Raw genomic sequence first — 56,839 nt, 5'->3', positions numbered from 1 at the left:
CGCGCGGCACGCAGACCGCGACGCCGATCTCGCCCCAGACCGGGTCGGGCACCCCGAGCACCGCGGTCTCGGCCACGGCCGGGTGGGTCAGGATCTTCTCCTCGATCTCGCGCGGGTAGATGTTCGAGCCGCCCGAGATGTACATGTCGGAGGCGCGGCCCGTGATGGTCAGGAAGCGCTGCGCGTCGAGGAAGCCGAGGTCGCCGGTCCGGAACCAGCCATCGCGAAACGCCTCCGCATTGGCCTTGGGGTTGTTCCAGTAGCCGGCGAAGACCGCCGGGCCGCAGACGCAGATCTCGCCGGTCTCGCCGGGCGGCAGGGCGCGGCCCTCCGCGTCCTGGATCTGCACCTCCATGCCGGTGCGCTCGATCCCGCAGGTCCCGATCCGCACGCCCGGCCCGTCCTCCGGGTCGTGGAGGTGGGGCGGCAGCACCGTGATGTTGCCCGTCACCTCGCCGAGCCCGAAATACTGCACGATCACCGGGCCGAGCACGCCGAGCGCCCGCTTCTGGTCCTCCCGGTACATCGGCGCCCCCGCGTAGATGACGTAGCGCAGGGAGGAGTGGTCGTGCGCGGCCACGGCCGGGTGCTCGACCATCATCTTGAGGATGGTCGGCACCGTGAACATGTTCGTGACGCGGTGCTGGGCGACGAGCCGCCAGATCTCGGCCCCGTCGAAGCGGTCGGAGCCGGGCAGCACGGTCGTCACCGCGCGGGCGACCTGGGCCAGGGCGTGCACCCCCGCCCCGTGCGAGAGCGGCGCCACGACCAGGGAGACGTCGCGCTCCGGCCGCGTGTCCGGCATCAGGTCGCAGAGGTGGTTGGTGATGACGAAGGCCATCTGGCCGTGCGTGAGCACCGCGGCCTTCGGCTTGCCGGTGGTGCCCGACGTGTAGAAGAACCAGCACGGATCGTCGTGCTCGACCGCCGCGTTCGCCACCGGCGCGTCCGGTGCCCCGGCGAGCAGCGCCTCGTAGGCGAGGCCCTCCGCCTCGCCCTCGCCGAGGGTGACGACGAGCGACAGGTCCGGCCGCGCCGCCCGCACGGCGGCGACGTGGCCCGGATTGTCCGCCTGGCACAGGAAGGCCCGCGCGCCGGATTGCTCGGCCAGGTAGGCGACGTCGCCCGGCATCAGCCGGTGATTCGTCGGCACGAACACGGCCCCGAGCCGGAAGGCCGCGTACATGATCTCGAGGATCGGGTTGCCGTTGCGGGCATGGACCAGCAGGCGGTCGCCCTTGCCGATGCCGCGGGCCCGCAAAGCCGCCGCGAGGCGCGAGACGCGGGCGTCGAAGGCGGCCCAGCTCCAGGTCCGCCCGCCCCAGTCGATGGCGATCCCCTCGGGGTGCCGCTGCGCCGCCTGGGTCAGGCAGTGGGCGAGGTTCATCACCCGGCGGGACATCGGGGTCATGGGGCGCCTCCCGGCTGGATCGTCGTTGGCGTCGGGGCCTCAGGGCCCGTCCGGCGCCCCGTTATGGCACGGGGCGCCGCCGAGCCGGAAGCTGCGGCGGTGATGGGGGGAGGGGCCCTCGCGGAGCAGGGCGGCCCGGTGGGCGGCCGTGCCGTAGCCGGCGTTGCGCGCCCAGGCATAGGCCGGGTGGCGCCGGGCGAGGACCGCCATCAGCCGGTCGCGCAGCACCTTGGCGAGGATCGAGGCGGCGGCGATCTGGGGCACGAGGCGCTCGCCGCCGATCACCGCCCGCACCCGCCCGTCGAGGCCGGGCGGCCGGTCGCGCCCGTCCACCGCCACCGGGCCGGCGAGGCCGAGCCGCAGCACGGCGCGGGCCATGGCGTCGAGGGTGGCGGCGCGCACGTTGATGCGGTCGATCAGGTCCCGCGACGCCCCCGCATAGGCGATCCGCGCGAGGGCGGGGAGCCGCGCGGCGAGCCGCGCGCGGGTCGCGGCGTCGAGGCGCTTCGAATCGTCGAGGGCTTCGAGGAGGTCGGGCGGCAGGGCCGCCGGATCGAAATGGACCGCCGCCACGATGACCGGGCCGCAGAGGGCGCCGCGCCCGACCTCGTCGCAGCCGATCAGCGCCGGGTAGCGGGCCGCCTCGCGCGCCAGGAAGGGGCGTTTCATCCGACATCCGGTTGATGGCTTCGCAACGCGGATGTCCTCTTCGCTCGGGCGCCGCGCTCAGGCGCCGCGCAGGCTTGCGACACCCGATCCGCTTCGATCAAGCGGATCCCGTGTCACTTCTCGGTGCACAGCCCCGCGGCGGAGAGGCGGCGGTGGTAGCGGGGATCGCAATCGGTGGCGAGGAAGGAGGCCCACTCGGAGGGCGAGCCGTAGAAGGCGTTGCGGTCGACGTCGCCCTGCACGCCCGGCACCCGCCCCGTGGACGTGAATTGCCAGAGCATCCAGTCCCGGTTGGCGAAGCGCTGCTCGGGCTCGGCCGCCGTCGAGCGGACCCAGTGCGGGTAATCGGGGAGTTCGCCCTCCAGCACGTCGCGGTGGAAGGTGATGTCCGTGTAGATGATCGGCCGCTTGCCCGTGTAGGCCTCCATCTCGCGCAGCATGGTCTGCGTCATCGCGAGGGCCTGGGGCTTGGGCAGCTTCTTGGGGCAGGAGGTCGAGTGGCCGTTCCACTCCACGTCGAGGACCGGCGGCAGGGCGGTGGGGTCGTTCGGCACGTTGCGCTTGAACCACGCCATCTGCTCCTCGGGGGAGCGGCACCAGTACACGAAGTGGTAGGCGCCCCGCGGCACGCCGGCCCTGGCGGCGCCGGCCCAGTTATCGCGGAAGCGGTCGTCGAGGTGGTCGCCGCCCTCCGTCGCCTTGATGTAGGCGAATTGCGTGCCCGCCGCGCGGACCGAGGCCCAGTCGATCGGCCCCTGCCACTTCGAGACGTCGATGCCCTGGATCGGACGCTGCTTGGCGCGCGCCACGCCCGGATGCGGCTTCACGTCCCCCTTGGTCGGGTAGAAATCCGTCGAGCCGGCGCAGGCGCCGAGCAGCGCCAAGGTCAGGCCGACCGCGAGGCGCTTCAGCCAAGCGGATCCATGCGTGGCGAGGGAGGTTGGATTCGACTCCAGCGGCATCGACGCGCGACCTGAACTGACGCAGAACACAATGGCTATTCGATGCCCCGGGGCAGGTTAATGAAGGCTTGACAGTATCGCAGGCGATTTCGGGAATGCGTTGCGCGAGCGCCACATCGGGCGCCGCGACGGGCGGGGCGGCGGCGCCGGCGGGGTTCCCGGCCCGGGGATCTGCGAGGAATCACGGGTGGATAAGGTTCTCTTCACCATCGGCTACGAGGGCGCGGATTCGGAGCGCTTCGTGGCCGCGCTCGCGGGGGCGGGGATCGGCCTCCTCGCCGACGTGCGGGCCGTCGCCCTGTCGCGCAAGCGCGGCTTCTCGAAGAGCGCCCTGCGCGACCGGCTCGCGGAATCCGGCATCGGCTACGCGCATCTGCGCGGGCTCGGCACGCCCAAGGCCGGCCGCGAGGCCGCCCGCGCCCACGACGCGGCCCTGATGCGGCGGATCTACTGCGCGGAGGTGCTCGACACGGGCGCCGGCGAGGCCGCCCTGGACGACCTCGCGGCGCTCGCGGCCGGCGCGCCGACCTGCCTGCTCTGCTTCGAGCGCGACCCGGAACGGTGCCACCGCCGCGTGCTGGGCGAGCGGCTCGCCGATCGGGGTTTCCGGATCGTCGATCTCTTCGCCTGAGGGCGCGGCCCGGCGAGGGGCCGCGCGCCGGAGGCCTACTTCTTGCGCGCCTTGCGGGCGGCGTAGCGGGCGTCGCGGGCGGCCTTCTGCTCGACCTCCGCGGCGCGCTGGCGCTCCGCCTCCTCCTCGGCCTCCCGTTCGGCCCGGGCGCGGGCCTCCGCCTCCTCGGCCGCGCGGCGTTCCGCCTCCGCCTTGCGCTTCGCCTCGCGCTCCGCCTCGCGGGCGGCGCGGGCCTCGGCGATGCGCTGGCGCTCGGCCCTGCGGGCCTGCGCCGCCGGGTCCTCCTCGGCCGCGCGGGTCTTGAACTTCTCCAGCATCGCCTGCTTCGCCTGCGCGGAGGCGCCGCGCCGGGTGTCGAAAAGCTGGTCCTTGAAGCCTGCCATCGTGGGGGTCTCGTGCGAATCCTGTTCGGGGGGCGCCGCGCGCCCGGGTCACTGAAGAAGTCCTGTAGCGCCCGCGGGGCCGGTTTCAAAGCCAAAGCATCGCGTCCAAGTGGACGCGGCCGGGCCCCGCTCCCGCAGGGAGGACTTGTCAAGGTTTCGCCGCGATCATGCGCCGGCCGCTCATGCGCTGCTGGCGGGGGGAGACGGATGCGCGCGCTCGTGCTCGACGATGCCGAACTCAACAACCTCCTCATGGTGGAAGCCCTGCGGCCGATCGCGGATTGCGCCCCGGACGCCTTCACGCGCCCGGCGGAGGCGCTCGCCCACATCCGCGCGCACGGGCCCGAGATCGGGATCGTGCTCACCGATTACGAGATGCCCGAGATGGACGGCCTCGCCTTCATCCGGGCCGCGCGGGCGATCCCGGGCTTCGCCCACGTGCCGATCGTGATGGTGACGAGCTTCGACGCGCGGGCGCTGCGGCGCGAGGCGCTCGAGGCGGGCGCGACCGACTTCGTGAACAAGCCCTGCGACCCGCTGGAGATCCGCGCCCGCGTCACCAACCTGCTGGCGCTGAGCCGCGCCTATCGCGAGCAGGAGGAGCGGGCGGCCTGGCTCGCCCGCGAGGTGGCGGCCGCGGTCTCCCTGGTGGAGGCCCGCGAGCGCGAGATCGTCACCCTGCTGATGCGGGCCGCCGAGCACCGCGACACCGATACCGGGGACCACGTGGCGCGGGTCGCCGGCTATGTCGGGCTGATCGCCGAGGCGATGGGCTTCCCGCCCGACCGCGGCCGCCTGATCAGCCTCGCCTCGACCATGCACGACGTCGGCAAGATCGCCATCCCCGACGCGATCCTGCTGAAGCGCGGCCCCCTCAGCGCGGCCGAGCGGCGGGAGATGGAGCGCCACGCCGAGCGCGGGGAGCGCATGCTGGAGAGCAGCTCTTCCGAGGTGGTGCGGCTCGCCGCCGAGATCGCCGGCACCCACCACGAGCGCTGGGACGGCACCGGCTATCCGCGCGGGCTGAAGGGGGAGGAGATCCCGCTCTCGGGCCGCATCGTCGCCGTGGCGGACGTGTTCGACGCCCTCACCAGCGCGCGGCCCTACAAGGCCGCCTGGTCCCTGGAGGCGGCGCGCGACCACGTGCGGGCCCAGGCCGGCACGCATTTCGACCCGGCGGTGGTCGAGGCCTTCCTCGGCCGCTGGCCCGCGGTCGAGGCCCTGGCCCTCGGCGGGGCGAAGGCCGCATGAGGCGCGCCACCCCCCTGGCGACCCGCCTCGGCCGGGCGGTGATCGGCGCCGTGCTGGTCGCCCTGGCGGTGAGCACCGCGCTCGGCGTCTGGCGCGAGGCGACGCGCTACGTCGCCGACAAGCGCGACTCGCTGCACGGCATCGCCAGCGTCTTCGCGAGCGCCACCGCGCGCGCCGCCGCCGAGATGGATGCGGCGGGGGCCCACGCCACCCTGCGGGCCATCGCGGACGAGAAGGGCGTCGTCTACGCGGCGCTCTCGCTGCCGGGCGGCGCCACCCTGGCCGAGCAGGGCACGGGCCTGCGCCTCGCGCGCGACCTCGACCTCGACCGCGAGCAGGGCGTCTCGCCCTTCGACCTCCTGTGGACGCGCACCGTCCGCCTGAGCGTGCCGGTGCGGGAGAACACCGTGGTGGTCGGGCGCGTCACCCTGATCGCCGAGACGGCCGACCTGGTCGAGCGCCTCTACGAGGTGCTCGCCAACGCCGCCATGACGGCGGGCCTCGCGGTCCTGGTCGGGCTCGCGGTGGCGTGGCGCCTGCAGGCGGCCCTGACCCGGCCCCTCGCCACCCTCTCCCACGCCATGACGACCGTGCGCGAGAACCACGACTACGCCCACCGCGTCACCGTGGTGGCGGAGGACGAGGTCGGCGCCCTCGCGCGGACCTTCAACGGCCTCCTCGACGCGGTCGACGAGCGCGACCGCCGGCTCGCCGCCCACCGCGCCCGCCTGGAGCAGGAGGTGAGCGACCGCACCGCCGACCTGAGCGAGGCCAAGGAGGCGGCCGAGGCCGCCAACGCGGCGAAATCCCGTTTCCTGGCCACGATGAGCCACGAGATCCGCACGCCCATGAACGGCATGCTGGTCATGGCCGAACTCCTCGCCTCGGGCGACCTGCCGGCGCGCCAGCGCCGCTACGCCGAGGTGATCGCCCGCTCGGGGCAGAGCCTGCTCGCCATCATCAACGACATCCTCGACTTCGCGAAGGTCGAGGCGGGCAAGCTCGACCTCGAGCGGATCCCGGTCGACCCGGCCGAGGTGGCCGACACGGTGGTGACCCTGTTCGGCGAGCGGGCGCGGGGCAAGGGGCTCGACCTCGCGGCGCTGGTCGCCCCCGACGTGCCGCGGGCGATCGCCGGCGACCCTGTCCGGCTCGGCCAGGTGCTCGGCAACTTCGTCAACAACGCGCTGAAATTCACGGAGGCGGGCCACGTCCTCATCCGCCTGGAGATGCGGGAGGGCGGTGCCCGCCTGCGCCTCTCGGTGACCGATACGGGGATCGGCATCCCGGCCGAGGCGCTCGGCTCCCTGTTCACCGCCTTCTCCCAGGCCGACCAATCGACCACCCGCCGCTTCGGCGGCACCGGCCTCGGCCTCTCCATCGCCGAGCGGCTGGCCGCCGCGATGGGCGGGCGGGTCGGCGTCGAGAGCCGGGTCGGCGAGGGCTCGACCTTCTTCGCCGAGATCCCGGTCGAGGTGCTGGAGCCGGCCCGGCCGGTCCGGCGCGATCCCGCGGTGCTGCCGCGGGTGATGGTCGCGGCGCGGGGGGACGCCACCCGGGCGGCGCTGCTCTCGGGCCTCTCGGCGGCGGGCTTCGTCCCGGCGGACGAGGGGCCGGCCCACGCGATCCTGGACGCGGCCGAGCTCGCGGCGCGGGGACGCCCGCCGGGCGCCGGGCGGGTGCTGGCGCTCGCCCCGATGGGCGATGCGCGCGGCGCCGAGGTGCTGGCCGCTGGCCTCGCCGACGAGGTGCTGCGCTGGCCCCTGGCGCAGGCCGAGTGGCGCCAAGCCCTCGCGGACCTGGCGCGGGGCACGGCCCTCGCGGCCGCGGCGGAGCGCCGCGAGGCGGCGGCCGCGTCCCCCGCCCGCTTCCCGCGGGCGCGGGTGCTGGTCGCGGATGACAGCCCCGTCAACCGGGAGGTCGCGGTCGAGGCCCTCGCCCGCTGCGGCGTGACGCAGGTCGTGACCGTGGAGAACGGGCGGGAGGCGGTGGAGGCGGCGGCCGGCGGCGGCTTCGACCTCGTCCTGATGGACGGCAGCATGCCGATCCTCGACGGGTTCGACGCGGCGCGGGCGATCCGCGCCCGCGAGGCCGCGACCGGCGGGACGCGGCTGCCGATCGTGGCGCTCACCGCGCACGTGATCGGCGAGGGCGCCGAGGCGTGGCGGGAGGCGGGCATGGACGGCATGCTCGCCAAGCCCTTCACGCTCGCGGATCTCGCGCGCCTTCTCGGCAGCCTGCTCCGGGAGGACGGCCCGCCCGCCGCGGCGCCGGAGCCGGCATCGGCCGGGGCGCCGGGCGATGGCGCCGCTCCCCAGGCCCTGCTCGATCCCGGCACGCTGGCGGGGCTCGACGAGATGGCGCAGGCGAGCGGCCCGGCCTTCATCGCCCGGCTGCTCGGCCTGTTCCGCGAGCACGCCCCGAAGGGCCTCGCCGCCCTGCGCGAGGCCGCGGACGCTCCCGCGGCCGCCCGGGCCGCGCACGGCCTCAAATCGATGAGCCTCAATGTCGGCGCCTCCGCCCTCGCCGCGCGCCTCGCCGAGATCGAGCGGGCGGCCCGGGGGGAGGATCGGATGCCGGAGGCCGCGATGCTCGACGGCCTCGACCCGCTCCTCGCCGGCACGCTCGCGGCGCTCGACGGGCATTTCCGCGCGCTGCCGCGAGCGGCGTAGGGGAGGGGGCCTCGCTGCGCCGGGCGGGATCGCGCGGCGCGGTCGCGCACGCGTCACGCACCGCCCGCCCGCGCGGACGGAGCCGCCCGGGCGCGAAGCCCCGCGGAGGGCGGGCGCCGCGCCGCCATCATCCGGCATTCCGACGCGGATCCCGGCGGACCGATCTCACGATGACACGGCGCCTCTCCACGGAAACGGTCGCTCCCGCCGCCTGTATCATTTCTTCCCCAAGGACATGGTAAAGACTTCGTTGCGCGCGGGCACGCGTCTGGCAGGGCTCCCGGCGGCCGAGATCGGTCGTGCCAATTCGGGAGCATTCCACCATGGCGTCGGCGCTCAGCCCCGTCGCGCGCAGGTTCGGACAGAGGCGGCCGGCCCAGGATCCGGCGCCCTGGCCGGGCGTCGATCCGGCGACGGCCCTGCGCCCCGCGGCCCTCGCCGGGATGGAGCAGGAGCGCCGCGCCGCGCCGGTCGCCCTCGGCTCCGCCGGTCCTGTCCGGACGGCCGGGAGGCGCTTCGTCCCCTGGCCGCCGGGCCTGGTGCGGGCCGCCGAGATCGGCGGCCTGCTCCTCGTCCTGGCCGCCGGGATCTACGGCCCGCCCCTCGTCGAGTGCCGGATGATGAAGCGCCAGGGCCTGTTCTACGCCGACATGACCGTGCGGGCCTGCCTGCGGGAGCGCGTGGCCGAGCGCTACAGCCGGGCGGAGGATCGGTTCACGCAGATCATCCGCGGGCTGTGATCGCCGGGCCCCGCGCACCGGACCGGAGCAGGGGATCGCCCTCAGCCGAACTGCTCGCGCAGGATGCGCTCGTCCATGCTGTGGCCGGGATCGTGCAGCATGACGAGGTCGGTCGAGCGGTCGAGCTGGGTCTCGACCCGGGCGACGCGGCGGAACTCGGTGTGGTCGGCCACCGCCGCGACCGGGCGGTATTCCGGGTCCTTCACCTCGATGCGGATGCGGGCGTGGTTCGGCAGGAGCACGCTGCCCTGGCGCCGCGGCCGGAAGGCCGAGATCGGGGTGAGCGCGATCAGCTGGGCCGAGATCGGCAGGATCGGGCCCCCGACCGAGAAGTTGTACGCCGTCGAGCCGACCGGCGTCGCCGCCAGCACCCCGTCGGCGATCAGCTCGGGCAGGCGCACCTGCCCGTCGATGGAGATCTTGAGCTTCGCGGTCTGGTGGGTCTGGCGCAGCATGTAGACCTCGTTGACCGCCCGCGCCGTGTGGGTGAGGCCGAGCACGTCGGTCGCCACCATCAGGAGCGGGTGGACCACGCTGCGCTGCGTCTGCTCCAGCCGGTCGGGCAGGTCGTCGAGGTGGAACTCGTTCATCAGGAAGCCGACCGTGCCGCGGTTCATGCCGTAGATCGGCTTGCCGCTGCCCATGAAGCGGTGCAGGGCCTGCAGCATCAGGCCGTCGCCGCCCAGGCCCACCACCACGTCCGCCTCCTCGGGCGGCACGTGGTCGTAGCGCTGCATCAGGAGCGCGGCGGCCTCGCGGGCATCGGCCGTCGGGCTGGCGATGAAGGCCATCCGGTTGAAGCGACGCGCCATGCTCGACTCTGCCCCGCTTGACGCCGGGGCGCCGCTCCCCGCTCACTCGGGGCCGGATCCGCCGTCACCCGGAGACGCATAGCATGGAGCGCCCGCTGCTCGTCTACACGACCTTTCCGGACGAGGAGACCGCCCTGGCCGTGGGCGAGACCCTCGTGCGCGAGAAGCTCGCCGCCTGCGTCAACGTCCTGCCCGGGATGCGCTCGGTCTATGCCTGGAAGGGCGCGGTCGAGCGCGGGCAGGAGGTGGTGGCGCTCGTGAAGAGCCGCGAGGGGCTGGCCGAGGCCCTGAGCGCGGCGCTCAAGGCCCGCCACCCCTACGAGACGCCGATCATCCTGCACCTCACCCCGTCGGGCGCCGAGGCTGGGACCCTGGCCTGGCTCCTCGCCGAGACCGGCGCCTGACTCCTCCGGGGGCCCGGCCCGTCAGGCCGGGCCCACGCCCCATTGCAGCGGGACGAGCTCGTAGCCCTCGCCCGCCTTCGCGATGTGGCCCGCGGCCGGGAACGGGGCGTGGTAGAAGGCCACCGCCAGCCGCTCGGAGGCCGCCATCTGCAGCATCCTGTGGCGGGTGGCGCGGGCCTGGTCGGCATCCATGTCGAAGATTGCCGACCAGTCGGGGTTGCGCACGAACAGGGCCGGGTGGTTGGTGACGTCCGACATCACCAGGAGCCTCGCCTCGCCCGAATGCAGCGCGAAGGCGGTGTGGCCCGGCGTGTGGCCGCGCGCGTCGAGGGCGGTGAGGCCGGGCAGCACCTCCTTGCCCCAGGCGTAGCGCTCGACCCGGATGTCCTTGGGCTCGAAGGCCCGCTGCACGGCGCCGAGGGTCGGCTTCAGGGCCTCCGGCGGGTTCGCCCGGCGGCCGTCGTCCATCCAGAAGGCCGCCTCGGGCTCGGGCACCAGCACCTGCGCGTTCGGGTAGGTGAGGCTGCCGTCCTTGCGGCGCAGCCCGAGGATGTGGTCGGGGTGGAAGTGGCTGATCACCACCGCGTCGATCTGGCCGGGCTGCAGGCCGAGCGCGTCGAGGGCGCGCAGGACCCCGCCGGTGGAGGCCGGGCCGTTATCGGCGAAGCCGGTGTCGATCAGCACCCGCCGCCCGCCGAGGTCGAGGAGCAGGGGCGTGAAGGTGATCGGCAGCGCGTCCCTGGGCAGGAAGGCGCGCTCCAGCGCGCCCTGCACCGCCTCGAAGGGGGCGTTGCGCACGAAGGACGCGTCGATCGGGCGCGCGACCATGCCCTCGTGCAGGGCGGTCACGGCGGCCTCGCCGACCGCGTAGCGGTAGAGGGCGGGCGGCGGCGCGGCGGGGGCGGCGGCGGCCGGCCCGCCGCCGAGGCCGGCGGCGCTGCCGACCGCCGCGGGCCCGGCGGCGAGGAGCGTGCGACGGGTCATCGACATGGCTCAGGATCCCGGTGAGGACGGGCGGCAGGTATCGCGGCCCGCGCCGACGTCAAGGTTCCTCAGCGGTTGGCGCGGGCGAGCGCGGCGTGGAGCAGCAGGTTCACGCCGGGCAGCGTCTCGGCGAGGTCGATCGCCTCGGCCTCGTTGTGGGTGATGCCGCCCTTGCAGGGGGTGAAGATCATGCAGGCCGGCGCGACCCGGGCGACGTGGTAGGCGTCGTGCCCGGCCTGCGAGCGCAGGTCCATGGTCGGGACGGCGAGCCGTGCGGCGGTCTCGCGCAGGAGCGCGATCAGCCCGTCGTCGAACTGGAACACCCCGAAACCCCATTCCTCGGCGATCCGGATCGCCGTGCGCGAGCGTTCGGCGCAGTCCGGCAGGGCCGCCCGCAGGGCCGCCTTCATGGTCTCCAGCCGCTCCACCTCGGGGGCGCGCATGTCGATGAACAATTCGGCATATTCCGAGAGGGTGCCGGGCAGGTTCGGGACGAGGTCGAGGCGGGCGGCGGTGGCCTTGGCGTCGGCCTCCGCGTGGGCCCAGCCGATCTCGTTCACCGCCACCGCCACCATGGCGGCGCCGACGAGCGCGTTGTGGCGCTCCGCCATCGGGGTCGGGCCCGTATGGGCGGTCTCGCCCTCGACGGCGATGCGCATGCCGCAGCTCGGGAAGCCGCCGGTCACGATGCCGACCGGCACGCCCGCGCGGTCGAGGGCGGGTCCCTGCTCGATGTGGAGCTCGAAATAGGCGTCGATCGCCCGCCCGCCGACCGGCTCGGGGCCGCGATAGCCAATTCCCGCGAGGGCGTCGCCGAAGCGGATCCCGTCGCGGTCGACCCGGCCCTCGACCCATTCGGGACTCTGCTGGCCCGACCAGGCGAGGGAGCAGAGCATCGGCGGCGAGAAGCGCGCGCCCTCCTCGTTGGTCCAGTTCACCACCTCGATGCTGCGGCGGGTGGAGAGGCCGAGATCGTCGAGGGTGCGCAGCACTTCGAGCCCGGCGAGCACGCCCAGGATCCCGTCGAAGCGCCCGCCCGCCCACTGGGTGTCGAGGTGGCTGCCGATGACCACGGGGGGCAGGTCGGGCTCGGTGCCGGGGCGGCGCAGGACCATGCTGCCGAGCCGGTCGATCGACAGGGCGTAGCCGCCCTCCTCGGCCCAGGCCTTGAGCCGGTCGCGCATGACCCGGTCGGGCTCGGTGAGGGTGAGGCGCCGGATGCCGCCGCGCGGCCCGGTGCCGATGCCGGCCGAGACCATCAGCGTGTCCCAGAGCCGGGAGCCGTTCACGGAGAGGTTGGTCGCCATCGGGAACTCGCTATGGGCTGGCGGGAATGCGGCCGGGCGCATGCGAGGAGCGTGCCGCGAGGGCAGGGCTGCGGCGCGGGCGCTCCCGCATGCGGGCCTCCGTCCTACCGCTCCAGGGAGGCGGCGGCCAGTGCCGCGCCGAACCCGATGAGGACCGCCCCGAACGCGCGGTCGATCCAGCCACCGGCGGCGAGGAGGATCCGGCGCAGGCCCGGCTGCGAGAAGAGCAGTGCCACCAGCGCGAACCAGAGCGCGTGCGCCGCCATCAGAAAGGCGCCGTAGGCGAGCTGAACGCCGGGCGGCGTCTCCGGCCGGACCACCTGCATGAACAGGCTGACGACGAAGACCGAGGTCTTGGGATTGAGGGCGTTGGTGAGGAAGCCGGTCCGCAGGGCCGCCGCCGCCGACGGGGCGGCGCCCGCCTCCGGCGCCCGGGCGCGCGGTCGCGCCGCCAGCATCCGCAGGCCGAGCCACACCAGGTAGGCGGCGCCGGCGAGCTTCAGCGCCGAGAACAGGATCATCGACTGGCGGATGACGAGACCGAGGCCGAGCAGCGTGTAGGCGACGTGGACCGCGACCCCGAGGCCGATGCCGAGGGCCGTCAACAGGCCGGCACGCCGGGAGAGCACGAGGCTGTTGCGCGAGACCATCGCGAAATCCGGTCCCGGGCTGATCACCGCGAGGGTGGTGATGACGATGACGGCGAGCCATTCGGTCACGGCGCTGTCCTGTGCGGGGGAGAGGGGCTATCCGTGTCCTAGCGTCACTCCCGCGGGCCTCATAACGATGGTTTCTGACCGTGACGGTGAGCCGGACTCACGGATCGTGCCGGCCCGGCTGCCGCCGCTCGGCGCCCTGCGCTGCTTCGAGGCGGCGGCCCGCCTGGAGAGCTTCACCTGGGCGGCCGACGAACTGCACCTCACCCACGGCGCCGTCAGCCGGGCGGTGCGGGCGATCGAGGAGGATCTCGGCCTGCCTCTGTTCGAGCGGCGCAGCCGGCGGGTCCGCCTGAACGCGGCCGGCGCGATCCTGCACCGGGCGGTGGCCGAGGCGTTCGCGACGATCCGGTCGGCGACGCGCGCCCTGCGGGCCGAGGCCCGGCAATCGCCGCTGGTCCTGTCCTGCGAGCCGACCCTGCTGATGCGCTGGCTGATCCCCCGGCTGCCGGCCCTGCAGGCGGCCCATCCCGACCTCGCGCTCCACCTCGTCTCCGGCGGCGGCACGCCCCGCTTCGAGGACGGGCTCGACCTCGCGCTCCGCCGCAACGACCATCCGCCGGCACCGGGCGCCCACGCGGCGATCCTGTTCGCCGAGAGGGTGGGCCCGGTCTGCGCCGCCGCCCGGGCCGGCGACTTCGTGGCGGAGACGGGCGAGGGACCGGCCTTCCGGCCCGGGACGCCGCGGCTGCACAGCCGCACCCGGCCCGCGGCCTGGGCCGACTGGGCCGCGCGGAGCGGGCGCCCGGCACCGGACGGGCCGGAGCACCGGTTCGAGCACTTCTCCCTCAGCCTGCAGGCCGCCGCCGCCGGGATCGGGGTGGCGATCGGACCCTGGCGGCTCGTCTGCGACGACGTGGCGGGCGGCCTCCTGGCGGCGCCCTTCGGCTTCGTCGCGGACGGCACGGATTACCGCCTGCTGGCGCCCCGCCCGATCGCGGCGGGCTCGGCGCAGGCGCGGCTCGCCGCGTGGCTGCGCGATTGCTGAGAGGCCGGAAGGGACGAGCGCGGGGCCGCGTTCAGTGCGATCGGCCGCTCTCACGCATGCTGCACGAAGGCGAGGTCCCGGTCGCTCGCATCCCCGTGGACGAGCCGCGTGAGTTCGTCGACGAGGCTGATCTGCCCGTGCTCCAGCTTGTAGAAGGCGATGACCTTCACCCGCACCGCCTCCCCGGTCCGCTTCAGCGCGTGGGCGACATGCACGGATGCGGCCGAGGCACCGTCGCACACGATCTGCTCGATGCCGATGTCGAGCCTCCGCAGCGTCGTGCGCAGTGCCCGGAGGTGATCGAGGAAGCCTTCCCGGCCGAACTCCCTGCCATCCACCCGCTGCACGTAGCCGGGCGCGAAGAAGGCGGCGATCTCCTCGACGGGCCGGTCGAGATCGCAGAAGGCCTCGAACATCGCGCGGATCAGCGCCGTCCCTTCCTCGGATGTCATGAACTCGCTCCTTCCGCCCGACCGCGAACCCGTTTCGGCGGGTCGGCCGCCCTGCGGCGCCATGACCCAGGGTCAGGTCTAGACCGCTCGCCCGCGCCCGAGCAACCGCTCCCGCGCCGCCGCGTAGTCCCGCTTCAGCCGCGCGATCACCTCCGCGGCCGGCAGCACCTCGTCGATCGTGCCGACGCCCTGCCCGGCGCCCCAGATGTCGCGCCACGCCTTGGTCCGCCCGGAGCCGAAATCCATCCGGCTCTTGTCCGCGTGCGGCAGCGCGTCGGGGTCGAGCCCGGCCGCCGCGATGCTGGGCTTCAGGTAATTGCCCGGCACGCCCGTGAAGAAGGGCGTGTAGACCACGTCCGCCGCGCGGGTTTCGACGATCATCTCCTTGTAGGCGGGGGCCGCGTTCGCCTCGGCGGTGGCGATGAAGCGGGTGCCCATATAGGCGAGGTCGGCGCCCATCGCCTGGGCGGCCAGGATCGCCGCGCCGGTGGTGATCGCCCCCGACAGGATCAGCGGCCCGTCGTAGAAGCGGCGCACCTCGCCGACCAGCGCGAAGGGGCTGAGCGCCCCCGCGTGTCCGCCCGCCCCGGCGCAGACCAGGATCAGCCCGTCGACCCCGGCCTCCAGGGCCTTCTCGGCGTGGCGCACGGTGGTCACGTCGTGGAAGACGAGGCCGCCCCAGCCATGCACCGCCGCCACCACCGTGTCCGGTGCCCGCAACGAGGTGATGATGATCGGCACCCGGTGGCGGGCACAGATTTCCAGGTCGTGATCCAGCCGGTCGTTCGAGGCGTGCACGATCTGGTTGACCGCGTAGGGCGCGACGATCCGGTCCGGCTCCGCCGCCTTGGCGGCGGCGAGGGCCTCGCCGATCCGGGTCAGCCACCCGTCGAGGGCCTCCTTCGGCCTCGCGTTGAGGGCCGGGAAGGAGCCGACGATGCCCCCCAGGCACTGCGCGATCACCAAGTCCGGCCCCGACACGATGAACATCGGCGAGGCGATCACGGGGAGCGCCAGGGCGCCGGCGAGGCTTTCGGGGAGGGCCATCGGGGTCGTTCCGCAGGGTGACGCGCGAGGCTTGGCATCGGCCCCGGCCGCGGTCAATCGGCCGAGGACGACGCCGGTCGGGGCGGGCCGGACGCTGCGCCGCGGGCCGCCGCGGGCGGACGTCCAGCCGCGACGCGACCGCGCGGGACCTGCACGCCGGCGCCGAGGAGGGCGGGACGCCGGCCGGCATGGTCGTGCACGGGCCCGATACGGGTGATGGCGACGAAACCCGCGAGCGCACCGGGAAGGCGCCGCCAGCCTTCGCGGCCAGCATCGGCGTGCCGGTCTCGACTCGTCGGCAGCGGGAGCACCGCCGTCGGCAGCCTCAAGGGCCGGCGCGGGTCCTCCTGGCTCTTCCGGAGAAGAACCCGCGCCTCGCCGAGGAGACGTTGGGTGCGCCACCCGCGATCGCGTCCGCCGCATCGGTTGCGCATCATTCCCGCCGCCGAGAAGGTGACCCCTTCGGCGAATGATGCTTATACCAACGGCTCAGGATGCGGACGCATCGAGCCGTTGACCCATCTCGAATTTTCGATTTCAAGCCAAAGGCTTGGCGAAAATTCGAGAGCACCACCACCGGTCATGGGAAATGACCGGTGGTATTAGAACCCCTGAAGCGTCGTCAGAGCGAGGAGTCGCCCCCTTGTCCGAACCCACCTGTGCCCCCGAGGCGGTCGGCCTCTGCGCGGAGCGCCTGGAGCGCGTCGACGGCTGGATGCGCCGCTACGTGGAATCCGGCCGGCTCGCCGGCCTGTCGGTGACGGTGGCGCGGCGCGGCGAGATCGCCTTCGCGCGGGCGCACGGGCTCTGCGACCTCGCCCGCGGCCGCCCGATGGCGCGGGACACGATCCTGCGCATCTACTCGATGACCAAGCCGCTCACCTCGGTGGCGGTGATGATGCTCTACGAGGAGGGGCGCTTCCAGCTCGACGATCCGGTCACCCGCTTCCTGCCGGAATTCCGCGGCATGCGGGTGCTCACCGGCGGCAGCCGCCGGAAGTGGGAGAACGTGCCGGCCGAGCGCGACATCACCATCCGCGACCTCCTCACCCACACCTCGGGCCTCACCTACGGCTTCATGGAATCGACCCTGGTCGATGCCATGTACCGGGACGAGGGCATCGACTTCCAGACCGCCGAGACCTCGCTCGCCGAGGTGGTGGCCAAGGCCGCCTCCCTGCCGCTCCTGTCCCAGCCCGGCGCCGAGTGGAACTACTCGATCGGCACCGACGTGCTCGGGCACCTCGTCGCGGTGGTGTCGGGCCAGCCCTTCGACGCGTTCCTGCGCGAGCGCATCATCCGCCCGCTCGGCATGGTCGACACCGATTTCCACGTCCCGGCCGAGAAGCTGGCGCGCTTCGCCTCGAACTACGCCCACGGGGAGGGCGGACGCCTGACCCTGATCGACGACGCCGTCGAGGGACGCTACGCGCATCCGCGCAGGGTCGCCTCGGGCGGGGGCGGGCTCGTCTCGACGGCCGCCGACTACGCCCGCTTCTGCCGCTTCATCCTCAACCGGGGCGAACTCGACGGCGTGCGCCTGCTCGGCCGCAAGAGCGTCGACCTGATGACCACCAACCACCTGCGCGGCGACCTCGCCGATATGGGCCAGCCGCGCTTCTCGGAATCGAGCTATGCCGGGATCGGCTTCGGCCTCGGCTTCTCGGTCATGCTCGACCCGGCCAAGGCGCAGATCCTCGGCACGCCGGGCGAGGTCGCCTGGGGCGGCGCCGCCTCGACGGCCTTCTGGATCGACCCGGCCGAGGAGCTGTTCGTGATCCTGCTCACGCAGCTCATGCCGTCCTCGGCCCTGCCGCTGCGGCGCGAGCTGCGCGTCCTGACCTACGCGGCGCTGGTCGATCAGGCGGGGCCGACCGCCCGCCGGTAGAGGTGCCAGGTGGCGTGGCCGAGCACCGGCAGCACCACGGCGAGCCCGACGAACAGGCTCGCCATGCCGACGACGAGGAGCGCCGCCACGATCACGCCCCACAGCGCCATGGTGCCGGGATTCTCGCGCATCAGGGCCATCGAGGTCTCGATCGCCGTGCCCGCATCCGTGTCGCGGTCGACCAGGAGCGGGATCGACACGGCGCTGACCGCGAGCGCCAGGAGCGAGAAGGCCGCCCCCGCGAGGTTGCCGACCACGATCAGCGCCCAGCCCCGCGGCGTGGTGAGGACGTCCGTCAGGAAGGCCCCGGCCGAGGCGTAGGCCGCGCCGCCGAAGAGCGCGCGGTAGATCCCCATCGCCACGACGAGCCAGGCGAGGAAGATCGCCGTGAGGACGAGGCCGACGCCGAGGATCGCCCGCGGCGAGCGCCGGGTCAGCGGCGCGTAGGCCTGCACCCAGTCGGTCTCCTGGCCGCGCTCGCGCCGCCGGCTCATCTCGTAGAGGCCGATCGCCGCGAAGGGCCCGATCAGGGCGAAGCCCGAGGCGAGGGGGAAGAGCAGCGGCAGGAGATCGTTCTCGAAGACCGCCGCCGCGAGGATCACCCCGGCGATCGGGTAGATCATCACGATGAACAGGACGTGCGTCGGATTGTCGAGGAAGTCCCCCCAGCCCTTGGCGAGGGCGGTCCGCAGGTCGGCCGGGCCGATCCGGTGGACGGCGGGGTGATACGCCCTGGTGACGGGCGAGAAGGCTGGAGACACCGTCATCGCAAATCCTCCGCGGGGACGGGCGCGCGACGGCCGACGGGCCGGGATGGTCGGGGCGGTCAGGGCATCGCTTGCGCCGAGGGGTCCTTCAGGAACCGGCACCGGGTGGCGGGCCGGACCGGGGCAGCCTAATCCAGCGCTCCCGATCGCACCATGGGGGGAGCGCGGGCGCGCGCGCCCCGGGCGGCGATCACGTTGTCTCGATCGCGCGCCCCACTGAGCGGTGCGCGCCCCCTTTCCCACATCGACCTCCGCTGACCCTCCGATCGCGCAGGCCCGAACGCGCCCGGAAAGGCCAGCGGCGCCATTCCTCAGGACATCCGGCGCACAGGCTGCTCGTGCTCCCCCGCCCCGCCGCGGCGACCAGCGCCCGGGTGCAGGCCTTCGGAGGGGGCGTTCAGCGCCTTGTGCCTTGCGTCCACGCCTCCCTGCCCGCGGCTGTCGGAATTCATCGCGTTCGCTGTCCGCGCTTTGCTGCGTGCCGTGAAAAATGTCATATTTGGTACCGGCACGTATAGAGATGCTGATATGTGTTACGACTGTTCATACTTTCGTTTTTGTGCAGCCATGATAAACAATAACTTGATATTCACGCGCTGAGATGCATCGCTGTTATTAAGGGAAGAAACTGATCTGCGCTCACGGCATTCAAGCGCGATACGTAAACAAGGCTAAAAATGCGGCTGAACGATAAGTCGATCATCTTGATAGGGAAATTATATTTTCGTCCTCGTCGACGAGGACGAAAGTCAATATCGCCTTAATAAGCGTCCTTGACATGTTACACGGCACGAGCAGAATGCGACCGCAAGAACATATGCGCAGCTGAGATGGCCGACGAGAGTCGGGCGTTCACCTATTATGCCTAACAGAAGATCGGGCTCAAAGATGGGAGGAGGAAGCGATGCGCTACTTTGCGGTAGTTCTGGCTTTTTTCCTGAGCGTTTTATTGCCTTTCGTATTTGTTGCAATTCGTGAAAGCGTCAAACGCCAAAGACAGGAAACCATCAAAGATCTTCAAGCCGTATTCCACTTGCCCGATGCTGCGGGCAGGTATGACATTGTGCCGTCATTCGAATTCGTTAAATACAAATATTTCCTCAAAAGAGCTGATAGCGATTTTAACAATAGAGATGATTTTCGTATGATACATTGGCTGGCCAGTGCCATACCTCTCGTAATGGTCTGTACGTTCGTAAATATCACAGTGATTTCGCTGATAGTCAAATTCCTTCCAGTTGCTCAGCAAGATTTTGCTATTGTCGGGCTAAAACAAGATGAGGCTATACCATTGTATATTTGGGTGATAGTCTCCGCATATGCCGGAGGCTTCATCTTCATGCTTCGCGCGCTCTATCGAGCAATTAGCAATTTTGATCTCAGTCCACTTTCATTCGTAGGCGCTTGTCTTAATCTCTCTACAGGAATTATCATAGCGCTCATATTTGTATTTGGATTAATGCACATCTCACAAGCATTCAAGTCCGATGCGCAATCCGCCCTCGCCACCGGCATGATCGGGGCTTTCCGAGACTCCTTCACTTTCGGAGCAGTCATCATAGCATCCTTCGCGGTTGGCTTCATGCCCGAACTGGCGACGCGAAACATCTTGTGGTCGAGCAGACTACGAAACTACAAGAAGGATGATATAAAAGTCTACAAAAGTTTCGCAGCGATTCCTGTCGAAGTCATAGATGGAATTGACACCGAAATAAGAGACAGGCTTGCGGATTTCCATATAAATGCTGTCCAAAACCTAGCAGCCGCAAATCCCCTCATGCTGTTCGTAGAGACGCCTTATGGAGTGTATCAGATCATGGATTGGGTCGCGCAGGCTCAACTTTGTTGTTCCGTGGGGCCTCAGACGCTCGTTAAACTTTGGGATCTAGGGATACGTACGATATTCGACCTTGAGCGGGCAGCGCTCGATCCGGCTTGCAAGAATACAGCCCTGCTCCGCGCGATAGGCTCAATAATCATGAACGCCCCGGAAAACAACCAAGATGAAAACATGATTATCGCGGATATTCGCCTTCGTCTCGAGCATCCGCACGTTCAGAGGCTGCGTCAGCTCTTCATTCGCGTGCGAGACCGGTTGGGCAACGACTCTCAGCGCCTCCCTCCCATCGAGGATTGCCCGCTGGTCGGCGACACGAAATGTCCCTTCGTCAGGTCCGGAATCGCGAACGCTGCCTGATCCGGGCTTCGCCTGATCGAAGCGGAGCCCGGACCAGCAGGATCGCGCAGCCCTTGAGCGAAGCCGGAATCCATCATGCCCGAAGGGGTCGAGCTGATTTGAAGTGATGAGTCGAGCTTACTCGGTTTTCAGGCGCAAGCTCCGGATCCAAGGTATTGATGCGCGTTCTTGGTCGATGCCGAGAGCTTGCTCTTGCCGCTCCGGACGTACGCCAGCTGGCCAGCTTCGCTGATCCGTCCGGCGGCTGACCGGCGCTCACATCGAGTCGAACGGGCGCGTGGGTCGCACCAGCAGGGCGGCGTAGGGCTCCCCGAGCCCCGCCGCCGCGACCAGCGCCCGGGTGTAGGCCTGCCGCGGGCGCGCCAGCACCTCCAGGGTCTCGCCCCGCTCGACCTCGCGCCCGTCGCGCAGGACCAGCAAAGTGTCGGCGAGCGCGCGCACCACCGCGAGGTCGTGGCTGATGAACAGGTAGGCGAGGCCGTGCGCCGCCTGCAACTCGCGCAGCAGCGCGACGATGTCCCGCTGCACCGTGCGGTCCAGCGCCGAGGTCGGCTCGTCGAGCACCACCACGCGCGGCCGCAGGATCATCGCCCGCGCGATGGCGATGCGCTGCCGCTGCCCGCCCGAGAAGGCGTGCGGGAAGCGGTGGCGCCAGTCCGGATCGAGCCGCACCGCGGCGAAGGCCTCCGCGGCCCGCGCGTCGCGCTCGCGGGCGCTCAGGCGCGGCGCGTGGACCCGCAGGCCCTCGGACACGATCTCCCCCGCGGTGAGCCGCGGCGAGAGCGAGCCGTGCGGGTCCTGGAACACCGGCTGGAAACCCCGCCGCAGCGGCCGCAGCTGCGCCCGGCCGAGCCCGGTCAGGTCCCGGTCCTCGAAGCGCACGATCCCGGTCGCGGCCGGCTCCAGCCGCAGCAGCGCCCGCCCGAGGCTCGACTTGCCCGAGCCCGATTCCCCGACCACCCCGAGGGTCTGCCCGGCCCTGAGCGCGAGGTCGAGGCCGGCGAGCGCCACCCGCGGCGGCGCCCGCCGCAGCAGCCCGCCCCGCCCCGGATAGGCGACGCGGAGCCCGCGCGCCTCCAGCACCAGAGGGGAGGAGGCCGGGACCGGGCCCTTGCGCCCGGCGGGCTCGGCCGCCACGAGGTCGCGGGTCTCCGGCGCACGCGGCTCGGCGAAGAGCCGCTCCGTCGGCCCGCACTCGACGAGGCGCCCGCCCCGCAGCACCGCGGTGCGCTCGGCCATGCGCCGCACCAGGCGCAGGTCGTGGCTGATGAACAGGAGCGCGAGGCCGAGCCGGGCCTTGAGGTCGGCCAGCAGCGCCAGGATCTGGGCCTGGACGGTGACGTCGAGCGCCGTGGTCGGCTCGTCCGCGATCAGCAGGTCGGGCTCGCAGGCGAGCGCCATGGCGATCATCACCCGCTGGCGCTCGCCCCCCGACAATTCGTGCGGGTAGGCGCCGAGCCGCGCGGCGGCGTCGCGCAGCCCCACGAGGCGCAGGAGGTCGAGGGCGCGGGCGCGGGCCTGGGCGCGCGTCAGCCCGCGATGCGCCCGCAGCGGCAGGGCGATCTGGTGCCCGACGGGGGAGAGCGGCGGCAGGGCGCTCATCGGTTCCTGGAACACCATGCCGATCCGCGCGCCGCGGATGCGGTCGAGATCCGGGCGGGGGAGGCCGATCAGCTCGGTGCCGTCGAACAGGGCCGAGCCCGTCACCCGCGCCGTCTCCGGCAGCAATCCCATCACGGCGAGCGCCGCCTGGCTCTTGCCCGAGCCGGATTCGCCCACGAGGGCGAGCGTCTCCCCCCGCCCGAGGGTCAGGTCGAGGCCCGACAGGGCCGCCCCCTCGCCGTAGGCCACCGACAGGCCCCGGAGACTGAGGAGCGGCGCCACCTCAGGCGCCCCGCGGATCGAGGGCGTCGCGCAGGCGGTCGCCGAGGAGGGTGAGGGCCACGAGCGTCGCGACCAGCGCGGCGGCGGGCGCCAGCAGCATCCAGGGCGCGCTCTCGATGCTGCGGGCGCCGTCCGCGATCAGCACGCCCCAGCTCGTCATCGGCTCCTGCACGCCGAGCCCGAGGAAGGACAGGAAGCTCTCCAGCAGGATCACCCGCGGGATCAGCAGGGCCGCGTAGGCCAGGACCGGCCCGAGGGCGTTCGGCACCACGTGGCGGCGCAGGATCGCGCCCGTGCCGAGCCCGAGCGCCTCGGCCGCCCGCACGTAATCCTGGCGCCGGATCGCCAGGGCCTCGCCGCGCACGATGCGGGCCATGTCGAGCCACTCCACCGCCCCGACCGCCACGAAGACCAGCGCCAGCGAGCGGCCGAACACCACGACGAGCAGGATCACGAAGAACACGAAGGGCAGCGCGTACAGGATGTCGACGAGCCGCATCATCGCGGCGTCGACCGCGCCGCCGAGATAGCCCGCGAGCGCCCCGTAGGCGACGCCGATCCCCAGCGCCACCGCGGTCGCCAGGAGCCCGAGGGCGAGCGACACCCGGCCGCCCACCAGCACCTGGGTGAGGAGGTCGCGCCCGAGCGTGTCGGTGCCGAGGAGGAAGCGCGTCTCGCGCACCGGAACCCGCAGGGACAGGCGGCGCCCGTCCTCCGCCCGCCCGAGCAGGGTCGCTGGGGCGAACAGGTCGGAGCGCGCGAAGAAGCCGAGCACCCGCGCGTCGATCGGCCGGTCGGCCGCGAGCGTCACCCGCACGGCGCCGGGCTCGAGGGCGATCTCCTCCGCGCGCACCCGCATGCGCAGGGCCAGCCGCTCCAGGGCCGGGCCGATCGTCCCGGGGCGGGGATAGACCTCCAGCGAGGGCGGCGTGCGCGGGTAATCGTAGGAGAGGCGCCCGAAGGCGTGGCCGGTGAGGAGCGGCCCCGCCGCGCAGGCGAGCCCGATCAGGATCAGCACCGCGAGGCTCGCCAGGGCCGCGGGGTCGCCCCGCAGCCGCCGCGCCGCCGCGGCCCACAGGGAGAGGTCGGGCGGCGGCCTCATGCCCGGCGCACCCGCGGGTCGAGGAGGGCGAGGCCGATATCGACCAGGAGGTTGAACAGGATCACGAAGCAGGCCACCAGCACCACCGTGCCCATCACCAGCGGGTAGTCGCGGTTGAGCGCCCCGTCCACGAAGGCGCGGCCCAGTCCGGGCAGCCCGAAGATCGTCTCCACCACCACCGAGCCGGTGAGCAGCCCCGCCGCGGTCGGGCCCAGATAGGAGACCACCGGCAGCGCCGCGCCCCGCAGGGCGTGGAGGGCGATCACCCGGCGCGGCAGCCCGAGCGCCCGCAGGGTGCGCATCGGCGGGGTCGCCAGCGTCTCGGCCAGGGCGGCCCGGGTGAGCCGGGCGATCACCGCCACCTGCGGCAGGGCGAGCGTCACCACCGGCAGGACGAGGTGGCGCGGCGCGCCGCCCTCCCAGCCGCCGACCGGCAGCCAGCGCAGGCCGAGCCCGAAGGCGATCTGGAGCAGCGGCGCGACGACGAAGCCCGGCACGGTCAGCCCGAGCGTGCCGAGCAGCATCACCGCGTGGTCGAGGGCGCGGCCCCGGCGCGCGGCGGCGAGCCCCCCGAGCCCGACGCCCGCGATCAGCGCCAGCGCCAGCGCCAGCCCCCCGAGGGTCATCGACACCGGCAGGCCCCGGGCCAGGAGGTCGCCGACGCCCATGTCCCGCACCGAGAAGGACGGTCCGAGATCCCCCGACAGGAGCGCGGCGAGGTAGCGCCCGTACTGGACGAGGAGCGGCTGGTCGAGCCCGTAGACCCGCCGCAGGTTCTCCATCGCCGCGGGGGCGAGCGGCCGCTCCAGGTCGAAGGGCCCGCCCGGCGCGACCCGGGCGAGGAAGAAGGACAGGGTCACGACCAGGAACAGGGTCGGGACCGCCTGGGCGAGGCGGCGCAGCACGAAGCCGGTCATCGGGGCGGGCCCCCGCGGGGCGGGGCGCTCATCCGTCCAGCCAGAGGTAGCGGGTCGGGGAGACGCCGCGCAGGTTGGGCACGATGCCGCGCAGCCGCGGCGAGACCATGTGCTTGTGCCGGTAGTGCAGCAGCGGGATCCAGGGCAGGTCGGCGAGGAAGACCTCCTCCGCCCGGTGCAGCAGCCCGGCCCGCCGCGCGAGATCGACGGTCCCGGCCGCCTCGCGCATCAGCGCGTCGTAGGCCGGGTTGGCGTAGTGGCCCGAGTTGAAGCCGTCATTGTCGCTCTCGACCAGGAACAGGAAGTTCTGCGGGTCCGCGTAATCGGCGATCCAGGCGTAGCGGGCGAGGTCGAACGGTCCGCCGTCGCGCAGATGCGCGAAGTGGGTCTTGGCATCGGTGTTGACGAGGCGCGTGCTGACCCCGAGCGGCTGCCACATGTCGGCGATCGCCACCATGGTGTTCCGGTTGTTGTCGGTGGTGTTGTAGCGGATCTCGACGGGCAGCGGCCGCCCTCCCGGCCCGTATCCGGCCTCGCGCAGCAGCGCCACCGCGCGGTCCTCCCGCTCCAGGGGCGAGAGGTCCCGGCCCGGCATCTCGGGGGGCGGCAGGGCGTTGTCGAGCCCCGCCGGCGTCAGCGAGTAGGCCGGCAGCATCGACTCGCCCCAGACCGCCTCGGCCAGGAATTCCCGGTCGATGGCGAGCGACAGGGCCTGGCGGATCCGCCGGTCGCCGAGCGGCGCCCGGCGCAGGTTGACCATCAGCACCAGCACGCCGAGCGCCGGCGCGAGCCAGACCTGCTCGCCGAAGCGGGCCTTCAGGGCCCGGATCTGGTCGGCCGGCAGATCGCTCAGGGAATCGATCTCGCCGGCCGCGAAGCGCCGCACTGCCGCCGCGAGGTCCGGGGTCGGGATGTAGGCGATCTCGGGGATCCGCACGCGCCCGGCCTCGCGGAAATGCGGGTTGCGCGCCGCCGTGACCCGGTCGTTCGGCACGAAATCCGTCAGCCGGTAGGCGCCGTTCGAGACGAGCAGCCCGGGCCGGCTGAAGGCGTCGCCGTGCCGGGCGAGCGTTGGCCGGTGGATCGGCGAACTCGCCTGATGGGTCATCAGTTCGAGGAGGTAGGGGGTCGGCTGGGCGAGCGTGATCACCACCCGGCGCGGATCCGGCGCCGCGACGCCGATCCGCTCCACCGGCGCGGCGCCCCGGTTCGCCGCCTCCGCCCCGCGGATCGGGAACAGCACGTTGGCGTATTTGGCGCCGGTCGCCGGGTCGAGGATGCGGCGGAACCCGGCCAGGAAATCCTCCGCCACCACGGGGTCGCCGTTCGACCAGCGCCCGTCCGGGCGCAGGGTGAAGCTCCAGGTGAGGCCGTCCTCGGAGGTGGTCCAGCTCTCCGCCGCCCCGGGCACGATCCGCCCGGCCGCGTCGTAGCAGGTCAGGCCCTCGAAGAGGTCGAGGAGGATCGTGGCCTCCGCGAGGGTCGAGGAGCGGTGCGGATCGAGGGTTTCCGGATCGGCGTCGTTGCCGCGCCGGTAGAGGGCCGGCCCGGCCGCGCGCGCGCCGCGCGCCGCGGCCCCGAGGATGGCCCCGCCGCTCGCGGCGAGGAGGTCGCGGCGGCGCATGGCCGGGCGCATGGCCGGGCGCCCGCTCAGGCGCCGGTCTGGGCCTCGAACCCGGCGGCCTCGATGCCGGCCACGGCCGCGGTCTCGTCGTTGTCCGAGGTGTCCCCCGAGATGCCGACCGCGCCGATCACGTGGCCGTGGCGCTTGATCAGCACCCCGCCCGGCACCGGGACGAGCCCGGCCGGCCCGGCGAGGTGGGTCACCGCGGCGACGAAATAGGCCTGCGCCTCCGCCCGGGCGCCGATCGCCCGCGAGCCGAGCCCGAGGGCGAGCGCCCCGTTCGCCTTGCCGGCGGCGATCTCGGCCCGCTTCAGGCTGGTCCCGTCCTCGACGGACGCGGCCTTGAGCGCGCCGCGGGCGTCGAGCACCACCACCGCGAGCGGCTTCAGGTCGAGGCTGCGGGCGGTGGTGAGCGCCGTCGCCACGATGCTCTGGGCGGCGTCAAGGGTCAGGTCCGACATGCGATGTCCCGCTGCGAGGGGGCGGGCCGCGGCCCGCGATCGCCCCTGATCGCACAGCGCGCGGCAGGCGTCACCGGGTGGGGGAGGGGCCGGCCGACGCTCGCTCCCCGGAGCGGACCCGGATTCCGCTCAGCCGGCGAAACGGTCAGCCCGGCGCATCAGAACGGCGCGTAGTCGCCGCCATCCGTGATGACGTCGAGCGCCCGCTCGACCGAGGTCACCGCGTCGAGGAGCATCTGGACCGAGCGCTCGGTCTCGGGGCGCGGCCGTCCCAGGCTCGCCGTGCGGGCGCCGATGTCGTGCAACTGCTCGGCGATCGCCACGAGGTCGGAGACCACCGCGGCGACCTCGCGGGCGGAGACGTCGGGCGCCGTGCGGGCGCGCAGGGGAACGACATTGCTCATCGGCCCCGAATGTCGCGCAAAGGCTGCCCCCGCGCCAGGACGGAATCGCGGCTCTCCACGGGATTCCGGCGGCCGCGGCGCCCCGGCCACGCCCGCCGGCAAACCGCGCCGGCCGCCGCGCCGCGCCTTGACCGCGCCCCGTTCCCCCGCGAGGAGGGCGGCTCGCCGTCCGGCAGAACCGTCCCACAGGACCGACCGATGAAGCTCCCGCTCCTCCTCGCCGCCGGCGCCCTGGCCGCGCTGCTCCCCGCCTGCACCAGCATGGAAGCCGACCGCTCCGCCTTCAGCGAGACCTTCAGCACCCAGAACTACGTCCGCTCGAACGACACCAACGGCACGCAGCGCCGGCCGGACGTCAACCGCGCCTTCACGCAGCCCACCGTCCCGACCATCGGCAATCGCGGGCTCTGATCCGGGATCCGCTTGATCCAAGCGGATCCCGGCTCACGCGCCTGCGCGGCGCCTGAGCGCGGCGCCTGAGCGAAGCCGACATCCGCATGGCCGAAATCGGAGATGGCGAAGCCATCAACCGGATGTCGGATGAGCCGGGCGCTCGGCAGAATCGCCTGACGCGAGTCTGCCTCATTCGGTTTTCGCATCATGTTTCGCTGACGCGGACCTTCGGTTCGCCGCCGAACCCGGGGCCGCTTCGGCGCATGATGCGGGGGACCGATCACTCCTTGGCGAGCGCGTCCGCGAACGCCGCGATGCGGTTGCGGGCGTAGGTCGGCAGGCCCGCGCTGATCGAGTTGCCGGTGTTGAAGGAGGAATTCCCCATCAGCACCTGGGCCGGCAGCAGGTTGCGCAGCACCGGGACGCGCTCGTACTCCTTCTTGCGGTCGAGCACGTCCGCCTTGATGCCGAGCGCCATGGTGGCCGTCACCACCGTCTTGCCCGGATCGCCCGCGGCGGGCTGCAGCACCGCCAGGAACTTGCCGAAGCGCAGGATCTGGTTCACCCAGAAGATGTTCTGCTCCATCGCGCCCGCCACCGGAGCGTCGATCCGGGTGAGGCTCGCGAGCTTCCCCGCCTCCTCGGGCGGCAGGACCCGCAATTCGCTCTGGAACGAGACGAACTCGGCGATCTTCTTGCCGCCCTCCTCCAGCTTGTTGGCGAGCTTGACCCCGAGCGGCAGCTTGCCCTCCAGGTCGTAGCGCGACTCGATGCAGAGCGTGTCGGGCGCCGCGCACCACGGCCGGTCGGGCCGGCGCGCGAAGGCGGCCGCCGGGTCCCTGGTCGGCGTCGCGTCGGCCGGGTTGAGGGCCCTGTGCTTGATCGCCGGATCCATCCGGCCGAGGAAGCCGAGCGAGGCGAAGCGCTTGAGGTCGATGCGGTCGGCCGGGCGCGGCACCACGAAGCGCGCCTCGGCGAGGTAGACTTTCAGCGCCTCGTGCCGCGCCTTGGTGGTCCCGTTCACCGTCACCTTGTAGTCGGGCTCGACGTAGTCCGGGTAGGGCGAGAGGATCGCCTTCTGCACCGGCTGGTTGCGGCTCCACTCGGCGAAGGGGGTGAGGCCGCTCTCGGGGCTCGACGGGTTGTCCCGGTGATCGGTGAACAGGATCGTGTTCGGGGCGATCCCCCCGGCATCGAGGCCCGCGAGGCTCGGCACGTCCTTGGTGCGGTACTGGGCGAGGACCGGCGTCGCCGTCAGGGCGACGAGAAGGGGCGCGGCGACGCGGAGGCGGGCCGTGAGGCTGTGACGCACGGGCGGGACTTCCTTGAGATTCGGGGGCCGGGGGGCCGCACCGTCAATAGGTCGGATCTTCCCCAAAGAGATAGTCGGGATCGCGGCGGCGCGGCCGGCGGTAGCCGTCGTCGTCGCCGAAGGGCGAGCGGGCCGAGGGGCCCGGCCAGATCGGCTCGGGGGCCGGCACCGGCTGCGCCCGGCGGATCGGCGGCGGGCCGCCGAAGAGCTGCCGCCCGATCTCCCCGAACGGGTCGTAGCGGTCGTCGTCCGGCTGCCGCACGTCCGCCGGACGCCGCGCCTCGTCCCGCCGCCGCGGCTCGTCGAACGGGTTGGCGTCCTCGGGCCGGCCGCCATCCACCACGTCGCCGTCCTGGTCGACGTCCGGCCGCATGGCGTAGACCGATTCCTGCGGCACGAGGCTGAACCGGGTGTCGGCGAGGCGTCCGTCGGGCTGCAGGCGGAAATGCTCCATGAAGCCGCCCCCCGCCACCCGGCTGCCGGAATAGAGGTCGATCGGCGCGTCCGCGATCAGGCGCCGCGCCTCCGGGCTCGGCGGGGCGAGGGGTGATTTCGGCACCCCGTTCGCCCAGGCGGCCTGGAGGATCTGGGCGAAGACCGGCACGGCGAGGTGCCCGCCGGTCTGGCCGCGCCCGAGCGTGCGGCGCCGGCCATCCGCGTTGTCGTAGCCGATCCAGACCACGATGGTGATCTCGTTGGTGAAGCCCGCGAACCAGGCGTCGTTCTCGTCCTCCGAGGTGCCGGTCTTGCCGGCCACGTAGGGGGCGAAGCGCGCGAGGGCCGCCGCCGTGCCGCGCTGGGTCACGCCCTGGAGCAGGCTCTTGATCTGGTAGAAGGCGACCCGGTCGGCCGAGCCGATGCGGGCGAGCGGGCGCTCCGCGTGCCGGTAGACGGAGGTCTCGCCCTGCGCGACCGATTCGAGGGCGTAGGGGCTCGGCCGCTCGCCCTCGTTGGCGATGGCCGCGTAGAAGGCCGCGAGGTCGATCATCCGCACCGGCTGGGCGCCGAGCACGAACGGGTAGTAGCGCTCGCACTCGGCGTAGAGCTGGGCTTCGAGGGCGATGTCGCAGACCCGCTTCAGGCTCTGCTCCGGCCGCTCGGCGATGCCGCCGCGCAGGAGCTGGGCGGTGACGAGGTTCTTCGAGTGCTCCAGGCCGCGCCGCAGCGTGGTCGGGCCGGAGCCGCCGCCCTCGTAGTTCTTGGGCGACCAGGACTGGCCGACCCCGCCGATCGGCGGCAGCGTCACGGCCGCGTCCATCACCAGCGTGTTGGGCTGCAGCCCGGCATTGAGCGCCGCCAGGTAGGTGAGCGGCTTGAGGGTCGAGCCCGGCTGGCGGACGCTCTGGGTCACCCGGTTGAGCTGGCTCAGCGGGTAGGAGAAGCCGCCCGCCATGGCGAGGATGCGCCCGGTTCGGTTCTCCAGCACCACGGCCGCGCCCTGGACCTGGGGGCGGACGCGCAGGTCGGCCCGCGGCGCGCCCTTTCCCTCCCGAAGGGCGACCCGCACCACGTCGTAGGGGGCGAGCCGGCCCCGGGCGAGGCCCGGATTGAGGCTGGCGACGCGCCCGTCCGCGAGGCCGACGCGGGGCGCCGCGCCCTTGGCGCCGGTGTCGAGCACCACGGCGAGGGGCCAGTGCACGTCGTAGAGCGGCGCGCGGGCGCTCTCGAGCGCACGCTGCCAGGCCGGTTTGGGCCCGGCCGGCCTCGCCGGCGCCTTCGCGGCCTTGCCGCCCTTGGCCGGTCCGCCCTTGGCCGGGCCGCCGCCGCTGGCCGGACCGCCGCCGCTGGCCGGGCCGCCGGCCTGCTGCGCGGCGGGCGCCGGCTCGGGCGGTGCCGCCGCGGCCGGCGCGGCGGCGGCCTCGATGCGCTTGACCGCGTCCGCGAGGTTGAATTCCGGCCCCTCGAAGCGGGAGCGGCCGGTCGCCGCCTCGTAGCGCGCCAGCGCGTCCTGGAGGATCGACTCGGTCGCGGTCTGAAGCCCGGCATTGAGCGTCGTGCGCACCGTGTAGGCGTTGGCGGTGAGCGCGTCGAGGCCGGCGAGGGAGCGCGCCTCGCGGCCGAGATGGTCGACGTAGTAGAAGCCGGCCTCCTGGCGCGTGCGCTCCAGCGGCACGAGGCCGAGGTCGCTCCGCAGCGCCTCGTTCATCGCCGCCTCGTCGATCACGCCCTCCTCCTTCATGCGGGAGAGGACGTAGGCGCGCCGCTCGCGGGCGCGGTCGGGATACTTGTCGGGGCTGTAGTAGTTCGGTCCCTTCGGCATGCCCGCGAGCAGGGCCGCCTCCGGCACGGTCAGGTCCTTGACCGACTTGCCGAAGTAGCTGCGCGCGGCCATCTCGACCCCGTAGGCGCCGCGGCCCAGATAGATCCCGTTCAGGTAGAGGCCGAGGATCTCGGGCTTCGTCATCACCTGCTCGGCGCGGACCGCCACGATCATCTCGCGGATCTTGCGCTCGTAGGTGACGTCGTCGCCCACCGACAGGTTCTTCACCACCTGCTGGGTGATGGTGGAGCCGCCCGCCGGCCGGCCCGGCGAGGCGAGGTTGCCGATGAAGGCCCGGATCACCCCGCGCTCGTCGATGCCCCTGTGGCTCTCGAAGCGCTTGTCCTCGGCGGCGATGAAGGCCTTCTGGACCAGCACGGGGATCTGGGTGATCGGCACGGCGATGCGCCGCCCGTTCGGCTCGGCGGTCTCCGAGAAGCGATTGCCGCGCCCGTCCAGGATCGTGCTCACGCCCGGCAGCCGGAGGGTCTTGAGCGCGCTCGCGTCGGGCAGGCCCTCCACCGCCCTGTTGTAGAACTCGATCACGGCCTTCGCCTCGAAGGGGGCGTTGGGCGGGTTCTCGTTCTTGCAGAACTGCTTGTAGCTCGTGTTGAGTTCGCCGATGTCGAGGCCGTGCAGGATCTTGGCCTCGCCCGCGATCGCCTTGGGGTCCTCCATCGCGGTCGAGATCAGGTCGTCGAGGTTGATGTCCTCGATGTCGAAGGCCTTGCGCATGTGGGCGCAGCCGTCGCGCAGGATGCGCACCACCTCGGGCCCGTCCTTGGCGGGATCGAACTGGGTGCGGATCGCCTCCGGCCGGGTGGTCGCCTGGCTGAGCGTCAGCGCGGTGGCGAAGAGCTTGATGAGGATCGCGTTCATGGACCTTGCGCCCGGCCGGTCAGGGCTGACGCGGCAGGAAACGGCCGGGGACCTGAAGGGGACCTGTACAACGCGGCCCTTTTAAGGTCGGGTCCCGCGGGTCGGGAGGCTGCGATGGCCCGCGGACAGGCGTTGCGCGGGCCGGATTGGGCGCCGGGCAGGAGCCGCGTGCGGCCGCGAGCGGGCCTCCCGGCGGCCCGGACGTCGCCGGCGCGACACGAATCCTGTTTCCGGTCCCGAACAGCCTCCAGAGCGGCACCCGATCACGTTGCAACCGGGTGCCGCTCTAGATCTTTGATCTTGCCGGATTTTCTGCGACGAACCGGCATCCACTTCGTCGGAAAATGCTCTAGGCTGCCGCACCACCGAGCAGAAGGGCTCCGCGATGGCCGACCTGAGCCGCCCGCGCGCCACCTACGCGGCCGCCGTCGCGGCCCGCGCGGGGACCCGCGATCCCGCCCTGATCCGCGCCTTCGCGACCGTGCCGCGGGAGGCCTTCTGCGGGCCCGGACCCTGGCGGGTGATGGGCGAAGAGGGGATCGAGTGGGTGCCGGCCGGGGATCCGGCCGGGCTCTACCGCGACGTGCTGGTGTCGCTGCTCCCGGAGGAGGGCATCAACAACGGCGAGCCGAGCCTGCACGCGACCGCGCTCGCGGCGGCGGCGCCGCGCCCGGGCGAGCGGGTGGTGCAGGTGGGCGCCGGGGGCGGCTACTACACGGCGATCCTGGCCGAACTGGTCGGGCCCGGAGGCCGCGTCGAGGCCTACGAGATCGAGCCGAGCCTGGCCCGGATGGCCGCCGCGGCCCTGTCCGCCTATCCCCAGGTGCGCGTGCAGGCCCGCTCCGGGACGGAGGGGGCGCTGCCGGAGGCGGACCTCATCGTCGTCAATGCGGGCGCGACCGAGCCGCTCGCCCCGTGGCTCGACGCCCTCTCGGAGACCGGGCGCCTGATCGTGCCGCTGACTCCCGACCGGGGCTGGGGCGGGCTCCTGCTCGCGGGCCGCCGCGGCCCGGGCGCACCCGCCGAGATCCTCGACGCGCGCTTCCTGTCGCGCACCCGCTTCGTGCCCTGCCTGGGGGCCCGCAGCCCCGAGGGCGAGCGCCGCCTCGCCGCCGCCCTGGCCGGGGGCGGGATGGAGCGGGTGCGCAGCCTGCGCCGCGGACCGGTGCCCGACGACGAGGCGTGGCTCGCCGGGGAGGGCTGGTGGCTGTCGCGGCGCGCCCCGAGCGACCCGGATCGTCCCGTCGCTCAAGCGGGCGGCTCGCCGCCCGGCGCCTGACCCGCGACCGGGCGGCCGGGACGCTGCAGCCATCCGGCCCTCCCGGGGGACCGGCGCCGTCGAGGAGATCGACCCCCGCGCAGGTGGGGGCGATCCGCCTCGCGCCGCCCGCGCTCAGGGCGTCAGGGTGGCGCCGTCGAAGGTGACGTAGGTCGCCTCGCCCACGCTGTCGGCGCCGAGCGTGGTGATCGTCACGGTGATCGGTCCGCGGTCCCAGAGCCCCTTCGCCTCCTGGGCCGCCAGGATCGCGCCCACCTCGATGCGCAGGTCGGCCCGCGCCGGGGCGGCGTGGTCCGCGTGCCCCGTCCCGTGCCCGTGGGCGATCGGCAGGCCCGTGGCGAGGTCGAAGTTGAAGAAGTTGAGGGTGGTCACGTAGTAGGGGTCGTTGAGCTGCGGCGCCGTGCCCTTGGGCAGGTTCACGAAGACGCTGAGGGGGGCCGGCGGGCGCCGCCGCAGCCTCACGCCTTCGAGGACGAGCGTGGCGGACCCGCCGTCGCGCGCGACGGGGCTCGCGGCGCGGGGCTCGACTCCCGCCGCGCCCGGCTCCGGGGCGAAGGTCACGGTGGCGCCGCCGGCCCCGACCGCGAAAGCCTTCGTGCGCATCGCGGCCTCCACGATCGCGGGGGCAGGCCGCGGCGCGGCGCTCGGGGAGAGCGCCGCGACCTGGACCGGCGACGGCTTGACCAGCGTGTCGTAGCCGTAGCCGAGCTTGGCCGTGTCGATCGCGTCGCCGAGTCGAACCCGGACGAGGTCGCCGGACCCGTCCACGAACCAGGCCGGCTGATCCTTCCAGGTCGACTCGCTCGGCTGCATGGGCAGGTCGCCCCAATTGTAGGTCGAGCCGGGCAGCGCCTCCCAGGAGGCGTAGAGCCGGTCGACCTGGCAATGGTGGACGAAGAAGATCGGATCGCCCGCCGCCGAGGGGATGTTGCCCATCCACCCGCCCACGCCGAGGTGCACCATGTCGTGCGGCGCGTTCTCGAGCCGCCCGGTCATGCCGAGCGCGGCGTAGCCCGGCTGCGACGGACCCATGGGGATCGCATTGGTGTCGGAGGGGAACATCTCCTTGGTGGAGAGGGCCGGGATGTAGTTGATGAGGGAGAACGGCATGTAGCCGCCCGCGTTCATGGCGACGTTCTGCGCGCCGTCGCCCTGCGGGGTGGAGAAGCCGACCCCGCGGTCGTCGAACATCAGCGAGGGATAGTCCTGGTTCCGGAACCCCGGCGGAAGCTGCAGCGTCGCGTTCGGACCGGAACCGTAATTCCAGTAGGGCAGCAGGAAGTTCGGATCCTTGCACATCACCCGGCACACGCGCTCGAAGTAGTACATGTACCAGCGATGCCAGGTCGCGAAATAGGGGCTCGCATGCGTGCAGGTGCCCCAGCACTTCAGCGCCGCCTCCTTCCAGGCGGCGGCCGGGCTGCCGGCGGGCGGGTTGCCGTAGATCTCGTCGATGCGGGTCTTCAGCGCGGGCGTGCCGGACGGGAGCCCTCCGGAAAAGGCCGGGTCGAAGGGATTGGCCGGCACGGCGTGGATGTAGGACTGGAAGGTCCAGCTCTGCGGCTGCGGCGGGTAGTTGATCGCCGGGTCCTGCATCGCCTGCACGGCGGCGGCGTAGAGCGCGAGCATCTTCTTTCCGGTCGGCGAGGCCAGGTCCGGGCGCAGGCGCGGGCGCAGCACCTGCGCATCCGCCCCGCCCGTCGCCGCGATCATGCCCGCCGCCACTCCGCCTGCGATCACCTCACGCCGGGTCGCCGTCATGTCAAGTTTCTCCGCCATGATCTTCCAGCCTTTTGCAGACGAACGATCTCTCTTCATCGCAGAAATAGGTTTTCCTGCGAGAATGATTGCGTTCATATTCGATCCAGGTGATTATTTCGTCCCGGATCTGGATATTGCCAGCCAAATATTGTAGATTTCATTCTCACACTGAAGCAAGAATCCAGCGATGGCGTGACATATCGTGTGCACACAAACGCCGAAGTTGTTCCGTGTTGGTGAGACTTACCTAAGGTTACGACTAGGAGAACCTACTGCGAGCGACGACGATTGACAACCGACGATCGTTCGCGGCCGCGAAATTTCCAGGATCGGTGGCGGTGGCCGGGGCCGGGCGGCCTCGGGGCGCCGCGAGGCGGCCTTGCGGGCGTCTTTCCGGGCGCCTTGCCGGGCGTCTTTCCGGGCGCCTTGCCGGGCGCCTTGCCGGGCGCCTTGCCGGGCGCCTTGCCGGGCGCCTTGCCACGCGAGGTGCTCCGCGTCAGCTTCTCGGCTAAAAGACCGGGAGCCATCTCCGCCGACGGATCTCCATGCCGAGCACGCCCCGCGCCGCCATCATCCCGGTCACGCCCTTCCAGCAGAACTGCACCCTGCTCTGGTGCGAGGCGACCAAGCGCGCCGCCGTGATCGATCCCGGGGGCGACCTCGACCGGATCCTCGCCGCGATCGAGAAGGCCGGCGTCACGGTGGAGAAGATCCTGCTCACCCACGGCCACATCGACCATGCGGGCGGGGCCGCGGAGCTGCGCGAGCGCCTCGGCGTCACCATCGAGGGGCCGCACGAGGCCGACAAGCCGCTCCTCGACCGGCTGCCCGGGACCGGCGCCGCCTACGGCATCGAGGGCGCGCGCGCCGTCACCCCGGACCGCTGGCTCGCCGAGGGGGACGTGGTGACGGTCGGGGACCTCTCCTTCGACGTGCTGCACTGCCCCGGCCACTCCCCCGGCAGCGTCGTGCTGGTGAGCCGCGAGGCGCGCTTCGCCCAGGTGGGCGACGTCCTGTTCCGCGGCTCGGTCGGCCGGACCGACCTGCCGGGCGGCGACCACGCCGCGCTGATCGCCTCGATCAAGACCAAGCTCCTGCCGCTCGGCGACGACGTCGTCCTCATCCCCGGCCACGGGCCGACGAGCACGATCGGCCAGGAGCGCCTCGACAACCCCTTCCTTCAGTGAGCCTTCGCCCCATGGAGCTTCGTCCCCTCGGCCGCTCGGGCCTCTCCGTCCCGCCGCTCTGCTTCGGCGGCAACGTCCTCGGCTGGACCGCGGACGAGCCGACCTCCTTCGCCATCCTCGACCGGCTGCTCGACCAGGGCTTCACCTTCATCGACACCGCCGACGTCTACTCGCGCTGGGTGCCGGGCCACGCCGGCGGCGAATCCGAGACGATCCTCGGGCGCTGGATGGAATCGCGCGGCTGCCGCGACCGCATCGTGCTCGCCACCAAGGTCGGCATGGACATGGGGGAGGGCCCGGCGGGCGAGGCCCGCAAGGGCCTGAGCGGCGCCTCCATCGCGCGCGCCGTCGAGGAATCGCTGCGCCGCCTGCGCACCGACCGCATCGACCTCTACCAGTCCCACGAGGACGATCCCGAGACGCCGATCGAGGAGACGCTCGGCGCCTACGACCGGCTGATCCGGGCCGGCAAGGTGACGGCGATCGGCGCCTCCAACTTCTCCGCCGCGCGGCTGCGGGAGGCCCTCGCCGTCGCGGCCCGGACCGGCCTGCCGCGCTACGAGTGCCTGCAGCCGGAATACAGCCTCGCCGAGCGCGGCTACGAGGCGGAGCTGGAGCCGCTCTGCCGCCGGGAGGGGATCGGCGTGATCTCCTACTTTTCCCTGGCGGCCGGCTTCCTGACCGGCAAGTATCGCGCGGCGGGGGCCGCCGCCGGCCGCGCCCGCGAGGGGCGCGTCTCGCCCTACCTCACCCCGAAGGGCTTCGCGCTCCTGCGCGAGCTCGACGCGGTCGCGCAGGCGCACGGCGCCACGCCCGCGCAGGTCGCGATCGCCTGGCTGGTGGCGCGGCCCGGCCTCACCGCGCCGATCGCCAGCGCCACCTCGGTGGCCCAGCTCGACGAGCTGATCGCCGGGGCGCGGCTCACCCTCGACCCGGCCGCCGTCGCGCGCCTCGACGCGGCGAGCCGGGGCGGCCTCAGGGCCTGAATTTCCGCCCCCTTAACCGGGGATTGCGATACCGGTCCGGGCGCCCCTGCGGCGCCCGAAACCGGTGCAATCTCAACGCGGAATGCTTATCTAAGACTCGACAATTGTTGCGGCGGCGCTCCCCCTTCCGGCGTCCCACGCCCCCGGCGCCCGCCCGATCAGGAACCGACATGGCCGAACCCGCCCGCGATCTGACCCCCGACACCTACGGCGCCGATTCCATCAAGGTCCTCAAGGGCCTCGACGCGGTGCGCAAGCGGCCCGGCATGTATATCGGCGACACCGACGACGGCTCGGGCCTGCACCACATGGTCTACGAGGTCGTCGACAACGCCATCGACGAGGCCCTGGCCGGCCACGCCACGCTGGTGACCGTGACGCTCAACCCGGACGGCTCCTGCACGGTCTCGGACAATGGCCGCGGCATTCCCACCGACATCCACGCGGAGGAGGGGGTCTCGGCCGCCGAGGTCATCATGACCCAGCTCCACGCGGGCGGGAAGTTCGACCAGAACTCCTACAAGGTCTCGGGCGGCCTGCACGGGGTCGGCGTCTCGGTGGTGAACGCGCTCTCGACCTGGCTGCGCCTGCGCATCTGGCGCGGCGGCCAGGAGCACGCGATGGAGTTCCGCCACGGCGACGCGGTGGCGCCGCTCGCCGTCGTCGGCCCGGCCGGGGACCGGCGCGGCACCGAGGTCACCTTCCTGCCCTCGACCGAGACCTTCTCGATGGTCGAGTTCGACTACGCGACGCTGGAGAAGCGCCTGCGCGAACTCGCCTTCCTGAATTCGGGCGTGCGCATCGTGCTGACCGACGCCCGCCACGCCGAGCACAAGCGCGAGGAACTGGTCTACGAGGGCGGCGTCGAGGCCTTCGTGCGCTACCTCGACCGCACCAAGACGCCGCTCGTCGCCAAGCCGGTGGTGGTCCGCGCCGAGCGCGACGGGATCAGCGTCGAAGTCGCCCTGTGGTGGAACGACAGCTATCACGAGACGGTGCTGCCCTTCACCAACAACATCCCGCAGCGGGACGGCGGCACCCACATGGCGGGGTTCCGGGCGGCGCTGACGCGCCAGATCACCGGCTACGCCGAATCCTCCGGCATCGCCAAGAAGGAGAAGGTCACGCTCACGGGCGACGATTGCCGCGAGGGCCTGACCGCGATCATCTCGGTGAAGGTGCCGGACCCGAAATTCTCCTCGCAGACCAAGGACAAGCTGGTCTCCTCCGAGGTCCGCCCGGTCGTCGAGGCGGTGCTCGGCGAGGGATTGTCGAACTGGCTGGAGGAGAATCCGGGCGAGGCGCGCACCATCGTGGGCAAGGTGGCCGAGGCCGCCGCCGCCCGCGAGGCCGCCCGCAAGGCCCGCGAGCTCACCCGCCGCAAGGGCGCCCTCGACATCGCCTCGCTGCCGGGCAAGCTCGCCGATTGCCAGGAGCGCGACCCGTCGAAGTGCGAGATCCTGCTCGTCGAGGGTGACTCGGCCGGCGGCTCGGCCAAGCAGGGCCGCGACCGCACCTTCCAGGCGGTGCTGCCGCTGCGCGGCAAGATCCTCAACGTCGAGCGCGCCCGCTTCGACAAGATGCTGTCGAGCCAGGAGATCGGGACGCTGATCACGGCGCTCGGCACCGGCATCGGCCGCGAGGAGTTCAACCCCGACAAGCTGCGCTACCACCGCATCATCATCATGACGGACGCGGACGTCGACGGCTCGCACATCCGCACCCTGCTGCTCACCTTCTTCTTCCGGCAGATGCCGGAGCTGATCGAGCGCGGGCACCTCTACATCGCGCAGCCGCCGCTCTACAAAGCCTCGAAGGGGCGCTCGCACCTCTACCTGAAGGACGAGCGCGCGCTGGAGGATTACCTGATCGACGGCGGCGTCGAGGGCGCCTCCCTGCGGCTCGCCACCGGCGTCGCCTTCGCGGGTCCGCAGCTCAAGGCGCTGGTCGACGAGGCGCGCGGGGTGCGCACCATCCTGCACGGGCTCCACACCCGCTACGACCGCACCGTGGTCGAGCAGGCGGCGATCGCCGGGGCGCTGCGCCCGGCGCTGGCCGAGAACCCGGCCGAGGCGGAGGTCGTGGCCGACGAGGTCGCCCGGCGGCTCAACGCCCTCTCGGACGAGATCGAGCGCGGCTGGGAGGGCGAGGCGCGGGCCGGCGGCTACGTCCTGTCGCGGACCCTGCGCGGCGTGCGGCAGGTGGCGGTGCTCGACGAGGCGCTGATCTCCTCGCAGGAGGCCCGCCGCCTCGACGAGCGCACGGATTCCCTGCGCCAGATCTACGACGCGCCGGTCACCCTGCAGCGCAAGGGCGAGGAGGTCGTGCTGCACGGCCCCGTGGCCCTGTTCGAGACCACGATGGCGCTCGGCCGCAAGGGCCTCCAGCTCCAGCGCTACAAGGGCCTGGGCGAGATGACCGCCCAGCAGCTCTGGGAGACGACCCTCGACCGCGACGTGCGCTCGCTGCTGCAGGTCAAGGTCAAGGACACGACCGACGCCGACGACCTGTTCGTGAAGCTGATGGGCGACGTGGTCGAGCCGCGCCGCGAGTTCATCCAGGAGAATGCGCTGAACGTCGCCAACCTCGACGTGTAGCCCGCGTCAGGACCGGCGCGGCTGCCCGGCGCGGCCGCCCGCCGCGACCCGGTGCCCGGCCGGCGCGGGCCGGAACCGGCGGCCCGGGGGCCCGAGCCGGAGGGTCGCGCCGTCCCGCACCGCGCACCAGAGCGCCGAGCGGATCTCGCGCGAGGCCCGCGCCCGGACCAGGTAGGCGGCGATCCGGAGCGGCAGGGCCAGCAGCATCCGGGCCTTGAGGCGCGCCGGCACGTGGGCGAGCCGCAGCAGCGCGAGCTGGTTGCGGATCGCCGTGTAGACGCGCGCGGGCGGCTGGTCGGCGAGACGCAGCCCGAAGGGGAGCCGGATCACCCCGCGCCCGAGGGCGTGCGCCATCGGCTCGTCCTCCGCCCGCCAGACCGTGAACCCGGCGGCGGCGGCCCGCAGGCACCACTCGACGTCGATCCCGTCGATGAAGAAGTCGCTGCGGAACGGGCCGACCGCGTCGAGGGCCTCGCGGCGGATCAGCGATCCGGACGAGATCGCGAAGGCCACCGGGACGAGGCGGCCCTCCGCCGCGCGGCCGGCGAGCGGGGGCGGCGCCTTCAGGGGCGCGCCGCCCGGCCCGACCGGCCGCGGCCCCAGCAGGGCCGGCCGCTCGCCCGCCGCCTCGAGCGCCGCGAACCCGGCCCGCAGGGCGGCGACGCAGCCCGGCCCGGGCAGGCTGTCCTGGTCGAGGAGGAGCACGAAGCCGAACCCGCCCGCCCGCGCCCGCGAGGCGAGCCCGTTATAGGCGGCGCCGAGCCCCTCGTTGCCCGCGGCGCGCCGCACGCGCAGCGGCGTCGGCCCGGACACCTCGCCGAGTTGCGCCGCGAGGGCGTCCGGCAGGTCGGAATTGGCGACGATCAGGATCTCCTCGACCTGGGGCGCGATCCGCCCGACGAGCCGGGTGAGTTCGAACGGATCGGGGTGATAGGTCACGATCCCGGCGAGCACGCACCGGTTGGCGGTCATGGGATGAGCTCCGTCGCGGCGCCGCGCGCCCTCGCATGACCTTACGTCAGTTTGGCGCTGGGGCCCAGAGCGGCGCTCGCGCGCCGGCGCGGCGGGCCGGCCGCCCGGTCCCCCGCGCCGGGGGCCTCACGGAATGCCGAGATGCGTCAGCAGCCGCCCGTAGGCGGCCCGGTTCGCCGGGTGGCAGAGCTGGCTGTCGAGGTAGGCCTGGACGGCGCCCGACAGCCACCAGCTCATCGACAGGTCCTTGATGCGGTCGACCGACCCGCCGCCCCGGGCCGTCTCCGGCGCGCGCGCGAGGGCGCAGCCGGGTTCCTTCGCGCCCGGCGCCACCGCGTCGTAGACCTGGAACGACAGCACCTCCTCGACCGCCGATGAGGCGTGCTGGGCGGTCCAGAGGGCGACCGCCGCGTGGCCGTCGCGGGTCGCCAGGATGGTCCTGAACGGGGCCAGGAGGCCGTCGACGAATTCCTGCCGCCGCGGCGAGCGTTGCGCCACGTCGCCTTCGCCGGAGGATTCCGAGGTCGGGTTGTTGGTGACGTGCAGGATGACGGCCTTCGGGAAGCCCGGCCACACCGCCTGCATGGCCTCGGCGAGCTGGCGCGCCGAGGTCAACCCGTCATTCTCGAAGTAGCCGCCATCGACCAGGAGGTCGACCGCGTCCCCGAGCGACCCGGCCGCCTCGGCGCGCCTGCGGATCACGGCGTGGGGCGAGATCACCGGGAAGCGGGCGCTCGCCGTCGCGGCCGAGGACAGGCGCAGGGCCGCCACCGCGCCGGTCGCCGCCGGCGCCCCGTCCGCGCAGCTTCGCCCGGCGCCGAGGGTCTCGAACAGGTCGACGGCGGTCGGGAACAGGGGCGCGTCCGCGCCCCCGTCGCACCGGAACGGCAGCAGGTCGGAGACGAGGGAGCGGCGGCCGTCCAGCACCGAGGTCGTGTTGAGGATGAGGCGCGGCGCCCAACGCTCCGGCCCCGCCGGTTCCTCCCCGAGCGCCCGCGCCAGCCCGCCGTCCCGGCTCCCCTCCGGCCCGACCAGCGCCCGGTACTGGTCCTCGAAGGCCCTCTCCAGCAGGACGGCCCGGTCGGCCATTCCCACGAGGTCGTGGAGCGGGAAGCCGAACAGGTCGCGGAAGGCCAGGCCCACGAAGGGACGCGACAGGAAGTCCCCGGCGGTCAGGGCCTGCAGGCACTCCTTCCAGGTATAGGGCCCGGTCGGGCGCGCGTCGTGGCGGAACCAGGCGCGGCCGACCCGCCCGCAGGGCGCGCCGCCGTCCGGCCGGGCGTCGTCCAGCGCCGCCCGGATGAAGGCCGCGCCGACCGAGCCGCCCGACACGCCCGAGATCGCGAAGAGCCGCCGGCGCAGGTCGACGCGCTCGTCCGCCAGGATGTCGCCCACCACGGTGGCGGTGAAGAAGGCGGCCCGGCTCGCCCCGCCCGCGCTCGCCAGGATGACCGGCCGCGCCCGGCAGGGTTGCGGGTCGTCCGGGCGGCAATTGAGGCGCAGCCAGCGCTCCATCGCCTCCCTCAGCCCCGGGCGGACCGTCCCGGGCCCGTCGAGGCGCCTCAGGTCGTGGAAGTCGCGGACGGCGCCCGTCCCGAGGAAGAGGCCGAGGACGAGGAGCGCGATCACCGGTAGGCGCAGGGCGTGCGAGAGCGCCGACAGGAAGGCGAGCAGCGACACGGGCAGGCCCAGCATCAGCACCACGAACAGGGCGCGGGGCGTGACGGTCTCGAGCAGCCCGGGCAGCGCGACGGCGATGCCCCAGACGCCGACCAGGAAGGCCAGCAGGAGGAAGGCGACGGCGTCCCCCCTGACGCCGGCCCCGCCGCCGCGCCTGCGCCGCCCCTCGGGCGTCGCGAGGGCGAAGAACCAGAACGGGGTCGGCTCGCTGAGGAGGCTGCCGCCCTCCCCGGTGACGACGTCGTGCAGGTAGGCCGGCCAGGGCTCCCGGCGCAGCCCCGGCTCGGCCAGCCGCCGCCGCAGCACCACGTAGGCCGCGTACAGCACCGCGACGACGGCCAGGAATCCCAGGAGGCGCCGCGGATCCGGCAGGTCGAGGGCCCTTCGCGCCGGGGCGAGGTCGGCGGCCGCGCCCGCGATGCCGAGCCACACCGCGGCGAGGCACAGGAGGCCGAGGAGGCGCGGCACCCAGGCGGCGGGCCAGCGGTAGCGCTCGGCGAGGGCGTGCCGGCAGGCCCCGGCGAGCGGCAGCGGGGTCCCGGGCTCGGCCCAGGCCTGCTGCTCCAGCACCTTGCGCGCCGCGTAATGGACGATCAGGGCCCAGGCCAGGACCATGGCGAAGAACCCGGTCCAGTAGAGGCCGTAGGGCTGGCTCTCCATGAACAGGTCCCGGGCGGGGCCGGCGAGCGTGAACAGGACGAGGCCGGCAAGGGCGCTGGCCGCGCTCGCCCGGCAGACCCAGAGCACCCGCAGCCAGCGCAGGACCCCGTCCCAGGCCCGGGAGAGGGGCGCGCGCGGCCCGTCGTCACGGTGATCGCTGGCGTGACCCATCGGCGCTCCCTCGCGTCGGGCCGCGCGGCCGGGTCCGGCCCGCCGCGCGCCCCTCAGGGCCTTTCGAGACTGACCTTCGCCGCGGGCTCTCGGTCTCGGACCGGCATCCGCCGAGGCGCCGCCCGCGCAGGCCCGAACAGGGGAGAGCCCCGCAGCGATCCATGCCGCAGAGGCGCCGCCCTTGCGCCCGCCCATCATCGATGCTGCGCGACGAGAGTTTCGCCACCGCGCCCGCGAGAACCGAGGTTACGCCCGTATCGGACGGTGTCAACAGCTGCCGAAGCAACGCGTCGCGGGAGAAGTTTAGTGCGCGAGACCTTCCCGCCTCGCCGCAGAGCCGCTCCCTTTCCGGAGAAATCCTCAAGTCGGGGCGTGATGTTGTGGTTTCGTCCGCATCGGCCACGAACGAGAATGGATTACCCGGCCGATCTCCTCGATGATCTCCGCAAGATCTCCGTACAGGTCGGCTCAATCCGGCACGGTGATGCTGTCGAGTTCCTCGGGCGGCTTCGGATATTGCGGGTTCATCGCTTCGAGCGTGTCCGCGATGGTGCGCGCCACGATGAGGTTGCGGAACCACTTCTGGTTCGCCGGGACCACGTACCAGGGGGCGTGGTCGGTGGCGCAGCGCGTGAGCGCGTCCTGGAAGGCGGCCTGGTAATCGTCCCAGGCCTCCCGCTCGACGAGGTCGGCGGGGTCGAACTTCCAGCGCTTCTGCGGGTCCTTGAGCCGGCTCTCCAGCCGGCGTTTCTGCTCGTCGCGGGAGATGTGCAGGAAGAACTTGAGCACCGTGGTGCCCGACAGGGTCAGGAGCCGCTCGAAATCGTTGATGAGGCCGTAGCGCTCGCACCAGACCGGCTCGGGCACCAGCTTCTTGACCCGCACGATCAGCACGTCCTCGTAGTGGCTGCGGTTGAACACCGTGATCATGCCGCGGCCTGGCGTGTGCTGGTGGTAGCGCCAGAGGAAGTCGTGATCGAGCTCCTCCCGGCTCGGCGTCTTGAAGGACCAGACTTGGCAGCCCTGCGGGTTCACCCCTTCGACGACGTGCCGGATGGTGCCGTCCTTGCCGCCGGTGTCGATCGCCTGCAGCACGACGAGCAGGCTGCGGTGGTGCTCGGCGTAGAGGCGCTCCTGGAAGGCCTGGATCCGGGCCCGCTCGACCGCGAGGGCGGTCACGGCGGCCTCTTTGTCGGCGTCCTTGGGCGCGTTCGGGTCGATGGCCGCGAGGGAGAAGGGCGCGTCCGGCCGCACCACGGCGAGGCCGGGCCCGGGCACCGGCCGGGCGGCCGCGTAGGCCGCCATCGAGCCGGGGCTCCGCGCCTCGAATTCCGCCGCCGCGGCGGCCCAGGCGGAGGAGTGCGGGTGCGGCCCGTGCGGCACCGGCGCCGGCTCGGGCTTGCGGTTGGGCTTGTTCTTCGCCATCGGGGAGCGTGCACCGGGGAGAGCGGGATGCGATCGTTAACGGAACCGTCCGGACGGCGTTCCGCGCCGGGGAGCGGCCGGGAATGAGCCGTCCCCCGCTCTACTTTGTGCGCCATGGCGAGACCGATTGGAATGCCGAGGGCCGCCTCCAGGGCCAGCGCGACACGCCCCTGAATCCGAGGGGCTTCGCCCAGGCCGAGGCGGTGGGCGAGCGCCTCGCCGCCCTGCTCGGCGCGGGGGCGCCGGAGGCCGCCTACCTGGCGAGCCCGCTCACGCGCACCCGCCAGACCATGGAGACCCTGCGCCGCCGGCTCGGGCTCGCCCCGGAGGCCTACGCCACCGATCCCCGTCTGAAGGAACTCGGCTTCGGGGCCTGGGAGGGCCGCACCCTGCGGGAGATCCGCGTCGCGGACCCGCGCGGCTACGCGGCGCGCAACCACGACCGCTGGGGCCATCGCCCGCCGGGGGAGGGGGCGGAGAGCTACGCGATGCTCCTCGCGCGGGTGCGCCCGGTCCTCGACGGCCTCGACGGGCCGACCGTGATGGTGGCGCACGGGGGCGTCGCCCGGGCGGTGCTGGTCGCGGGCGGGCACGCCTCGCCCGCCGAGGCGCCCCATCGCGACATCTGGCAGGGCCGCGTGCTGGTCATCGACGCGGCCGGCCCTCGCTGGATCTGATGCGCGGCGGATCGGCACGCGGCCCGGACCGGAGAGGTCCGCCGGACCGGACAGGTCCGCCGGACCGGACAGGTCCGGATGACGGGGCGGGGCCGCGCGAATGCGGCGTGGCGGGTGGACGGCCCGGCGCCCGAGAGGGTAAGCCACCGCGGCCCGGGGCCGTTCATCGGAGGGACATCCGGCCGGATGATCCTGGGCCGTTGCGCGACCGCGCCAGAATCGTACGAATTCGGGTCGCGCGCGTTGCCTCGCAGGCCGGACCGCCCGTGAGCACGCGGGACGCCGTCCCGGACGGGGCGGCGCGCATCGGCCCGGGGCCGTGGAGCAGAGCATGAGTCAGACCGCCGGGATCGCCCGTTCGACCTCCGCCGAGACCGCTCACCGGGCGGTTCTGCGCGGCGCCGCGCGGCCTGACCTTCTCCGCGACGAGGTGCTGGCCGAGCTGTTCCGCGACACGGCGCGCCGCCGCGGCGCCCATCCGGCCCTCATCGACGGGGCGAGCGCCCAGAAGACGCGCCTCTCCTACGCCGAGGTCGATGCCCGCTCGGACGCGATCGCGAGCGGGCTCTCCGCCCGCGGCATCGGCCCGGGCGACGTGGTCGGCCTGTGGATGGCGCGCTCGCCCGAGCTGCTGGTGGCGCAGATCGGGATCACCAAGGCGGGCGCCGCCTGGCTGCCCTTCGACGCCGAGGCGCCGGCCGACCGCGTCGCGGTCTGCCTGGATGACGCCGCCGCCAAGGCGATCCTCGTGTCGGAGTCCCTGAAGGGCCAGGCCCCCGCGGGCACGCAGGCGCTCACCCCGGCGGAGATCGCCGGCGAGGCGCCGGGCCCGGCCCCCGACCTGCGCGCCGCGGGCCTGACGCCGGAGCATCCGGCCTACCTGATCTACACCTCGGGCTCGACCGGCGTGCCCAAGGGCATCGTCATCAGCCACCGCAACATCTGCCACTTCCTGCGCTCGGCCAACGACCTCTACGGCCTCGCCGAGGACGACGTGGTGTTCCAGGGCGCCTCGGTCGCCTTCGACCTCTCGATGGAGGAGATCTGGGTCCCCTACCTCGTCGGCGCGACCCTGTTCGTGGCGAGCCCCGCCATGATGGGCGACGCCGAGGCCCTGCCCGGCCTCCTCGCGGCGAACGGGATCACGGTGCTCGACACGGTGCCGACCCTGCTCGCCCTGATGACGCAGGACGTGCCGAGCCTGCGGCTGATCCTGCTCGGCGGCGAGGCGCTGCCCGAGCCCCTGGTCGCCCGCTGGGCCACCCCGACCCGGCGGCTGTTCAACACCTACGGGCCGACCGAGGCGACCGTGGTCGCCACCGCGGCCGAGATCCGGCCGGGCGACCCCGTCACGATCGGCGGGCCGATCGCCAACTACACCGCCTATATCGCGGACGAGCACCTCGCCCTGGTCGGCCCGGGCGTGCAGGGCGAGCTCCTGATCGGCGGCCCCGGGATCGCCGCGGGCTACCTCGCCCGGCCGGAGCTGACGCGGGAGAAGTTCATCCCCAACCCCTACGGCGGCGACGGCTCCGACCCGGTGCTCTACCGCTCGGGCGACGCCGTCTCCCTCGACCCGCAGGGGCGCATCCTCTTCCACGGCCGCATCGACGACCAAGTGAAGATCCGCGGCTTCCGGGTGGAGCTCGGCGAGATCGAGGCGCGGATCCGGGCGCAGCCCGGGATCGGGCAGGCCGCCGTCGTGCTGCGCCAGGACGACGGGGTGGACCGGCTGGTGGCCTTCCTGGTGCCGGAGCGCGGGGCGGAGATCGAGACGCCGCGCCTGCGCGCGGCGCTCGCCGCGACCATGCCGCCCTACATGGTGCCCGGCCATTTCGAGGTGACGGCCTCGCTGCCGATCCTGGCCGCCTCCGGCAAGGTCGACCGCAAGGCGCTGCGCGCCGCGCCCCTCACCGCCCCGGCCTCCACGGGCGAGCAGGAGGAGCCGGCGAACGAGACCGAGGCGGCGCTCCTCGTCGCGGCCAAGCGCGCCTTCGGCAACGTCGCGATTCCCTTCGAGGCGGATTTCTTCTCCGACCTCGGCGGCCACTCGCTCCTCGCCGCGCGCTTCGTCGGCGCCGTGCGCGAGGTGCCGGTCCTGGCCTCGATCACCCTCCAGGACGTCTACGCGCACCGCACCCTGCGGGCGATGGCCGAGAGCCTGATCGCGCGGACCGGCGGGGTCGGCACCGAGGCCGCAACGCGGGATCTCTCCTTCGCGCCGCCGCCCCTCCGGCGCCGCTTCCTCTGCGGCCTCGCCCAGGCGGCGGTGCTGCCCTTCATCATCGCCCTCTCCACCGCGCAGTGGCTCGGCATCTTCGTCACCTACCTGCTGATCACGGGCGGCGACCTCGGCTTCTTCGAGGAGATGGCGGTGCTGCTCCTCGTCTATATGGGGCTCAACGCGGTCACGGCGCTCACCGCGATCGCCGCCAAGTGGCTGGTGCTCGGCCGCACCCGGCCCGGGCGCTACCCGCTCTGGGGCACCTACTATTTCCGCTGGTGGCTGACCCAGCGCCTGACGCCCCTGGTCCACGTCAAGTGGCTGCAGGGCTCGCCGATGATCCGCATCTACCTGCGGCTGCTCGGCGCCCGGATCGGCGAGGACGCGATCATCTCGGACATCGACGTCGGGGCGGCGGACCTGCTCAGCGTCGGGCGCGGCGCCTCGCTGGGCGGGCGCCTCGTCATCGCCAACGCGGAGATCGTCGGCGACGAGCTGGTGATCGGCCCGGTCGTGATCGGGGAGAACGTCGCGGTCGGCACCTCCTGCGTCATCGGCCACGGCGCCCGGCTGGAGGATTTCTGCGAGATCGGCGACCTGACGACGGTGCCGGCCGGCACGGTGGTGGGCCGCGCCGAGATCTGGGACGGTTCGCCCGGCCGCAAGGTCGGCACGGTCGACCTCTCGGCCATCCCGCAGCCGCCGCCCGTGTCGAGACCCCGGCGCGCCGCCTTCTTCGTGACCTACGCGGCGCTGCTCGCGGGCGTCCCGGCCATCGGCCTGCTGCCGATCTTCCCGGCCTTCTACATCTTCGACCAGATCAGCGACTCGCTCGCGACCCTGACCGACGTCGACTACCACCTCTACCTGCCGCTCCTGACCTGGCCGACCGCCATGCTGATGACGGCCGCGACGGTGTTCCTGATCGCGGCGATCCGCTGGCTGGTCCTGCCGCGCCTGCGGGCCGGCAGCTACCCGGTCGACAGCGGCGTGTACCTGCGCAAATGGGCGGTGGCGCTCGCCGCCGAGGTGATGCTGGAGACGCTCTCCTCGCTCTTCGCCACGGTCTATATGCGGGCGTGGTACCGGCTGATGGGGGCCGGGATGGGGCTCGGGGCCGAGATCTCCACCAACCTCGCGGGGCGCTACGACCTCGCCGAGGTGGGCGCGCGCAACTTCATCGCCGACGAGGTCGTGTACGGCGAGGAGGAGGTGCGCCACGGCTACATGCACCTCGCGCCCGTCAGCACCGGGTCGCGGGTCTTCGTCGGCAACGACGCGGTGGTGCCGCCCGGCACCGTGATCCCGGACGACGTGCTCATCGGCATCAAGTCGAAGCCGCCGGGCAACGCGCGGATGGGCCCCGGCGAGACCTGGTTCGGCTCGCCGCCGATCAAGCTGCCGACCCGCCAGAAGGTCGATCTCGGCCAGCGCCAGACCTTCGAGCCGGGGATCTGGCCGCGGATCGGGCGCGGGGTGTTCGAGGCCTTCACCTCGTCCTTCTCGCCGATGCTGTTCATCACCTGCGCGATCATCGCCATCGATTTCGTGTTCTACCCGGCGATCCTGGCCGGGGACTGGCTCGGGCTGGCGGTGAGCTTCGTGGTCACCAGCGTGGTGATCGCGGTGGTGCAGACGCTGGTGGTGATCGCCGTGAAGTGGCTGCTGATGGGCGCCTACCGGCCGGGCATGCACCCGATGTGGTCGTGGTGGGCGATGCGCACGGAGGCGGTGGCGGTGATGTACTGGGGCCTCGCCGGCCGGGTGCTGCTGGAGCACCTGATGGGCACGCCCTTCCTGCCCTGGGTGCTGCGCCTGTTCGGCACCCGCACGGGCCAGGGCGTCTGCCTGCTCGCCACGGACATCACCGAGTTCGACTGCGTGACGATCGGGGATTATTCCGCGATCAACCGGATGTCGGCGCTCCAGACCCACCTCTACGAGGACCGGGTGATGAAGGTCGGGCGGGTGGCGCTCGGGCGGGGGGTGACGGTCGGCGCCTTCGCGACGGTGCTGTACGACACCGAGGTCGGCGACTTCGCCCGGCTGCGCCCGCTCACCGTGATCATGAAGGGCGAGTCGATCCCCTCCGACAGCGAGTGGGAGGGCTCCCCGGCCGTGCCCGTCGTGCACGCGCCGGCCGAGCCGGCCGAGGCGGCGCGGGCCGCCTGAGGGCGGGTCCCGCTCCGGCCGCGGCATCCGGAGCGGGCGCGGCCCGGTCAGGACCGCCAGACCAGGCTGCCGCGCAGCCCGTGATCCGCCGCCCGCGCCCCGACCTGCCCCGCGCAGGACAGCCCGACCGTCGGCGCCGGCGGCCCCGGACGCGGTGGGCCGGGCCGGCGCCGACAGGCGCGGTCGGCCCTGGCCGAATCCCTCCGATCGGCTTAACCCGCGCGCAATCCCCCGGCCCCTAAACTCGCCATTGCGGCGGCGCATCGCCAAGTCGCGCCCACCAGGTGTTCCCCATGGCGGCCGGGGCCTCTCTCAGCGACGCGTCGGCTTCCGTGGCGGGCCTCGCGCGCATGGCCGTCGCGGTGTTCGGCGTGCGGGTCGCCGCCGCGGGCTGCGCGCTCCTCGCCCAGGTGCTGATGGCGCGGGCCATGGGGCCCGCCGAGTACGGGATCTTCGCGGCGGTCTGGGTCTGGACGGCGCTCCTCGGCCACGCCTCCACCTGGGGCCTGTCGCAGGCGGCCTCCCGCTTCCTGCCGGAATACCGGGCGACGGGGACGGCGGCGCGGGGGCGGGGCTTCCTGGTGTTCGGGGCCGCGCTCTCCCTGGCCGCCGGGACGCTGCTCGCCGGGACCGGAGCCGCCCTCCTCGCCCTCGCGCCGGGCCTCGTGGAGCCCGGCCTGCGCGGGCCGCTGCTGCTCGGCGCCCTGGTCCTGCCGCTCGTCGCCCTGCAGGATTTCTGCGAGGGCGTCGCGCGGGGCCAGACCTGGACCCTGCTGGCCATCGCGCCGCCCTACCTGCTGCGGCAGGCGCTGCTAGCGGCGGCGATGCTGGCCGCGGTGGCCGCGGGGGCGCCCCCGCTCGCCGCGACCGCGGTCGCCTGCATGCTGGCCGCCACCGCCCTCTCCCTGGCGCTGCAGGGGGCCGCGCTCCTGGGGCGCCTCGCGCGCCTGCTGCCGCCCGGCCCGGGCGCCTATCCGTGGCGCGGCTGGATGCGCACCGCGCTGCCGCTCGCCCTCGTCGACTTGGCCGGCTCGGGCTTCAACTTCGCGGACATTCTGGTGCTCGGCTTCCTGCTGCCCCCCGAGGCGGTCGGGCTCTACTTCGCGGCGACCCGCCTCGTGCAGGTCGTGGCCTTCGTCGCCTACGCGGCCTCCGCGGTCGCGGCCCCGCGCTTCGCGGAGGCGCAGGCCCGGGGCGACCGGGCCGGCCTCGCGCGCCTCGTGCGGCACTGGGCGCGCCTGACGTTCCTCGCCGTCCTGGCGACGGGGCTCGCGATCCTGGCCGCGGCGCCCGTGCTGCTCGGGCTGTTCGGCGCCGATTTCCGGGCCGGGCTGCCGCTCCTCGCGCTCCTGGTCGCCGGGCACGCCCTGGCGGCCGCCTTCGGCCCGGCGGAGGACGTGCTGAGCATGCTCGGGGCCGAGCGCCTCTGCGCGGCCCTCACGGGCGCGCTCCTCGTCCTCACGGTCGCCCTGATGCTGGCCCTGGTGCCGCCCCTCGGGGTGCTCGGGGCGGCGCTCGCCGCCGCCCTCATCGTCGCGCTGCGCGGCCTCCTCCTGGCCCTGGCCGCGCGGCGGCGCCTCGGCCTCGCCACGGCGGCCATCGGCCCCACCCGTCCCGAGGCCGCCCCGTGAACGCCCCGTTCTCCCCGCGCGGCGCCTCCGCCTCGCTCGCGCCCGAGATCGTCCCGGCCGCCTCCCTCGACCCCGCCGCCTGGGACGCCCTCGTGGCGCGCGCGGCGGCGCCCTCGCCGGATTACGGCCGGCGCATGATCGCGGCCCACCTCGCCCACGGGCTCGCCCCGCCGGACCTCGCCTGCGTGGTCGTCCGGGACGGGCCGGCGCTGCTGGCGCTGCTGCCGATCCGGCCCGCGCGCCCGATGCTGCGAAGGAGCGCCGCGCCCTTCACCGCCCCGCTCATCACGGCGACGGCGCCCCTCGTCGCCGAGGGCCCCGCTTTCGCGCCCGCCCTCGCGGCGCTGGTGGCGGGCCTCGCGCGCGTCTCGGACAGCTGGCGCTGGCCGCTCCTGCCCGCGGGCACGCCCGCCGGCGCCGGGCTCCTCGCCGCGATGGCGGAGGCCGGCTGGGGCGTCGAGACCGTCTCGCGCTTCGCGCGGCCGGTCCTCGACCGTTTCCCGGACCACGCCGCCTGCCTCGCCGCGGCGCCGAGCCGCAACCGGGTCAAGGACCTGCGGCGGCGGCGGCGGCGCCTCGACGCGCTCGGCGCCGTGCGCGTCGAGACGGTCGGGCCGGCGGGCGACCTCGGCGCCGCCTGCGCGGCCTTCCTCGCCCTGGAGCGGGCCGGCTGGAAGGGCCGGGTCGGCACCGCGCTGGCGAGCCGCCCCGCCACGGCCGCCTTGGCGGCCGATCTGTTCGGGGCGGGGGAGGGGCCGGTCACCGCCCGGGCGGACCTGCTGCGCCTCGACGGCGTGCCGATCGCCGCGAGCGTGGCGCTGACCTGCCGCCGGACCGTGTTCCTCCTGAAGACGGCCTACGACGAGCGCTACGCCGCCTTCGCGCCCGGCGCCCTGCTGGAGGCGGAGATCGTCCGCGCCCTGCACGAGGGATCCGAGGCCGACCGGCTCGATTCGGCGACGCAGGACAGCCGCGTCCTGGCGGACCTCTATCCGGGGCGCAGCGAGATCGTCGGCTTCGCGGCCTCGGCGCCGGGCGGCCCGCCGGTCGCCGCCCTGGCGGCCGCCCTGCGGCGCTCGGGGGCGTGGCGCGCGCGGGCGGCCGCCCTGCGGGCCTGGCTGCGACGGGCCGCCGCGCGGGGCTGATGCGGGGCGGAACCTGCCCGGCCCCGGCGGTCGCTCGCGGCGGATCTCGCCCTACGGTTCTCGCCTGATCGGTCCGGCATCGCCGTCCGACGCCCATCCGGCGCCAATCAGGACAGACCGCCGAGAGCCAGGATCGCGCTCAGGCCCGGCGCAAGTCCGACCCGGTCGGGCGGAGATCGCGTCATACGCCATCCGGTTGATCGAAGCGGATCCCGGATCACCCGACACGGGGCGGACGGCCCCGCGCCCCGTCGCTGCGCGAATGTCGGATCACGCCCCGTCAAGGACCTGCGCCGCGAGCCTCACGCGGCGGAGAGGGCCGAGAGGAAGCCGCTCACCTCGCGGGTGAGGGTGTCGGAGCAGTCCGACACCGCGTTGGCGGCCTCCAGCACCCGGGCGGCCGCGTCGCCCGTCAGGCCCGCGCCGCGGTGCAGCTCGGTCACGGTCTGCGTCACCTGCGCGGTCCCGGCGGCGGCCTCCTGCGCGCTGCGGGCGATCTCGCGGGTCGCGCCGCCCTGTTGCGAGACGGCCGCCGCGATGCCGCCCGCCGCGTCCGACATCGTGGCGATCACGCGGCCGATGCGGCCGAGATCCGCCACTGCCGCCCGCGTGGCGGCCTGGATCTCGCCGATATGACCGGCGATCTCCTCCGTTGCCCGGGAGGTCTGCCCGGCGAGGCTCTTCACCTCGGCGGCGACGACCGCGAAGCCGCGGCCCGCCTCGCCGGCCCGCGCCGCCTCGATCGTGGCGTTCAAGGCCAGCAGGTTCGTCTGCGCCGCGATGTCGGAGATCACCGCCACGACGCGGCTGATCCGCTCGGCGCTCGCCGCCAGCTGCTGCACGCTGGCATCGGTGCGGCGGGCATCCTCCTGCGCCTGGCCGGCCACCTGCGAGGAGGCGTCGACCCGCTCGACGATCTCCTGGATCGAGGCCGACATCTCCTCCGTGGCCGCCGCCACGGTCGCCACGTGCGACGAGGTCCGCTGCGCCGCCCCGGACACGATCTGCGCGTCGCGGGTCGCCACGTCGGCGGTCTCCACCAGCGTGCGGGCCTGATCCTCCATCGCCCGCGCCGCCGCCGCGACCTGCCTCACCAAGCCCCCGACGCTCTCCTCGAAGCGCTGCCCGAGGGCGGCCTGCTGCGCCCGGCGCTCGGCGCTCGCCCGGCGCTCGCCCTCGGCCTCCCGGCCGCGCAGGGTCTCGGCCTCGCGCATCGCCTCGGCGAAGACCGCCATGCTGGCCCAGATCTCGCCGATCTCGTCCCGGCGCCGCACCGCCTGCGGCAGCCGCACCTCGCCCGCGGCGAGGGCCCGGATCGCCGCCGTGACCTGCTGCAGCGGCCGCCCGATCTGGCGCTGGGCCACCAGGGCCCCGAGCGCGACCGAGGCCAGCGCTCCGCCGAGGGCGAGCCCGAGCAGCAGCCGCATGCGGTCGTCGGCGAGGCGCCGCGCCTGCCCCTCGATCGCCGCGACGGAATCCTGGCTGTGGGCGGTCAGCGCGTCGATGCTGACCTGGAAGGCCTTGCGGTTGGCCCGGTTCGCCTCGTTGTTGCCCTGCAGGGCCGCGGCCTGGGGCGAGACCTCGCGGGCGAGCCGCACCGTCTCGAGCCGGAAGCTCCGGAAGGCCGCCGCCCCCTTGACCACCGCCTCGAGCAGGGGCCTTTCCTCGTCCGGGACGAGGGGGGTCCAGCGGGCGAGGAGCGCGTCGACCGCGTCGAGCGAGGCCACGAGCCCGTCCGCGAAGGGCCGCGCCTCCGCGACGTCCTTCGCGGCGTAGATCCCGCGGGACTCCATCACGGCGGCCGTGACGAGGCGGTTCAGCCGCTCGCTGTAGAGCGCCCGGGTCGAGGTCGCCCGCACCGCTTCCAGGTCGCCGCCGACCGCCGCCAGGAAGTGCACGGCCAGCGCCGCCACCAGGAGCGTCACGCCCCCGAGCGCGCCCATGAGGGCGAGCAGCTTGCTTCGGATCCGCATAGGCAAGACCAAATATCGATACAGACGGATCCGGTTCTATCGGCGACTGTTTGATAAAATGTAACTCATCTGAACCCTTCAGAAGTCGTCGCGCCTAGTTCGATGCAGGCGCGCTTCGAAGATTAGGGCCGCGGCGGCGCAGACATGGCAGGTCTCCGATGCGGCGCGGACAAGACCAGGCCGCCTCAGCAACGGAAGCGGGAAGGCAGACCATCCGGCCTGACGGAGCGCTGCCGGCCGCCGCGACGCGGCCTGGACTGCCCCGGCCGCCGCCCTCAGGCCTCGTGCCAGCCGACCCGCGCCCCGGGCTTTGAGTCGGTCGAGGCGAAGTAGGGCTTGATGTCGAGGAGCGGGGTCCCGTCGAGGCAGTCGAGGCCGCGCACGGCGAGCCGGTGCCCGGCGATGCCGAGGAGGTCGACGACCGCGAGGGCGATCGGGTTCGGCCGCGCCGGCGAGCGCAGCGCGAAGGTGCCGCGCGGGCCGGCGGCGTGGCGCGGGCGCTGCACCAGCAGCGAGCGCGGCGCCCGGTCCATCCAGTAGAGGAGGATCAGGTGGGTCGTGCCGTCGAGGGCGAGGAGGCCCGGGGCGAAGCGCGGGTCGAGCTCGACCGTGCAGGCGGCGTCCGACTGCGCCGCGTTGCGCGGGCATTCCTCGCGGCGCGTCCAGGGGGTGCGCAGGCGCCCGATGAAGTGGAGGCCGGCGTCGAATTCGGCGGGGAGGGGGATGCCCTCCTCGCCGGGGCGCAGGCCGAACTCGCCGCTCACTTCATCAGCACCACCTGCGCGTCGCCCTTGCGGCGCAGGACGTTGACCGTCACGTCGGGGCCGTGGCGGTGGAGCAGGAGGTCGACGCGGGAGGGGCCGAGCTTCAGGTTGCGGATCAGCACCCGGTCGAGGAAGCCCGGCAGGATCGGGTCGCGGAAGCGGATCCGGTTGCGGTCGTGGCGCAGTTCGAGGCCGAGGCAGGCAGCCAGGAAGGCGAAGGGCGCCGCGGCCGCCCAGGCCTGCGGGCTGCAGGCCACCGGGTAATTGGTGGGCCCGCGCTGGTTGCGCTGGCTGAAGCCGCAGAACAGTTCCGGCAGCCGCCGCCCGTCCTGGTAGAGCGACGCGCCGTGCTGGCCCTCGAAGACCCGCGCCGCCGCCGCCTTGTGGCCGTAGCGGGCGAGGCCCAGCGCCACGATGGCGTTGTCGTGCGGCCAGATCGAGCCGTTGTGGTAGGACATCGGGTTGTAGCGCGCCTCGCCCTGCGCGATCGTGCGCACGCCCCAGCCGTTGAACCCGTCCTTGGACATCAGCACCTCGGCGACGCTCGCCGCCCGCTCGGGCAGCGCGATGCCGGTGAAGAGGGCGTGGCCGGCATTGGAGGCCCGCACCGCGCAGGGGCGCTTCTCCCCGTCGAGGGCGAGGGCGTAGGTGCCGATCTCCGGCAAGTAGAACGCCCGGTCGAAGGCGGTCCGCAGGCGCTCGGCGGCGTCCTTCAGGCGCTCCGACAGGGCGACGTGGCCGAGCACGCCCGCGAGCTTCGAGGCGGCGCGCTTGGCGGCGTAGACGTAGCCCTGCACTTCGCAGAGCGCGATCGGGCCCTGGGCCATGCGGCCGTCCGCGTGGAAGATCGAGTCGTGGCTGTCCTTCCAGCCCTGGTTGGCGAGGCCCTTGTCGGTCTCCCGGGCGTACTCGACGAAGCCGTCGCCGTCCCGGTCGCCGTAGGTGTCGATCCATTCGAGGGCGGCCAGGATGTTCGGCCAGATCGCCTGGACGGTCGCCCTGTCGCCGGTCTGCTCGAAATACTGGCCGGCCAGCATCACGAAGAGCGGCGTCGCGTCGATCGTGCCGTAGTAGAGCGCGAAGGGCACCTCGCCGAGATTGGCCATCTCGCCGTGGCGGGTCTCGTGCAGGATCTTGCCCGGCTGGGCATCGGCCGCCGGGTTGTTGGTCCTCGCCTGGGTCGCCGCGAGGTAGCGCAGCACGCCCCTGGCGATGTTGGGGTCGATCCAGAGCGTCATCATCGCCGTGATGATGCCGTCGCGGCCGAACACCGTGCTGTACCAGGGGATGCCCGCGTAGGGGTAGATCCCGTGGGTCGTGCGGGTCGCCAGCATGTAGAGGTCGGCGGTGGCCCGGCAGGCCGCCTCGTTGAACTGGTCGTTCGAGCTCTCGATGGTGGTGATGTCGGCGGTGGCCGCGCGCAGGTCGCGGCGCGCGTCGCGGTAGGCCAGCGCGAAGGCCATGCCCTCGCCCTTGGCGTGGCCCTCCTCGCGGCGCGGGTTGGGGTAGACCGGGGAGGAGGTGGGCAGGGCGCTGCCGGTCACGGCGACCAGCGCGTCGGCCTTGACGTCGCTCGCATCGAACACCGCCCGCACGAAGATCGAGGCCCGGCCGCCGGGGGCGAGGCGGATCTCGAACTCGGCCCGGTGCGGCTCGATCACGGTCGGGGCGGGGCCGAAGCGCAGGCGGGTGGTGCGCAGCCGGTTGTCGAGGCCCTGGTAGCGGAAGGTGACCTCGTCGGGCCGCGTGACCACGACGCTGCGCTGGCCGCGCCGCTCGCGGGTGGCGCCGCGGACCTCGAACAGATCGCGGAAATCCGCGTCGAAGGTCAGGGCGAGGCGCAGGTGCCGGGGCCGGGTGTCGTAGTTGCGCAGCCCGATCCGGTCGTAGCAGGTGCCACGGAACATGAACTTGGTGCGGTCGAGGGCGATGATCTCGCGCGGGATCGAGGTCTCGTCGCCCGCGTCGAGGCGGATGTCGGGCGTGGTCATGTCGACCGAGAGCGCGCCGTTGTCGTC

The 56,839-nt window shown here is 73.1% G+C and carries 44 protein-coding genes (2 of these 44 running past the window's edge); 18 read left to right on the top strand and 26 right to left on the bottom strand.

Annotated elements, in window-relative coordinates; genetic code table 11:
• The 3 genes from MET2598_RS0113865 to MET2598_RS0113855 all read right to left on the bottom strand — a co-directional run.
• Positions 1-1,411 carry the 5' portion of an acyl-CoA synthetase gene (locus tag MET2598_RS0113865; protein ID WP_012335067.1) on the bottom strand. The gene continues 200 nt to the left of window position 1, outside the view, so only the first 1,411 of its 1,611 coding nucleotides appear in the window; it begins with the start codon at positions 1,409-1,411; its stop codon lies beyond the left edge, outside the window.
• 39 nt (positions 1,412-1,450) lie between these two features.
• Entirely contained in the window at positions 1,451-2,080 is a 630-nt protein-coding gene (locus MET2598_RS0113860) for a ribonuclease HII (RefSeq protein ID WP_012335066.1), read from the bottom strand.
• A 113-nt stretch (positions 2,081-2,193) separates the two neighbouring features.
• On the bottom strand, positions 2,194-3,042 hold the full coding sequence (locus tag MET2598_RS0113855; RefSeq protein WP_018261229.1) for a glycoside hydrolase family 25 protein: 849 nt from the start codon (positions 3,040-3,042) through the stop codon (positions 2,194-2,196).
• A 187-nt stretch (positions 3,043-3,229) separates the two neighbouring features.
• Between MET2598_RS0113855 and MET2598_RS0113850 the strand changes: the two genes are divergently transcribed.
• Positions 3,230-3,673 carry a DUF488 domain-containing protein gene (locus tag MET2598_RS0113850; RefSeq protein ID WP_012335064.1) on the top strand — a complete coding sequence of 148 codons (444 nt, stop codon included), beginning with the start codon at positions 3,230-3,232 and terminating at the stop codon, positions 3,671-3,673.
• A 35-nt stretch (positions 3,674-3,708) separates the two neighbouring features.
• Here MET2598_RS0113850 and MET2598_RS0113845 read toward each other — a convergent pair whose 3' ends face one another.
• Positions 3,709-4,056, bottom strand: coding sequence for a DUF6481 family protein (locus MET2598_RS0113845; protein ID WP_018261227.1), 348 nt, complete (start codon positions 4,054-4,056; stop codon positions 3,709-3,711).
• Positions 4,057-4,263: 207 nt separating this feature from the next.
• Between MET2598_RS0113845 and MET2598_RS0113840 the strand changes: the two genes are divergently transcribed.
• The 3 genes from MET2598_RS0113840 to MET2598_RS0113830 all read left to right on the top strand — a co-directional run bounded on the left by MET2598_RS0113840 (position 4,264) and on the right by MET2598_RS0113830 (position 8,719).
• Positions 4,264-5,307: an HD-GYP domain-containing protein gene (locus MET2598_RS0113840; RefSeq protein WP_012335062.1), complete on the top strand. Its 1,044-nt coding sequence runs from the start codon at positions 4,264-4,266 to the stop codon at positions 5,305-5,307.
• A complete protein-coding gene (locus tag MET2598_RS0113835; RefSeq protein WP_018261226.1) occupies positions 5,304-7,979 on the top strand; it encodes a hybrid sensor histidine kinase/response regulator in 2,676 nt (891 codons plus the stop codon). The genes MET2598_RS0113840 and MET2598_RS0113835 overlap by 4 nt, the downstream gene beginning before the upstream one ends.
• Before the next feature lie 323 nt (positions 7,980-8,302).
• The gene (locus tag MET2598_RS0113830) at positions 8,303-8,719 is read left to right on the top strand and encodes a hypothetical protein (protein WP_018261225.1); all 417 of its coding nucleotides are present in this window, start codon (positions 8,303-8,305) and stop codon (positions 8,717-8,719) included.
• Between the two features lie 41 nt (positions 8,720-8,760).
• Here the strand turns inward: MET2598_RS0113830 and MET2598_RS0113825 are convergent, their stop codons facing one another.
• On the bottom strand, positions 8,761-9,531 hold the full coding sequence (locus MET2598_RS0113825; RefSeq protein WP_012335059.1) for an NAD kinase: 771 nt from the start codon (positions 9,529-9,531) through the stop codon (positions 8,761-8,763).
• 83 nt (positions 9,532-9,614) lie between these two features.
• Between MET2598_RS0113825 and cutA the strand changes: the two genes are divergently transcribed.
• On the top strand, positions 9,615-9,935 hold the full coding sequence (gene cutA, locus MET2598_RS0113820; RefSeq protein WP_012335058.1) for a divalent-cation tolerance protein CutA: 321 nt from the start codon (positions 9,615-9,617) through the stop codon (positions 9,933-9,935).
• A 21-nt stretch (positions 9,936-9,956) separates the two neighbouring features.
• Here cutA and MET2598_RS0113815 read toward each other — a convergent pair whose 3' ends face one another.
• The 3 genes from MET2598_RS0113815 to MET2598_RS0113805 form a co-directional block, all read right to left on the bottom strand.
• The gene (locus MET2598_RS0113815; RefSeq protein WP_012335057.1) at positions 9,957-10,925 is read right to left on the bottom strand and encodes an MBL fold metallo-hydrolase; all 969 of its coding nucleotides are present in this window, start codon (positions 10,923-10,925) and stop codon (positions 9,957-9,959) included.
• 62 nt (positions 10,926-10,987) lie between these two features.
• The gene (locus MET2598_RS0113810; protein WP_012335056.1) at positions 10,988-12,226 is read right to left on the bottom strand and encodes a Zn-dependent hydrolase; all 1,239 of its coding nucleotides are present in this window, start codon (positions 12,224-12,226) and stop codon (positions 10,988-10,990) included.
• A 104-nt stretch (positions 12,227-12,330) separates the two neighbouring features.
• Complete coding sequence (locus MET2598_RS0113805; protein WP_018261224.1) at positions 12,331-12,945, bottom strand: LysE family translocator; 615 nt, start codon at positions 12,943-12,945, stop codon at positions 12,331-12,333.
• A 106-nt stretch (positions 12,946-13,051) separates the two neighbouring features.
• On the opposite strand from MET2598_RS0113805, the gene MET2598_RS0113800 reads away from it, so the two are divergent.
• Complete coding sequence (locus tag MET2598_RS0113800; RefSeq protein ID WP_018261223.1) at positions 13,052-13,930, top strand: LysR family transcriptional regulator; 879 nt, start codon at positions 13,052-13,054, stop codon at positions 13,928-13,930.
• Between the two features lie 50 nt (positions 13,931-13,980).
• On the opposite strand, the gene MET2598_RS0113795 is transcribed toward MET2598_RS0113800, so the two are convergent.
• Together MET2598_RS0113795 and MET2598_RS0113790 are read right to left on the bottom strand one after the other, a co-directional pair.
• On the bottom strand, positions 13,981-14,382 hold the full coding sequence (locus tag MET2598_RS0113795; RefSeq protein WP_018261222.1) for a nuclear transport factor 2 family protein: 402 nt from the start codon (positions 14,380-14,382) through the stop codon (positions 13,981-13,983).
• A 78-nt stretch (positions 14,383-14,460) separates the two neighbouring features.
• A complete protein-coding gene (locus MET2598_RS0113790) occupies positions 14,461-15,429 on the bottom strand; it encodes an NAD(P)H-dependent flavin oxidoreductase (protein WP_018261221.1) in 969 nt (322 codons plus the stop codon).
• 188 nt (positions 15,430-15,617) lie between these two features.
• Here MET2598_RS0113790 and MET2598_RS42775 point away from each other — a divergent pair, with 188 nt between their 5' ends.
• Positions 15,618-15,902, top strand: coding sequence for a hypothetical protein (locus MET2598_RS42775; RefSeq protein WP_236728717.1), 285 nt, complete (start codon positions 15,618-15,620; stop codon positions 15,900-15,902).
• 170 nt (positions 15,903-16,072) lie between these two features.
• Positions 16,073-17,317 carry a serine hydrolase domain-containing protein gene (locus tag MET2598_RS0113785; protein WP_018261220.1) on the top strand — a complete coding sequence of 415 codons (1,245 nt, stop codon included), beginning with the start codon at positions 16,073-16,075 and terminating at the stop codon, positions 17,315-17,317.
• Here the strand turns inward: MET2598_RS0113785 and MET2598_RS0113780 are convergent.
• Positions 17,290-18,084, bottom strand: coding sequence for a DUF2189 domain-containing protein (locus MET2598_RS0113780; RefSeq protein ID WP_018261219.1), 795 nt, complete (start codon positions 18,082-18,084; stop codon positions 17,290-17,292). The genes MET2598_RS0113785 and MET2598_RS0113780 overlap by 28 nt on opposite strands.
• 904 nt (positions 18,085-18,988) lie before the next feature.
• Here MET2598_RS0113780 and MET2598_RS41075 point away from each other — a divergent pair.
• Positions 18,989-20,281: a hypothetical protein gene (locus MET2598_RS41075; protein ID WP_157182151.1), complete on the top strand. Its 1,293-nt coding sequence runs from the start codon at positions 18,989-18,991 to the stop codon at positions 20,279-20,281.
• Between the two features lie 255 nt (positions 20,282-20,536).
• Here MET2598_RS41075 and MET2598_RS0113770 read toward each other — a convergent pair whose 3' ends face one another.
• The 6 genes from MET2598_RS0113770 to MET2598_RS0113745 form a co-directional block, all read right to left on the bottom strand.
• Complete coding sequence (locus MET2598_RS0113770; RefSeq protein ID WP_018261217.1) at positions 20,537-22,165, bottom strand: ABC transporter ATP-binding protein; 1,629 nt, start codon at positions 22,163-22,165, stop codon at positions 20,537-20,539.
• A 1-nt stretch (position 22,166) separates the two neighbouring features.
• Complete coding sequence (locus MET2598_RS0113765; protein WP_012335048.1) at positions 22,167-23,267, bottom strand: ABC transporter permease; 1,101 nt, start codon at positions 23,265-23,267, stop codon at positions 22,167-22,169.
• Positions 23,264-24,184 (bottom strand): ABC transporter permease, encoded by a 921-nt coding sequence (locus tag MET2598_RS0113760; protein ID WP_012335047.1) that lies wholly within the window; start codon positions 24,182-24,184, stop codon positions 23,264-23,266. The genes MET2598_RS0113765 and MET2598_RS0113760 overlap by 4 nt, the downstream gene beginning before the upstream one ends.
• 28 nt (positions 24,185-24,212) lie before the next feature.
• Positions 24,213-25,820: a peptide ABC transporter substrate-binding protein gene (locus tag MET2598_RS0113755; protein WP_012335046.1), complete on the bottom strand. Its 1,608-nt coding sequence runs from the start codon at positions 25,818-25,820 to the stop codon at positions 24,213-24,215.
• Between the two features lie 14 nt (positions 25,821-25,834).
• Entirely contained in the window at positions 25,835-26,269 is a 435-nt protein-coding gene (locus MET2598_RS0113750; protein ID WP_012335045.1) for a GlcG/HbpS family heme-binding protein, read from the bottom strand.
• A 158-nt stretch (positions 26,270-26,427) separates the two neighbouring features.
• Positions 26,428-26,673 carry a hypothetical protein gene (locus tag MET2598_RS0113745; protein WP_012335044.1) on the bottom strand — a complete coding sequence of 82 codons (246 nt, stop codon included), beginning with the start codon at positions 26,671-26,673 and terminating at the stop codon, positions 26,428-26,430.
• Between the two features lie 198 nt (positions 26,674-26,871).
• On the opposite strand from MET2598_RS0113745, the gene MET2598_RS0113740 reads away from it, so the two are divergent.
• The gene (locus MET2598_RS0113740; RefSeq protein WP_012335043.1) at positions 26,872-27,084 is read left to right on the top strand and encodes a hypothetical protein; all 213 of its coding nucleotides are present in this window, start codon (positions 26,872-26,874) and stop codon (positions 27,082-27,084) included.
• A gap of 262 nt (positions 27,085-27,346) precedes the next feature.
• Here the strand turns inward: MET2598_RS0113740 and MET2598_RS0113735 are convergent, their stop codons facing one another.
• Positions 27,347-28,378 (bottom strand): hypothetical protein, encoded by a 1,032-nt coding sequence (locus MET2598_RS0113735; RefSeq protein ID WP_012335042.1) that lies wholly within the window; start codon positions 28,376-28,378, stop codon positions 27,347-27,349.
• A 43-nt stretch (positions 28,379-28,421) separates the two neighbouring features.
• Positions 28,422-31,517, bottom strand: a complete 3,096-nt coding sequence (locus MET2598_RS0113730; protein WP_018261216.1) for a penicillin-binding protein 1A — start codon at positions 31,515-31,517, stop codon at positions 28,422-28,424.
• 385 nt (positions 31,518-31,902) lie between these two features.
• Between MET2598_RS0113730 and MET2598_RS0113725 the strand changes: the two genes are divergently transcribed.
• On the top strand, positions 31,903-32,796 hold the full coding sequence (locus tag MET2598_RS0113725; protein WP_018261215.1) for a protein-L-isoaspartate O-methyltransferase family protein: 894 nt from the start codon (positions 31,903-31,905) through the stop codon (positions 32,794-32,796).
• A gap of 114 nt (positions 32,797-32,910) precedes the next feature.
• On the opposite strand, the gene MET2598_RS0113720 is transcribed toward MET2598_RS0113725, so the two are convergent.
• Complete coding sequence (locus tag MET2598_RS0113720; RefSeq protein WP_018261214.1) at positions 32,911-34,557, bottom strand: tyrosinase family protein; 1,647 nt, start codon at positions 34,555-34,557, stop codon at positions 32,911-32,913.
• Positions 34,558-35,102: 545 nt separating this feature from the next.
• Between MET2598_RS0113720 and MET2598_RS0113715 the strand changes: the two genes are divergently transcribed.
• The 3 genes from MET2598_RS0113715 (at position 35,103) to gyrB (ending at position 39,327) form a co-directional block, all read left to right on the top strand.
• The gene (locus MET2598_RS0113715) at positions 35,103-35,744 is read left to right on the top strand and encodes an MBL fold metallo-hydrolase (protein ID WP_018261213.1); all 642 of its coding nucleotides are present in this window, start codon (positions 35,103-35,105) and stop codon (positions 35,742-35,744) included.
• 11 nt (positions 35,745-35,755) lie between these two features.
• Positions 35,756-36,730: an aldo/keto reductase gene (locus MET2598_RS0113710; RefSeq protein WP_018261212.1), complete on the top strand. Its 975-nt coding sequence runs from the start codon at positions 35,756-35,758 to the stop codon at positions 36,728-36,730.
• 170 nt (positions 36,731-36,900) lie between these two features.
• On the top strand, positions 36,901-39,327 hold the full coding sequence (gene gyrB, locus MET2598_RS0113705) for a DNA topoisomerase (ATP-hydrolyzing) subunit B (protein WP_012335036.1): 2,427 nt from the start codon (positions 36,901-36,903) through the stop codon (positions 39,325-39,327).
• Positions 39,328-39,333: 6 nt separating this feature from the next.
• Here the strand turns inward: gyrB and MET2598_RS0113700 are convergent, their stop codons facing one another.
• The 3 genes from MET2598_RS0113700 to MET2598_RS0113690 all read right to left on the bottom strand — a co-directional run bounded on the left by MET2598_RS0113700 (position 39,334) and on the right by MET2598_RS0113690 (position 44,235).
• Positions 39,334-40,299 carry a glycosyltransferase gene (locus MET2598_RS0113700; RefSeq protein WP_012335035.1) on the bottom strand — a complete coding sequence of 322 codons (966 nt, stop codon included), beginning with the start codon at positions 40,297-40,299 and terminating at the stop codon, positions 39,334-39,336.
• A 126-nt stretch (positions 40,300-40,425) separates the two neighbouring features.
• Entirely contained in the window at positions 40,426-42,810 is a 2,385-nt protein-coding gene (locus MET2598_RS0113695) for a hypothetical protein (protein WP_018261211.1), read from the bottom strand.
• Between the two features lie 468 nt (positions 42,811-43,278).
• Complete coding sequence (locus MET2598_RS0113690) at positions 43,279-44,235, bottom strand: polyphosphate kinase 2 family protein (RefSeq protein WP_018261210.1); 957 nt, start codon at positions 44,233-44,235, stop codon at positions 43,279-43,281.
• 83 nt (positions 44,236-44,318) lie between these two features.
• On the opposite strand from MET2598_RS0113690, the gene MET2598_RS0113685 reads away from it, so the two are divergent.
• The 4 genes from MET2598_RS0113685 (at position 44,319) to MET2598_RS43380 (ending at position 52,084) form a co-directional block, all read left to right on the top strand.
• The gene (locus tag MET2598_RS0113685; protein WP_012335032.1) at positions 44,319-44,912 is read left to right on the top strand and encodes a histidine phosphatase family protein; all 594 of its coding nucleotides are present in this window, start codon (positions 44,319-44,321) and stop codon (positions 44,910-44,912) included.
• Positions 44,913-45,243: 331 nt separating this feature from the next.
• Positions 45,244-49,308 carry a Pls/PosA family non-ribosomal peptide synthetase gene (locus MET2598_RS0113680; protein WP_018261209.1) on the top strand — a complete coding sequence of 1,355 codons (4,065 nt, stop codon included), beginning with the start codon at positions 45,244-45,246 and terminating at the stop codon, positions 49,306-49,308.
• A 293-nt stretch (positions 49,309-49,601) separates the two neighbouring features.
• Positions 49,602-50,939 carry a lipopolysaccharide biosynthesis protein gene (locus MET2598_RS0113675; protein ID WP_018261208.1) on the top strand — a complete coding sequence of 446 codons (1,338 nt, stop codon included), beginning with the start codon at positions 49,602-49,604 and terminating at the stop codon, positions 50,937-50,939.
• Positions 50,936-52,084: a GNAT family N-acetyltransferase gene (locus tag MET2598_RS43380; protein ID WP_018261207.1), complete on the top strand. Its 1,149-nt coding sequence runs from the start codon at positions 50,936-50,938 to the stop codon at positions 52,082-52,084. The genes MET2598_RS0113675 and MET2598_RS43380 overlap by 4 nt, the downstream gene beginning before the upstream one ends.
• Before the next feature lie 302 nt (positions 52,085-52,386).
• Here the strand turns inward: MET2598_RS43380 and MET2598_RS0113665 are convergent, their stop codons facing one another.
• From MET2598_RS0113665 to MET2598_RS0113655, 3 genes are all read right to left on the bottom strand, one after another.
• Positions 52,387-54,057, bottom strand: coding sequence for a methyl-accepting chemotaxis protein (locus MET2598_RS0113665; RefSeq protein ID WP_018261206.1), 1,671 nt, complete (start codon positions 54,055-54,057; stop codon positions 52,387-52,389).
• Between the two features lie 275 nt (positions 54,058-54,332).
• Positions 54,333-54,821: a tRNA (N6-threonylcarbamoyladenosine(37)-N6)-methyltransferase TrmO gene (gene tsaA / locus MET2598_RS0113660; protein WP_018261205.1), complete on the bottom strand. Its 489-nt coding sequence runs from the start codon at positions 54,819-54,821 to the stop codon at positions 54,333-54,335.
• On the bottom strand, positions 54,818-56,839 hold the 3' portion of the coding sequence (locus MET2598_RS0113655) for an amylo-alpha-1,6-glucosidase (protein WP_012335026.1). 273 nt of this gene lie beyond the right edge of the window; only the last 2,022 of its 2,295 coding nucleotides appear in the window; the start codon falls outside the window, past its right edge — the gene reads right to left on this strand; its stop codon occupies positions 54,818-54,820. Before MET2598_RS0113655 ends, tsaA begins: the two co-directional genes overlap by 4 nt.

The sequence above is a fragment of the Methylobacterium sp. WSM2598 genome (genome assembly GCF_000379105.1).
Lineage (GTDB): Bacteria > Pseudomonadota > Alphaproteobacteria > Rhizobiales > Beijerinckiaceae > Methylobacterium.
Note: the sequence above shows the minus strand (reverse complement) of the source record. Positions and strands in the feature narration are given on the sequence as shown.

Bases quoted from the DNA above. Each gene is read 5' to 3' on its own strand.
- MET2598_RS0113860 (WP_012335066.1), bottom strand. From the start codon at position 2,080: ATGAAACGCCCCTTCCTGGCGCGCGAGGCGGCCCGCTACCCGGCGCTG.
- MET2598_RS0113855 (WP_018261229.1), bottom strand. From the start codon at position 3,042: ATGCCGCTGGAGTCGAATCCAACCTCCCTCGCCACGCATGGATCCGCT.
- MET2598_RS0113845 (WP_018261227.1), bottom strand. From the start codon at position 4,056: ATGGCAGGCTTCAAGGACCAGCTTTTCGACACCCGGCGCGGCGCCTCC.
- MET2598_RS0113840 (WP_012335062.1), top strand. From the start codon at position 4,264: ATGCGCGCGCTCGTGCTCGACGATGCCGAACTCAACAACCTCCTCATG.
- MET2598_RS0113835 (WP_018261226.1), top strand. From the start codon at position 5,304: ATGAGGCGCGCCACCCCCCTGGCGACCCGCCTCGGCCGGGCGGTGATC.
- MET2598_RS0113830 (WP_018261225.1), top strand. From the start codon at position 8,303: ATGGCGTCGGCGCTCAGCCCCGTCGCGCGCAGGTTCGGACAGAGGCGG.
- MET2598_RS0113825 (WP_012335059.1), bottom strand. From the start codon at position 9,531: ATGGCGCGTCGCTTCAACCGGATGGCCTTCATCGCCAGCCCGACGGCC.
- cutA (WP_012335058.1), top strand. From the start codon at position 9,615: ATGGAGCGCCCGCTGCTCGTCTACACGACCTTTCCGGACGAGGAGACC.
- MET2598_RS0113815 (WP_012335057.1), bottom strand. From the start codon at position 10,925: ATGTCGATGACCCGTCGCACGCTCCTCGCCGCCGGGCCCGCGGCGGTC.
- MET2598_RS0113810 (WP_012335056.1), bottom strand. From the start codon at position 12,226: ATGGCGACCAACCTCTCCGTGAACGGCTCCCGGCTCTGGGACACGCTG.
- MET2598_RS0113795 (WP_018261222.1), bottom strand. From the start codon at position 14,382: ATGACATCCGAGGAAGGGACGGCGCTGATCCGCGCGATGTTCGAGGCC.
- MET2598_RS0113790 (WP_018261221.1), bottom strand. From the start codon at position 15,429: ATGGCCCTCCCCGAAAGCCTCGCCGGCGCCCTGGCGCTCCCCGTGATC.
- MET2598_RS42775 (WP_236728717.1), top strand. From the start codon at position 15,618: ATGGTCGTGCACGGGCCCGATACGGGTGATGGCGACGAAACCCGCGAG.
- MET2598_RS0113780 (WP_018261219.1), bottom strand. From the start codon at position 18,084: ATGACGGTGTCTCCAGCCTTCTCGCCCGTCACCAGGGCGTATCACCCC.
- MET2598_RS41075 (WP_157182151.1), top strand. From the start codon at position 18,989: ATGCGCTACTTTGCGGTAGTTCTGGCTTTTTTCCTGAGCGTTTTATTG.
- MET2598_RS0113765 (WP_012335048.1), bottom strand. From the start codon at position 23,267: ATGAGGCCGCCGCCCGACCTCTCCCTGTGGGCCGCGGCGGCGCGGCGG.
- MET2598_RS0113760 (WP_012335047.1), bottom strand. From the start codon at position 24,184: ATGACCGGCTTCGTGCTGCGCCGCCTCGCCCAGGCGGTCCCGACCCTG.
- MET2598_RS0113755 (WP_012335046.1), bottom strand. From the start codon at position 25,820: ATGCGCCCGGCCATGCGCCGCCGCGACCTCCTCGCCGCGAGCGGCGGG.
- MET2598_RS0113750 (WP_012335045.1), bottom strand. From the start codon at position 26,269: ATGTCGGACCTGACCCTTGACGCCGCCCAGAGCATCGTGGCGACGGCG.
- MET2598_RS0113745 (WP_012335044.1), bottom strand. From the start codon at position 26,673: ATGAGCAATGTCGTTCCCCTGCGCGCCCGCACGGCGCCCGACGTCTCC.
- MET2598_RS0113740 (WP_012335043.1), top strand. From the start codon at position 26,872: ATGAAGCTCCCGCTCCTCCTCGCCGCCGGCGCCCTGGCCGCGCTGCTC.
- MET2598_RS0113730 (WP_018261216.1), bottom strand. From the start codon at position 31,517: ATGAACGCGATCCTCATCAAGCTCTTCGCCACCGCGCTGACGCTCAGC.
- MET2598_RS0113725 (WP_018261215.1), top strand. From the start codon at position 31,903: ATGGCCGACCTGAGCCGCCCGCGCGCCACCTACGCGGCCGCCGTCGCG.
- MET2598_RS0113720 (WP_018261214.1), bottom strand. From the start codon at position 34,557: ATGACGGCGACCCGGCGTGAGGTGATCGCAGGCGGAGTGGCGGCGGGC.
- MET2598_RS0113715 (WP_018261213.1), top strand. From the start codon at position 35,103: ATGCCGAGCACGCCCCGCGCCGCCATCATCCCGGTCACGCCCTTCCAG.
- MET2598_RS0113710 (WP_018261212.1), top strand. From the start codon at position 35,756: ATGGAGCTTCGTCCCCTCGGCCGCTCGGGCCTCTCCGTCCCGCCGCTC.
- gyrB (WP_012335036.1), top strand. From the start codon at position 36,901: ATGGCCGAACCCGCCCGCGATCTGACCCCCGACACCTACGGCGCCGAT.
- MET2598_RS0113700 (WP_012335035.1), bottom strand. From the start codon at position 40,299: ATGACCGCCAACCGGTGCGTGCTCGCCGGGATCGTGACCTATCACCCC.
- MET2598_RS0113695 (WP_018261211.1), bottom strand. From the start codon at position 42,810: ATGGGTCACGCCAGCGATCACCGTGACGACGGGCCGCGCGCGCCCCTC.
- MET2598_RS0113690 (WP_018261210.1), bottom strand. From the start codon at position 44,235: ATGGCGAAGAACAAGCCCAACCGCAAGCCCGAGCCGGCGCCGGTGCCG.
- MET2598_RS0113685 (WP_012335032.1), top strand. From the start codon at position 44,319: ATGAGCCGTCCCCCGCTCTACTTTGTGCGCCATGGCGAGACCGATTGG.
- MET2598_RS0113680 (WP_018261209.1), top strand. From the start codon at position 45,244: ATGAGTCAGACCGCCGGGATCGCCCGTTCGACCTCCGCCGAGACCGCT.
- MET2598_RS0113675 (WP_018261208.1), top strand. From the start codon at position 49,602: ATGGCGGCCGGGGCCTCTCTCAGCGACGCGTCGGCTTCCGTGGCGGGC.
- MET2598_RS0113665 (WP_018261206.1), bottom strand. From the start codon at position 54,057: ATGCGGATCCGAAGCAAGCTGCTCGCCCTCATGGGCGCGCTCGGGGGC.